The sequence below is a fragment of the Sorangium sp. So ce394 genome (assembly GCF_051474665.1).
GTDB classification, from domain to species: Bacteria; Myxococcota_A; Polyangia; order Polyangiales; family Polyangiaceae; genus Sorangium; species Sorangium cellulosum_D.
Genome location: NZ_CP150339.1, coordinates 10,844,060 through 10,901,730, shown reverse-complemented (window position 1 = coordinate 10,901,730; position 57,671 = coordinate 10,844,060). Strand labels below are relative to the sequence as shown.

General features: G+C 71.4%; 37 protein-coding genes (2 of these 37 running past the window's edge). 26 read left to right on the top strand and 11 right to left on the bottom strand.

Translation table 11 applies throughout. From position 1 onward, the window contains the following. Positions 1-12,932: the 5' portion of a hypothetical protein gene (locus WMF33_RS40290; RefSeq protein ID WP_437333581.1), read on the bottom strand. Its footprint begins 10,651 nt before the window's first position; only the first 12,932 of its 23,583 coding nucleotides appear in the window; its start codon is at positions 12,930-12,932; its stop codon lies off the left edge, out of view. Positions 12,933-13,074: 142 nt separating this feature from the next. Here WMF33_RS40290 and WMF33_RS40285 point away from each other — a divergent pair, with 142 nt between their 5' ends. The 3 genes from WMF33_RS40285 (at position 13,075) to WMF33_RS40275 (ending at position 17,179) form a co-directional block, all read left to right on the top strand. Then, positions 13,075-13,371: a hypothetical protein gene (locus WMF33_RS40285; protein WP_437333580.1), complete on the top strand. Its 297-nt coding sequence runs from the start codon at positions 13,075-13,077 to the stop codon at positions 13,369-13,371. 528 nt (positions 13,372-13,899) lie between these two features. Then, a complete protein-coding gene (locus tag WMF33_RS40280; RefSeq protein ID WP_437333579.1) occupies positions 13,900-15,021 on the top strand; it encodes a DUF4419 domain-containing protein in 1,122 nt (373 codons plus the stop codon). A gap of 457 nt (positions 15,022-15,478) precedes the next feature. Next, positions 15,479-17,179, top strand: coding sequence for an MYXO-CTERM sorting domain-containing protein (locus tag WMF33_RS40275; RefSeq protein ID WP_437333578.1), 1,701 nt, complete (start codon positions 15,479-15,481; stop codon positions 17,177-17,179). A gap of 21 nt (positions 17,180-17,200) precedes the next feature. Here WMF33_RS40275 and WMF33_RS40270 read toward each other — a convergent pair whose 3' ends face one another. Next, positions 17,201-17,761, bottom strand: coding sequence for a hypothetical protein (locus WMF33_RS40270; protein ID WP_437333577.1), 561 nt, complete (start codon positions 17,759-17,761; stop codon positions 17,201-17,203). A 184-nt stretch (positions 17,762-17,945) separates the two neighbouring features. Between WMF33_RS40270 and WMF33_RS40265 the strand changes: the two genes are divergently transcribed. Then, entirely contained in the window at positions 17,946-20,498 is a 2,553-nt protein-coding gene (locus WMF33_RS40265) for a PAS domain-containing protein (protein ID WP_437333576.1), read from the top strand. A 66-nt stretch (positions 20,499-20,564) separates the two neighbouring features. Here WMF33_RS40265 and WMF33_RS40260 read toward each other — a convergent pair whose 3' ends face one another. The 4 genes from WMF33_RS40260 to WMF33_RS40245 all read right to left on the bottom strand — a co-directional run bounded on the left by WMF33_RS40260 (position 20,565) and on the right by WMF33_RS40245 (position 25,753). Next, positions 20,565-21,704 (bottom strand): BON domain-containing protein, encoded by a 1,140-nt coding sequence (locus WMF33_RS40260; RefSeq protein ID WP_437333575.1) that lies wholly within the window; start codon positions 21,702-21,704, stop codon positions 20,565-20,567. 583 nt (positions 21,705-22,287) lie between these two features. Further along, positions 22,288-23,223, bottom strand: a complete 936-nt coding sequence (gene argF, locus WMF33_RS40255; protein ID WP_437333574.1) for an ornithine carbamoyltransferase — start codon at positions 23,221-23,223, stop codon at positions 22,288-22,290. 234 nt (positions 23,224-23,457) lie between these two features. Beyond that, positions 23,458-24,477, bottom strand: a complete 1,020-nt coding sequence (gene rtcA / locus WMF33_RS40250; RefSeq protein ID WP_437333573.1) for an RNA 3'-terminal phosphate cyclase — start codon at positions 24,475-24,477, stop codon at positions 23,458-23,460. A 49-nt stretch (positions 24,478-24,526) separates the two neighbouring features. Beyond that, complete coding sequence (locus WMF33_RS40245) at positions 24,527-25,753, bottom strand: RtcB family protein (protein WP_437333572.1); 1,227 nt, start codon at positions 25,751-25,753, stop codon at positions 24,527-24,529. Positions 25,754-25,985: 232 nt separating this feature from the next. On the opposite strand from WMF33_RS40245, the gene rtcR reads away from it, so the two are divergent. From rtcR to WMF33_RS40220, 5 genes are all read left to right on the top strand, one after another. After that, the gene (gene rtcR / locus WMF33_RS40240) at positions 25,986-27,617 is read left to right on the top strand and encodes an RNA repair transcriptional activator RtcR (RefSeq protein ID WP_437333571.1); all 1,632 of its coding nucleotides are present in this window, start codon (positions 25,986-25,988) and stop codon (positions 27,615-27,617) included. A gap of 50 nt (positions 27,618-27,667) precedes the next feature. Continuing rightward, complete coding sequence (locus WMF33_RS40235) at positions 27,668-28,735, top strand: ChaN family lipoprotein (RefSeq protein ID WP_437333570.1); 1,068 nt, start codon at positions 27,668-27,670, stop codon at positions 28,733-28,735. A gap of 125 nt (positions 28,736-28,860) precedes the next feature. Further along, positions 28,861-30,174, top strand: coding sequence for a GDSL-type esterase/lipase family protein (locus WMF33_RS40230; RefSeq protein ID WP_437333569.1), 1,314 nt, complete (start codon positions 28,861-28,863; stop codon positions 30,172-30,174). Positions 30,175-30,309: 135 nt separating this feature from the next. Then, positions 30,310-30,906, top strand: coding sequence for a TIGR00725 family protein (locus tag WMF33_RS40225; RefSeq protein ID WP_437333568.1), 597 nt, complete (start codon positions 30,310-30,312; stop codon positions 30,904-30,906). A gap of 222 nt (positions 30,907-31,128) precedes the next feature. After that, positions 31,129-32,910: a serine/threonine protein kinase gene (locus WMF33_RS40220; RefSeq protein WP_437333567.1), complete on the top strand. Its 1,782-nt coding sequence runs from the start codon at positions 31,129-31,131 to the stop codon at positions 32,908-32,910. 148 nt (positions 32,911-33,058) lie between these two features. Here the strand turns inward: WMF33_RS40220 and WMF33_RS40215 are convergent, their stop codons facing one another. Continuing rightward, entirely contained in the window at positions 33,059-33,838 is a 780-nt protein-coding gene (locus WMF33_RS40215; protein WP_437333566.1) for a nucleotidyltransferase domain-containing protein, read from the bottom strand. Next, on the bottom strand, positions 33,835-35,163 hold the full coding sequence (locus tag WMF33_RS40210; protein WP_437333565.1) for a DNA polymerase beta superfamily protein: 1,329 nt from the start codon (positions 35,161-35,163) through the stop codon (positions 33,835-33,837). Before WMF33_RS40210 ends, WMF33_RS40215 begins: the two co-directional genes overlap by 4 nt. A 462-nt stretch (positions 35,164-35,625) precedes the next feature. On the opposite strand from WMF33_RS40210, the gene WMF33_RS40205 reads away from it, so the two are divergent. Next, a complete protein-coding gene (locus WMF33_RS40205) occupies positions 35,626-36,546 on the top strand; it encodes a transposase (RefSeq protein ID WP_437333564.1) in 921 nt (306 codons plus the stop codon). A gap of 245 nt (positions 36,547-36,791) precedes the next feature. Here the strand turns inward: WMF33_RS40205 and WMF33_RS40200 are convergent, their stop codons facing one another. The 3 genes from WMF33_RS40200 to WMF33_RS40190 all read right to left on the bottom strand — a co-directional run bounded on the left by WMF33_RS40200 (position 36,792) and on the right by WMF33_RS40190 (position 38,615). After that, positions 36,792-36,986: a hypothetical protein gene (locus tag WMF33_RS40200; protein ID WP_437333563.1), complete on the bottom strand. Its 195-nt coding sequence runs from the start codon at positions 36,984-36,986 to the stop codon at positions 36,792-36,794. Between the two features lie 42 nt (positions 36,987-37,028). Continuing rightward, positions 37,029-37,307, bottom strand: coding sequence for a hypothetical protein (locus WMF33_RS40195; RefSeq protein WP_437333562.1), 279 nt, complete (start codon positions 37,305-37,307; stop codon positions 37,029-37,031). A gap of 414 nt (positions 37,308-37,721) precedes the next feature. Beyond that, positions 37,722-38,615: an SDR family oxidoreductase gene (locus WMF33_RS40190; RefSeq protein WP_437333561.1), complete on the bottom strand. Its 894-nt coding sequence runs from the start codon at positions 38,613-38,615 to the stop codon at positions 37,722-37,724. Positions 38,616-38,705: 90 nt separating this feature from the next. Here WMF33_RS40190 and WMF33_RS40185 point away from each other — a divergent pair, with 90 nt between their 5' ends. From WMF33_RS40185 to cphA, 16 genes are all read left to right on the top strand, one after another. After that, positions 38,706-39,626 carry a LysR substrate-binding domain-containing protein gene (locus WMF33_RS40185; RefSeq protein ID WP_437333560.1) on the top strand — a complete coding sequence of 307 codons (921 nt, stop codon included), beginning with the start codon at positions 38,706-38,708 and terminating at the stop codon, positions 39,624-39,626. 125 nt (positions 39,627-39,751) lie between these two features. Continuing rightward, a complete protein-coding gene (locus tag WMF33_RS40180; RefSeq protein ID WP_437333559.1) occupies positions 39,752-40,354 on the top strand; it encodes a hypothetical protein in 603 nt (200 codons plus the stop codon). Next, complete coding sequence (locus WMF33_RS40175; protein WP_437333558.1) at positions 40,333-41,712, top strand: hypothetical protein; 1,380 nt, start codon at positions 40,333-40,335, stop codon at positions 41,710-41,712. Before WMF33_RS40180 ends, WMF33_RS40175 begins: the two co-directional genes overlap by 22 nt. Before the next feature lie 363 nt (positions 41,713-42,075). Next, positions 42,076-42,786 carry a hypothetical protein gene (locus tag WMF33_RS40170; RefSeq protein WP_437333557.1) on the top strand — a complete coding sequence of 237 codons (711 nt, stop codon included), beginning with the start codon at positions 42,076-42,078 and terminating at the stop codon, positions 42,784-42,786. A 340-nt stretch (positions 42,787-43,126) separates the two neighbouring features. Beyond that, the gene (locus WMF33_RS40165; protein WP_437333556.1) at positions 43,127-44,266 is read left to right on the top strand and encodes a PAS domain-containing protein; all 1,140 of its coding nucleotides are present in this window, start codon (positions 43,127-43,129) and stop codon (positions 44,264-44,266) included. A gap of 404 nt (positions 44,267-44,670) precedes the next feature. Then, positions 44,671-45,381, top strand: coding sequence for a hypothetical protein (locus WMF33_RS40160; RefSeq protein WP_437333555.1), 711 nt, complete (start codon positions 44,671-44,673; stop codon positions 45,379-45,381). A 19-nt stretch (positions 45,382-45,400) separates the two neighbouring features. Beyond that, a complete protein-coding gene (locus WMF33_RS40155) occupies positions 45,401-45,910 on the top strand; it encodes an RNA polymerase sigma factor (protein ID WP_437333554.1) in 510 nt (169 codons plus the stop codon). After that, on the top strand, positions 45,907-46,674 hold the full coding sequence (locus WMF33_RS40150; protein ID WP_437333553.1) for a DUF4384 domain-containing protein: 768 nt from the start codon (positions 45,907-45,909) through the stop codon (positions 46,672-46,674). Before WMF33_RS40155 ends, WMF33_RS40150 begins: the two co-directional genes overlap by 4 nt. Continuing rightward, positions 46,671-48,257 carry a caspase family protein gene (locus WMF33_RS40145; protein ID WP_437333552.1) on the top strand — a complete coding sequence of 529 codons (1,587 nt, stop codon included), beginning with the start codon at positions 46,671-46,673 and terminating at the stop codon, positions 48,255-48,257. Before WMF33_RS40150 ends, WMF33_RS40145 begins: the two co-directional genes overlap by 4 nt. A gap of 200 nt (positions 48,258-48,457) precedes the next feature. After that, on the top strand, positions 48,458-48,757 hold the full coding sequence (locus WMF33_RS40140) for a hypothetical protein (RefSeq protein WP_437333551.1): 300 nt from the start codon (positions 48,458-48,460) through the stop codon (positions 48,755-48,757). A 35-nt stretch (positions 48,758-48,792) separates the two neighbouring features. Next, entirely contained in the window at positions 48,793-49,518 is a 726-nt protein-coding gene (locus WMF33_RS40135; RefSeq protein ID WP_437333550.1) for a phytanoyl-CoA dioxygenase family protein, read from the top strand. Positions 49,519-49,894: 376 nt separating this feature from the next. After that, a complete protein-coding gene (locus WMF33_RS40130; RefSeq protein ID WP_437333549.1) occupies positions 49,895-51,139 on the top strand; it encodes a pectinesterase family protein in 1,245 nt (414 codons plus the stop codon). A gap of 39 nt (positions 51,140-51,178) precedes the next feature. Continuing rightward, the gene (locus tag WMF33_RS40125; RefSeq protein ID WP_437333548.1) at positions 51,179-53,887 is read left to right on the top strand and encodes a hypothetical protein; all 2,709 of its coding nucleotides are present in this window, start codon (positions 51,179-51,181) and stop codon (positions 53,885-53,887) included. 78 nt (positions 53,888-53,965) lie between these two features. Further along, positions 53,966-54,838, top strand: coding sequence for a DNA-formamidopyrimidine glycosylase family protein (locus tag WMF33_RS40120; protein ID WP_437333547.1), 873 nt, complete (start codon positions 53,966-53,968; stop codon positions 54,836-54,838). 364 nt (positions 54,839-55,202) lie between these two features. Continuing rightward, positions 55,203-56,012: a cyanophycinase gene (locus tag WMF33_RS40115; protein WP_061626327.1), complete on the top strand. Its 810-nt coding sequence runs from the start codon at positions 55,203-55,205 to the stop codon at positions 56,010-56,012. Positions 56,013-56,036: 24 nt separating this feature from the next. Continuing rightward, positions 56,037-57,671: the 5' portion of a cyanophycin synthetase gene (cphA, locus tag WMF33_RS40110; protein ID WP_437333546.1), read on the top strand. Its footprint extends 1,050 nt past the window's final position; the window shows 1,635 of its 2,685 coding nt (coding positions 1-1,635); the start codon lies at positions 56,037-56,039; its stop codon lies beyond the right edge, outside the window.

The following is a 57,671-nucleotide window of genomic DNA, read 5'->3' as shown; positions in this document are numbered from 1 at the left end:
GGCTGATTGGCGCGGTCGGTCTGCTGCTCGAGCTTCGCGAGGGCGCCGGGGCCGAGCATCTCGACGAGGCCGCGGGCGAGCAGATGGTCGAGGAGATGGCGCTCCACCGCCGCTCGGTCCGTGGCCTCCTTCAGGCTGTCGCCCTTGGCCTTGGCGGTCCGGAGGCCGTTGACGAGCGGCCTGGTAGGCGCCGGGCCGAGCGCTTGCGGGACATCTCCTGTCATCACGCGCCGGAGGAGGTCCAGGCTGTCGCTGAGCGGCCCCTTGCCAGAACCCTGCGGTTGGAAGGGGGCGGCCCCGGTGGAATCCGCAAACTTGCCGAGCAGCTTGCCCGTGAAGATCGCCGCGACCAGATGGGAGGTGGTGGCGAGATCGTCCTTCAGCGTCGGGTAGAGGATGCTGGTGAGCGCGCAGTTGGTGAAGGCAGACTGCGAGAGCGAGGCGGGGTTCTCGATGAGCTCGCGCAGCCTGTCGATGACCGAGGGGCGCACGTTCTGGTGCTGGAGCAGCCCGGTCAGGAGCCGTATTGCGTCCTTCTTGTTCTCGTCGGTGGCCGGTTGCGCCCATGCGCGGCTCTGCTTGTCGAGCGAGTCGAGCAGCTCGTCGAGCGTCTTCCCTGGGTCCTGGGCGCTCGGCTCGACCTGGGCAGCTCCTCCGGCGGTGGTCGGCGTGGGGGAGGGGGTCGCGCCCGGCGCTGCGGCTCCGGCGAGCATATCGCCCGAGCGGCCCACGCCATCGTCCTGGAGCTCCTGAGGCGGCTGTGTGCGGGGGCCGAGGAGCTCGTGGAGGGCGTCTTTCCCTCGTTGCTTGAGCTCTTGCTCGAAGCGCTCGGCGCGGTCCTTGAGGGTCTTTGCCCAGTCGCTCCCGAGCTTGCCGAGGTCGACGGTGCGCGCGTTCTTGGTGCTCGCGTCGCCGATCTTGTCCAGCTTGAGGGCACCGACGCTGGTGACGGGGTTGGAGGTCTTCTCGGTGGAGCGCCAGTTGTGGACGTAGCCGACGGTGCTGGGCGCACCGGGGCCGGTGGTCTCCATGCCGATCTGGAGCGCGCCGGGCCTGTTCTTCTTGGGCGGGCGGTAGCCGATGAACATGTGGCCGTGGGCGCCGTCGGGCAGGATGACGTCGCCGTTGAAGTCCTTGAGGCCGAGGCCGCCGACGGCGAGGTTGATGCCGTAAAGCTCGGTGTCATCGAGCTTGGCGAGGAGGGCGGCGCCCTGGCCGCCTTGCTCCTTGAGCGTGCCCCCTTCGAACGAGGTGTGGTGGGTGCCGACGAAGCGCTTGAACACGCCGGCGGTGGGCTTGCCGTTCTTGTCGGTGATGCCGAGGTGCTCCATGAGCGCGTAGGGAGCGCTGCCGGCGGGGATCTGGACGTTGACGCGGCCGCCGTGCGACAGGAGCTTGGCGACGGGCACGTTGTCTACGGGGACATAGCTCTTGGAGGCGCCGTCGTAGATCTCGGCGCCTTCCTGGAGCAGGTGGAAGATGTTCTTGAGGATCTTGAGCGACTGGCCGTGTCGCTTGACGACCTCGTCCTTCGAGAGCTCCTTGCCCTTGGTGAAGGTGAGGGTGTTGAGGAGCGACTTGGGCGCGAGGACGGCGCCCTTGTTGATGGCCTCGGTCGCCGCGTCGTTGGGCTCGGTGTACTCGAAGGTCTTCGACCACTCCTCCACGATGCTTCGGTCGATGAGCCGCTTGAGCTCCTCTCGCCTGGCCGGGTCGGTCGTGTGCCGTGCCTCCATGGACAGGGCGGCCGCCGCGGGCGGGGTGCCCTCGAAGCGCTTGCCGGCCTCGCCGCCCTTCATCTTGCGCGAGACGTAGCTGGCGAGCACGAGCTTGCTCCCGTTGTGGAGCTTCTCGAAGCCGCGGAACTGCTCGGGGTTTTGGCTCGGGTCGCCCGACAGGTACTGCTCGACCTGCTCGTGCGTGAGCAGGCCCGAGGCGTTGAGCCAGGTCTGGCCCTGCGGGGTGGAGGAGAGCTGCTCGAAGGCGCTCCACTCGGCGTCGCTGAGCAGCGGTCCCCTGGGGAAGCGGCCTCCGAGCTGCTCCTTGGCCGTCGTGGGATCGGGGGGAAAGCCGCTGCTGCTCAGCGGGCCTTGGATCGCGGAGAGGCCGTGCTTGGCCCGCTCGCGGCTCCTCATGCCGGTGTCGGTGCGCCAGATGGTCTTCTTGACGGCCTTGTCGACGATCCAGGTCACCTCCTCGACGGGGGTGGCGGTCTCCGGATCCGGCGCTCGCTCCGACGGCGGCTCCGGCTCCTCCTCGATCTGGTCGAATTGCGCTTGCGGGTCGGCTGCCTTATCTCCGGTGTTCGAAGCGGGGTTGTACCCGCCCAGCATGTCCGCGGGGTCGCTGGTCTGGCCATCACCGAGGTTGTTCAAGCCGGTGGTGATGGCGCTCGATCCCGCTGCGGGCGGCTGGTTGCCGGCGCTGCGCGCGATGTTGCCGCGAATGCGTTCCCACGTGTCCCGCCCCTGGTTGATCAGGCCCGGGAGGTCGTTCGCGAAGAAGTCGCGCACCTCCTGGGTCAGCCGTGCCTTCGGCGCCGGGTTGGGGTCGTAGTAGGACGCATACGTCTCGGCGAACCACTCCGCGGGCGTGGAGAACTGGTAGTTGGAGACGGCGTTGTTGCGGGCGTCTTGGCGGTAGCTGACCCAGTTGTTGTACTGGTCGACGTGGTAGATGCGGCCGCCGACGGCCAGCTTCGAGGCCCCGCCGTCGTCCAGCGTCCAGGGCTGGGCCATGGCGAACTTGACGGTGCCAACGGCCTTGTCGAGCTTCTTCTTCAGGTCTGGATCGCCGGAGGCGACCTCCGCGGGAAAGCTCTCCAGAGGCGCCATGTCCTCGCGCCGCGCGGCGGGATCGAGGACGGAGGTGAAGCGCTGGAGCAGGGAGAAGCCGTCGGTCTGGTGCGCCGCCTCCGCGTCGGTGATGCCCGCCTTGGCGAAGATGGCGCGGGTGACCTCTTCGAGGTCCCGCGTGTCGGAGTGCACCTTCCAGCCGCCGAACCGGTCATCCCCGGCGAGGCTCGTCTTCCAGTCGATCAGCTTGTCGACGGAGTGGGCGACCTCGTGGCGCATGGTCCACTTGATCAGGTTGCCATTGGCGAGCACGTCGGACACGCCGCCCATCACGTGGCGGTCTTCGGTGATGCCGAGCGCCCTGTCCTGCTCCTTGTCGACGCCGTCGTAGTCGCGGATGGCGCCGCGATCCATCCGCTTTCGCTGCCAGCTCCAGCGCCGGTTGAGCCGGCTGTAGATGAAGGTGCGGACCTTCGGGGGATTGACGATGTTGATGGTGTCGGTGAGCTCGTCGTACGCGCTCGCCGCTTCCTTCGAGGAGAGGTCGCGGATGATCTTCCGCAGCGTCGGGCTGCCGGTGATGTGCTCGGGCGGCAGATCACCGAGCGCCTTCTCGATATGATCGAGCATCTTGTGCGAGAAGTGCGCGTCGTCGGCGCCGTCGTCGTCCGGTCCGATCTGCAGCTCGTACTGATCCGCCAGCGCCTGCTCGCGATCCGCGGCCCCCTCGTTGCGGCGCATCCCGGCGTACCCGTGTCCTCCGGTGCCGAGCTTCTTGCCGAGCCACGACACTGACGTGGGCGCTCGCGACGGCTGATCCGTCCCCGGGTCCGCGGTCGCGGAGGCTGCGGCGGAGTCCTCCGCGCCGGCCGCGGGCGGCCTGACCGGCGCCTGCATCCCCGAGGTGATGGCGGTGGCCGGGTTCCCGGGGCGCCGTGCCGGCGGCTGCGAATCGCCTTGTTCACCGGGCGGATCTCGGCGCTCGCCGTCCCGGCGGGCTTGCTCGGAGCCTCCCGACCCGTCCTGGAGCTCCTGAGGCGGCTGGGTACGGGGGCCGAGGAGCTCGTGGAGCGCGTCTTTCCCTCGTTGCTTGAGCTCTTGCTCGAACCGCTCGGCGCGGTCCTTGAGGGTCTTGGCCCAGTCACTCCCGAGCTTTCCGAGATCGACGGTGCGGGCGTTCTTGGTGCTCTCGTCGCCGATCTTGTCCTGTTTGAGGCCGCCGACGCTGGAGATGGGGTTGGCGGTCTTCTCGGTGGAGCGCCAGTTGTGGACGTAGCCGACGGTGCTGGGCGCGCCCGGGCCGGTGGTCTCCATGCCGATCTGGAGCGCGCCGGGCCTGTTCTTCTTGGGCGGGCGGTATCCGATGAACATGTGGCCGTGGGCGCCGTCGGGCAGGATGACGTCACCGTTGAAGTCCTTGAGGCCGAGGCCGCCGACGGCGAGGTTGATGCCGTAAAGCTCGGTGTCGTCGAGCTTGGCGAGGAGGGCGGCGCCCTGGCCGCCCTGCTCCTTGAGCGTGCCCCCTTCGAACGAGGTGTGGTGGGTGCCGACGAAGCGCTTGAACACGCCGGCGGTGGGCTTTCCGTTCTTGTCGGTGATACCGAGGTGCTCCATGAGCGCGTAGGGAGCGCTGCCGGCGGGGATCTGGACGTTGACGCGGCCGCCGTGGGACAGGAGCTTGGCGACGGGTACGTTGTCTACGGGGACATAGCTCTTGGAGGAGCCGTCGTAGATCTCTGCGCCCTCCTGGAGCAGGTGGAAGATGTTCTTGAGGACCTTGAGCGACTGGCCGTGTCGCTTGACGACCTCGTCCTTCGAGAGCACCTTGCCCTGGGTGAAGGTGAGGGTGTTGAGGAGCGACTTGGGCGCGAGGACGGCGCCCTTGTTGATGGCCTCGGTCGCCGCGTCGTTGGGCTCGGTGTACTCGAAGGTCTTCGACCACTCCTCCACGATGCTTCGGTCGATGAGCCGCTTGAGCTCCTCTCGCCTGGCCGGGTCGGTCGTGTGCCGTGCCTCCATGGACAGGGCGGCCGCCGCGGGCGGGGTGCCCTCGAAGCGCTTGCCGGCCTCGCCGCCCTTCATCTTGCGCGAGACGTAGCTGGCGAGCACGAGCTTGCTCCCGTTGTGGAGCTTCTCGAAGCCGCGGAACTGCTCGGGGTTCTGGCTCGGGTCGCCCGACAGGTACTGCTCGACCTGCTCGTGGGTGAGCAGGCCCGAGGCGTTGAGCCAGGTCTGGCCCTGGGGGGTGGAGGAGAGCTGCTCGAAGGCGCTCCACTCGGCGTCGCTGAGCAGCGGTCCCCTGGGGAAGCGGCCTCCGAGCTGCTCCTTGGCCGTCGTGGGATCGGGGGGAAAGCCGCTGCTGCTCAGCGGGCCTTGGATCGCGGAGAGGCCGTGCTTGGCCCGCTCGCGGCTCCTCATGCCGGTGTCGGTGCGCCAGATGGTGTTCTTGACGGCCTTGTCGACGATCCAGGTCACCTCCTCGACGGGGGTGGCGGTCTCCGGATCGGGCGCTCTCTCCGACGGCGGCTCCGGCTCCTCCTCGATCTCGTCGAGCTGCGATTGCGGGTCGGCCGCCCTGTCCCCGGTGTTCGAAGCGGGGTTGTTCCCGGCGAGCGTGTTCGCCGGGGCGTCCCGGGGTGGAACTCGAGGCGCGCTGTCCCGCGACGCCTCCTGGGGCTTGCCCGGGTCGTCGCTCGCGGCCGGGTTGTGGCCGCTGGTGATGGCGCTCGCTGCGCTCCCCGCGGGCGGCTGCGTCCCGGTGCTCTGCTCGGCGTTCCGGGTGTTCTCGTTGATGCGTTGCCATCGCTCGCGCCCACTGTTGACCAGGTCCGGGAGCTCGTTCTCGAAGAAGTCGCGCACGTCCTGGGTCAGCCGCGCCTTCGGCGCGGGGTCGGGGTCGTAGTAGGACGCGTAGGTCTCGGCGAACCACTCCGCGGGCGTGGAGAACTGGTAGTTGGAGACGGCGTTGTTGCGGGCGTCGGCGTTATAGCTGACCCAGTTGTCGTACTGGTCGACGTGGTAGATACGGCCGTCGACCTCCAGCTCCGTGGCTCCGCCGTCGACCAAAGTCCAGGGCTGGGCCATGGCGATCTTGACGGTGCGGACGGCCTTATCGAGCTTGTTCCTCAGGTCTGGATCCTCGGGGGCGGCCTCCGCGGGGAACTCCTCCAGGGGAGCCATGTCCTCGCGCCGCGAGGGCGGATGGAGGAAGGAGGCGAAGGCCTTGAGCAGGGAGACCCCGTCGATCTCGCTGTTCGCCTCGTCGTCGGTGATGCCCGCCTTGTCGAAGATGGCGCGGGCGACCTGCTCGGTGTCCCGCGTGTCGGAGTGCACCTTCCAGCCGCCGAACCGGTCTTCGCCGGCGAGGCTCCTCCAGTCGACAAGCTTGTCGATGGAGTGGGCGATCTCGTGGCGCATCGTCCACTTGATCAGGTTGCCGTTGGCGAGCGCGTCGGACACGCCGCCCATGACCTGGCGGCGTCCGGTGATGCCGAGCGCCTTGTCCTGCGCCTTGCTGATGCCGTCGTAGTCCGCCTTGGCGCCGCGATCCATGAGGTATCGCTGCCAGCTCACCCCCCGGTTGAGCCGGCTGTACAGCCAGCTGGGCACCTCGATGTTCTTGAGCTTGGGATTGACGATGTTGATGGTGTCGGTGAGCTCGTCGTACTCGCTCGCCGATCGCTCCGAGGAGAGGTCGCGGATGATGGCCCGCAGCGTCGGATTGCCGGTGACGTGATCCGGCGGCAGCTCGCCGAGGATCTTCTCGATGCGGTCGAGCATCTTGTGCGAGAAGTGCTTGCCGGCGGCGCCCTCGCCCGGGCCGATCTGGAGCTCGTACTGGTCCGCCAGCGCCTGCTCGCGCTCCGCTGCCCCCTTGTTGGAGAACAGCCCGCCGAGCCCGCGTCCTCCGGTGCCGAGCGGGTCGCCGCCCCCCGTGGTGAGCTTGCTCCACGCGCTGCTCTCCGGCGCCTTGTCGCCGGTCGCGTCGCTCGCAGCAGGCGCTTGCGACGGGAGATAGGTCCCGTAGGTGAACACCGGGAAGAGCGACGGCAGGACGTCCTTCTTCACCTTGATGGAGAAGCGCTGCTGCCAGGTGTGCAGCGGGACGACGTAATGGTCGCCGTCCTCGGTGATCGTGCCGTCGATGACGACCTGGTGCGGGCTCGGCGTGCCGCTCGTGACCCCCTCGTCGAACGGCTTGACCGTGGTGGGATCCTTCGCGAACTGCGCCGCGTGCTCGACGAGCCCCTTGCCGTCGAAGAATGTGGCCAGGGCGAACGGCGCCTGCTCGGGCCTCGCGAGCGCGTCGTTGATGCGGCGTACGTCGTAATCGTCCTCGGCCACCATGTTCTGGGCGTCGCCGCCGAGGATCGAGGTGAAGAGCGTCACCAGCGAATCGGCCGAGAGCTGCAGATCGCCGCGCTTCTTGGACGGGCCTGTGGCGCCCTTGTGCCGCGTGGGCGCCTTGTCGAGGTAGCCGGGGACGACGCTGGCGGTGTAGTCGGCGTCGGCCTGGTACTGGTCGGGGGCGAGCGTGCTCAGCATCTTGCCCATGCCCCGGGCCAGGAGGTAATCGAGGACGTGCTTGTCGGACCAGGCGCGCCCCTTGCTCTTGACGTCGTAGCGCTTGGCCCCGGCCTTCTTGACGCCGTTCTGGAGCAGCTTGTTGCCGATGGGGGCGCTCTTCAGCGGGAGCTCGCCGCGGATGACGCTTTGGATGGGATCGTCCGTCGCCTGGAAGCGCGTCGTCGTGCCGTCTTCGCCCTGCTTGTCGAGCGAGAAGTCGGCGATCTGCTTGCCCTCCCGATCGAAGAGCTTGCCGGTGAACTCGGCCGCGACCACGCGCGCGAAGCCGGACAGGTCGGACGTGAGCTGCGTGCGGAGCACGCTTTGCAGCGTGCAGATGGCGAACTGGTCGTGGGAGAGGGAGTCGGGGTCGTCGATGAGCTCCGCGAGCCTGTCGACGAGCGACCTGTCCACGCCCTGAGAGCGCATGAGGTCGCCCAGGAGCTTCTTGGCGTCCTGCTTGTCCGCGGCGGTGGCCGGATGCGACCAGGTCTTGCTGGCGTCGACGAGCGTCTGCAGGGCGGCCTGGGTGCTGCCCAGGCGCTCGCGGGCGCCGTCGGTCTCCTGGCCCGCGCCGTCCTGGGAGGCGCCAGAGGCGTCACGAGGTGAGCTGTCCTGGGAGCCGCTCGTGGCGTCGCGGGGCGGGCTGGTCTGGGAGCCGCCGGTGGCGCCGCGAGGTGAGCTGTCCTGGGAGCCGCCCGTGGCGTCGCGGGGCGAGCTCGCCGCGCTCGAATCGCCGGAACGAGCTCCGGTCGTGATGTCCCCGGCAAAGCCCGCGGTGATCGCGCTGGGGCTCGCCGCGCTGGGGTTCGCCGAGCTCCCCGCGGGCGGCTGGTTCCCGGTGCTCTGCTCGGCGTCCCGGGTGTTCTCGTTGATGCGTTGCCATCGCTCGCGCCCACGGTTGACGAGGTCCGAGAGCTCGTTGTCGAAGAAGTCGCGCACCGCCTGGGTCAGCTGCGCCTTCGGCGCGGGGTTCGGGTCGTAGTTGGCCGCGTAGGTCTCGGCGAACCACTCCGCGGGCGTGGAGAACTGGTAGTTGGAGACGGCGTTGTTGCGGGCGTCGGCGTTATAGCTGACCCAGTTGTTGTACTGGTCGACGTGGTAGATACGGCCGTCGACCTCCAGCTTCGAGGCCCCGCCGTCGTCCAGCGTCCAGGGCTGGGCCATGGCGATCTTGACGGTGTCGACGGCCTTGTCGAGCTTCTTCTTCAGGTCAGGATTCTCGGAGGCGATCTCCGCGGGAAACTCCTCCAGGGGAGCCATGTCCTCGCGCCGCGAGGGCGGATGGAGGAAGGAGGCGAAGCTCTGGAGCAGGGAGACCCCGTCGGTCTCGCGGTTCGCCTCGTCGTCGGTGATGCCCGCCTTGTCGAGGATGGCGCGGGCGACCTGCTCGACGCCCCGCGTGTCGGAGTGCACCTTCCAGCCGCCGAACCGGTCTTCGCCGGCGAGGCTCCTCCAGTCGACAAGCTTGTCGATGGAGTGGGCGACCTCGTGGCGCATCGTCCACTTGAGCAGGTTGCCGTTGGCGAGCACGTCGGACACGCCGCCCATGACGTGGCGCTTGTCGGTGATGCCGAGCGCCTTGTCCTGCTCCTTGTCGACACCGTCGTAGTCCCGGATGGCGCCGCGATCCATCCGCTTTCGCTGCCAGCCCCAGCGCCGGTTGAGCCGGCTGTAGATGAAGGTGGGGACCTTCGGGGGATTGACGATGTTGATCGTGTCGGTGAGCTCGTCGTACGCGCTCGCCGCTTCCTCCGAGGAGAGGTCGCGGATGATCTTCCGCAGCGTCGGGCTGCCGGTGATGTGCTCGGGCGGCAGGTCACCGAGGGCCTTCTCGATGTGGTCGAGCATCTTGTGCGAGAAGTGCGTGTCGTCGGCGCCGTCGCTGTCCGGTCCGATCTGCAGCTCGTACTGGTCCGCCAGCGCCTGCTCGCGATCCGCCGCCCCCTTGTTGGAGACCATCCCGCCGAGCCCGTGTCCTCCGGTGCCGAGCTTCTTGCCGAGCCACCCCGCCTTGGGGGGCGCGGGCGGCGGGAGCGGCGCCTGCATCCCCGAGGTGATGGCCGTCGGCTTGACGGTGCGCGGCGCGGGCGGCGGCGAGGTCGTCTCCGGCCGGGGCTGACGAGGTCTCTCCGGCGCCTTCCCTGGAGCGCTCTGCGTCGTTCCAGCTTCCGGTCGAGGACTCGAGGCCTCCGGCGGCTTGGCCGTCATCTGCTCCAGCGCTTTCCCTGGAGCGCTCTGCGTCGTTCCAGCTTCCGGACGAGGGCTCGAGGCCTCCGGCGTCTTGGCCGTCGTCTGCGCCGGCGCGTCACTGGGCAGCTCGCGGGGCTCCTTGCCCTTGGGGGCTTGCTCGGCCCCGCGCTGCCGCTGCTCCGAGCCGCCCTGCCCGGGGTCCTCTGCGCCTCGCTTCGGGTCGGACGCTGCGTCCCCCGGCGGATCGCGGCGATCACCGCCCCGCGAACCTCGCTCGGACCGATCCGACCCGTCGTCGGACGACTCGTCGGATGACTCGTCGGGAGACCCGTCAGAAGCCTCGTCGGGGGCGCGCGCCGCGGTCTCCTCGGTGTCCTGCGGCGGAATTTCGCGTGGACCGACGAGATTCTTGATCGCCTCTGTCGGGTTTTCCGCCACGTCATGCGCGAACTGGTCCGCTCGGCCCTGGAGGACCCCTCTCCAATCGGCCCCGAGCTTGCCCAGGTTCACGGTGCGGGCGTTCTTGCCCTTCTCGTCGCCGATCTTGTCCTGCTTGAGGCCGCCGACGCTGGAGATGGGGTTGGCGGTCTTCTCGGTGGAGCGCCAGTTGTGGACGTAGCCGACGGTGCTTGGCGCGCCCGGGCCGGTGGTCTCGAGGCCGATCTGGAGCGCGCCAGACCTGTCCGGCTTGGGCGGGCGGTAGCCGATGAACAGGTGGCCGTGAGCGCCGTCGGGCAGGATGACGTCGCCGTTGAAGTCCTTGAGGCCGAGCCCGCCGATGGTGGGGTTCATGCCGTAGAGCTCGGTGTCGTCGAACTTGGACTTCACCATGGCGCCGCGTCCGCCCTCCTCCTTGAATTTGCCGTTGCGAAGCGAGACGTGATGCGTCCCGTAGTCGCGCTTGAACACGCCGGTCCTGGGATTGCCGTGCTCGTCGGTGATGCCGAGGAACTCCGTCAGCGCGTAGGGCGGGCTTCCCGCGGGGACCTGGATGTTGACGCGGCCGCCGTGGGACAGGAGCTTGGCGACCGGCACGTCCCGGAGCGGGACATGGCTCTTCGAGCCGGCGTCGTAGATCTCGGCGCCGGCCTGGAGCAGGTGGAAGGTGTTCTTGAGCACCTCGTTCGCCTGCCGGTGCCGGGCGAGGGCCTCGTCCTTCGGGAGCGACTTGGGCTCTGCGCGCGTCAAGGTATCCTTGAGCGTCTTCGGAGCCAGCACGGCGCCCCGGTCCATGGCCTTGTTCGCGGCGTCGTTGGGCTCGGTGTGCTCGAACGTCTTGGCCCATTCCTTGGCGATGCCCTGATCGATCTGCTTCTTGAGCTCGTCCCGCCTCGCCGGGTCGGTCGTGTGCCTCGCCTCCATGGACAGGGCCACAGCCGCCGGAGGCGTGCCCTCGAAGCGCTTACCGTCGTCGCCGCTGTTGCGCGAGACGTAGCTGGCGAGCACGACCTTGCTCGGCTTGTGGAGCTTGTGGAAGCCGCGGAACTTCTCGGTGTTGCCGTTCGACAGGTACTCCTCGATCTGGTCGTGCGGGAGCATGCCCGAGGCTTTGAGCCAGGTCTGTCCCTCCGGGGTCGAGGAGAGCTCCTTGAAGGCGTCCCACTCGGCATCGCTGAACAGCCGCCCCTTGGGGAAGCGCTTCCCGATCTTCTTCTTCGCGTCCGCGGGATCGGTGGGGAAGCCGCCGCGGGTCAGCGGGTCGCCGAGCTTCGGGAGGGCTTGCTTTGCCTCTCGGCGGCTTCGTCTCCCGGTGGCAGTCCTCCACTTGCTGATCTTGACGGCGTTCGCCGCGATCCACGTCACATCGCCGTCCTGCCCTGGAGCAGTCGTGGTGGACGAGCTTCCCGGCTGCGCTCCCGGGCGATCGCGCCCCGGCTGCTGGGAGCCTTGCCCCGCGGGCTGTGACGTCGAGGTCGAGGCGCTGGTGGACGTGCCCTGCGCGGCGGAAGCGGGCTTTTGCGTGGGGGTGCTCTTGCCGCCGGTGTCGCCGGGCTTGGGGGAGGGCTGAGCTGACGTGGTGTCCTTGGCGACGACGTCCTTCGGCGGCGCGGTTGGGGACGTCTCGCCGGCCTTGGGGGACGTGCCTTCCTGCGCCGTCGCGGGCTTGCCCTGCGCGGGGGAAGCGGGCTGTTGCGTGGGGGTGCTCTTGCCGCCGGTGTCGCCGGGCTTGGGGGAGGGCTGAGCTGACGTGGTGTCCTTGGCGACGACGTCCTTCGGTGGCGCGGTTCGGGACGTCTCGGCGGCCTTGGGGGACGTGCCTCCCTGCGCCGTCGCGGGCTTGCCCTGCGCGGGGGAAGCGGGCTTTTGCGTGGGGGTGCTCTTGCCGCCGGTATCGCCGGGCTTGGGGGAGGGCTGAGCTGGCGTGTTGTCCTTGGCGGAGATCTCCTTCGGTGGCGCGGTTGGGGACGTCTCGCCGGGCTTGGGGGACGTGCCTCCCTGCGCCGTCGCGGGCTTGCCCTGCGCGGGGGAAGCGGGCTGTTGCGTGGGGGTGCTCTTGCCGCCGGTATCGCCGGCCTTGGGGGAGGGCTGAGCGGGCGTGTTGTCCTTGGCGGAGATCTCCTTCGGTGGCGCGGTTGGGGACGTCTCGGCGGCCTTGGGGGACGTGCCTCCCTGCGCCGTCGCGGGCTTGCCCTGCGCGGGGGAAGCGGGCTGTTGCGTGGGGGTGCTCTTGCCGCCGGTATCGCCGGGCTTGGGGGAGGGCTGAGCCGGCGTGTTGTCCTTGGCGGAGATCTCCTTCGGCGGCGCGGTTGGGGACGTCTCGCCGGGCTTGGGGGACGTGCCTCCCTGCGCCGTCGCGGGCTTGCCCTGCGCGGGGGAAGCGGGCTGTTGCGTGGGGGTGCTCTTGCCGCCGGTATCGCCGGGCTTGGGGGAGGGCTGAGCGGGCGTGTTGTCCTTGGCGGAGATCTCCTTCGGCGGCGCGGTTGGGGACGTCTCGCCGGGCTTGGGGGACGTGCCCCCCTGCGCCGTCGCGGGCTTGCCCTGCGCGGGGGAAGCGGGCTGTTGCGTGGGGGTGCTCTTGCCGCCGGTATCGCCGGCCTTGGGGGGCGTGCTTCCCTGCGTCGTCGCGCTGGTGTTCCCCTGGGGAGCATTGCCCGGGAGCTGCGATGATGGGTTCGTGGGTGGCGTGGAGCCCTGGGGAATGCCGCCGCCGGAAGGCGAGGATTGAGGCCTGGCCGGGGTCTGGATGGCCTGAGGCGGGGTGGTCGTATTGCCGAGATTCTGAGGCTGCGGGTTGGGGCGTGGCGCGGCGTCCTGGGGAATGCCGCCGCCGGAAGGCGCGGATCGAGGCCTGACCGGGAGCTGCGGGCTTCCAGCGGTGACAGGGGGCGTCCTGGAGCCGGGGAGCGCAGGGGACTGCGACCCGCCGCTGCCCGGCATCGCGCTCGGGTTCGGAGGAACGTTGACCGGAGAGGGCGGCCTGGGCGTCGCGGTGGGCGAGCTCGGCGCCGTGGTAGGCCCCTGGCCGACATGGGAACCATTGTTCCCGCCCGTCGCGCTCCCGAGCTGATTCCCCGAAGGCGTGGTCGTCGCGGTCGTCGTGGTCGTCGTGGTCGTCGGGCCGGGCGAGCTCGTTTGGCTCACGCTCTTCCGCGTGACCGGATCCCAGCCGGAGAAGGCGCCCGGCTTCGGGGTCGGCTTCGGGGCCGCGGCCTGGTTCACGGCGTCGGGCACGGCCGTGCTGCTGGACGGCGTGCTGCTGCCGGCCGAGGGGTGCGTGAAACGGCCTGAGCCCTTTATCTGGTTGCCCAGCCCCGACCGGACCCCGGTGACTGGCGACGGCGAACGGCTCCGCGAGGACCTCATGGGCCATGATTGACGCGAAAATCGCGCGTTGCCAAGCGCCTCGCCCCCGCGCCTCGCGGCGGGATATCCCGCGCCATGGCATCCCTGCTCCGCCCGCTGCGCACCGCCTCGGGGCCGCGTCTGGATCGGCGATCCCCGCACCTCGGAGCCGCAACGGCGCGCCCCATTGCGGCGCTCGCCCGTCGAAACGCCGACGCGGGTCCTGGCATGCGTTCAGGTCGACCCGCGACAGGCGCCTCGATTGCGGCCAACCCGTCGGCCAGGTAATCTATCTCTCGAATGCATCCGCCGGCGTTGCGATTGTGCTGTAATATTCTTATGAGAGCGAATTGTTTTGCCTTTCCCTTCACGCGCCTCACGCGCGGTCGTGCGTCCGCGCGCGGTGGCTATCGAGGGCTGTCGGCGCGAATCCAAGGTTGAGCCGGCTCGCTGCGCGCCCGCCGCCGAGGCGAGTTGTCTCGCGCGGCGCTCTTGTGTACGAGGTTGGAGCGGCAGCGCTGGCCCATGAAGCCGTCGCGCAGGGCCAGGAGAGCGAGGATCCATGAGCATCACGACCATCGTCGTCACCGACTTCGAGCCTGCGACGGCGCCGCTGCCCGCGTTCGACGAGGAATCGACGGTGCAGAGCCTGCTCGTCTCCCGCGTCGAGGCCGCGTACCGCCATCGCCTGCCCATCGTCGGACGCACGGACGTGCACCCGCTCGTCCAGGCGGCGTACATGTCCTTCACCCAGCGCTACCCCCTCGTGCTCTCGCCCGACGTGATCTGGTTCTGCCTGGCCCGGGGGTTCACGCTCCACGTCGCCGCGAACGAGGAGCAGCGGCGCCAGGTCCTCCTCGAGGACGGCGACTTCGAGCTGAGGATCGACCGGCCGGATTTCACGCTCGGTCAGGTGAACCCGTGGCCCGTCGCCTTCTCGGACCTCTCCGCCCAGATCGCCGCGCGGGTCGGCACGCTGCGGGAGCTCGTGACAGCCAGCTTCTCGACCACGGGGCCGGTGGAGCGCGTGGCGTCGGAGCTCACGGTCATGACGCCGTTCGTGCCGCACTTCGAGTGGCAGCCGCCCTTCCCCGCGGACATGAGCTTTCCGAACGCCGGAATCCCGCGCATCTACCTGCTCGGCACGGCGGACGACTGGCGCTGGGTGCGCCACCGCGCGGCGGCGTTCGCCCCGTTCGGCGCGGAGCGCTGGACTCACGTCCTCCTGCCGGTGCTCGACCAGATCGTCGCCGCGGCGGAGGGCCGTCAGGATCCGGCGTTCTGGCGCGCCTTCTTCCGCTACGAGAACGCCGCGGACGAGCTCACCGGGTGGATCCACGTGCTCTTCCCCTACCTGCGCGCCTGGCCTGCCGACCACTTCGTTCCGAACACGGCCCTCGACGGCTGGCTCGAGCGGTGGCGGGCCGCGGAGGACAGGCGCAACCCGCTCGCCGCGCTGGCGAAGCCGGAAGGGCCCGGGCTCGCCCGGCTCCCGCCCGGGCTGACCAGCGCGCCCTTGCGGTTCATCGACGAGCAGCGCCAGGAGCACGCCCTGGAGTTCATCAGCGGTCTCATCGGCGTCACGCAGGACCAGCACTCGCTCGCGCTCATCCCGGAGTTCGTGTGGGCCGTCGTCCACGGCGAGCCCGGGCCCGCGGCCGAACCGCCCGCCGAAGCGCGCTGAGCGCGGCGGCAGCCGCTCGGCGAGGGCCGCGCCCGCCCCGCCGCAGCCGCGCCCCGCGCCTCGGATCGAACCTCGCGTCGGCCAGCCAGGCCCGCGCCTCGGGCACGACGCGGAGCCTCAGGTCGCGCCAAACGCCGAGACGACGCACTCCGCGCTCCGCCGCAACTCCCCCCCGCCGCGCCGCGGGAGAGCGTCAAGTAGGCTGTTGCCTCCCAGCCCGGAGCGGCAGCAGAAAACGCTCCTGACAGCCAGCGCGACTCCATGCGCCGCGGTGACAGCGTGCGTCAAAACAGGCGCGCACAGCGGCGCGGGAACAACTGGGCTGCAACATTTTGATGGTGCGGAGCTATGGAATCATCTACCCCCAGCGCTCACGAGGAGGTGTACAGTGGCGCACATGCCGCAAACGCCTTACTTCATGGGTTCTCGCCGACGCGCGGTACGAGCCGCGCTCTCTTTGTCCCTCTTGCTCGCGCCGCTCGCGGGGGCTGTACCCGCGAGCGCCGCGGTGGAGCAGCTGGACGGCACACGGCTTCCCACGCCGGTCAGAGAGGCCGAGCTCGGCCTCGTGCGGGGCCGCGGGTTCCCGGAGAACGCCGTCACGCTCGATGGGCTCTTCATGTACCGGGGGGAGGACATCGATCCCGTGGCGGACGCGAGCACGGAGCCAGGCGTCTTTTCGCCGCTCTGCGGGTTCACGGGAGAGCTGGTGCTGCGCGGGGGCGGGTGCAAGGTCGCGTTCGGCTGGTACAACGCGACGGCGAGCGGCGTGCGCCCGCCGGACAACCAGATCTACGAGCTGATCCCCGCGGACACGTCTGTGGCGTTCCGGTGCGAGGACAACGACTTCTGCCCGCTGGCCACGATGATGACGACCCAGGCGGGGCAGCACGACTGGACGCCGACCCAGTTCTCGGCGGCCGACATCCGCAACGACGCGCGGTACCAGGGCGGCCTCGTCGGCTTCGCGCTCATCGGCAAGGCGGGCACCTACTGCACCCAGACGAAGTTCTCGCAGCGCGAGCTCAACACGGTCTGCACGAGCTGCACGCCGAACGAGCCGTGGGTGACGACGCTGATCTACACGTCGACGGCCTCGCCCGACGCGTTCTATGTCGCCTTCGAGGACCTGCCCGTGACCCCGACGAGCTGGAAGGGGAGCCAGGGCGGGTACGAGAACGACGGCGACTTCAACGACTTCGTCTATTACATCACGGGAGTGACCTGCCAGGGCGGCGGCCAGATCTGCGACACGGGGCTGCAGGGCGCGTGCGCCGTGGGGAGGACGGGGTGCGCGACCGAGGGCGACACCGAGTGCCTGAGGGTCCTCGAGCCCGGCGAGCAGAGCGAGCGCTGCGACAACATCGACAACGACTGCGACGGCGAGGTCGACAACGGCGAGGGGCTCTGCGCGGACGGGCTCGTGTGCAACCGCGGGTCGTGCGTGCCGTACTGCGGCCGCGGCGAGGTCGTCTGCGACCAGGGCTTGGTCTGCGAGGAGGGCCTCTGCGTGGAGGAGGCGTGCGTGGGCGTGGCGTGCGAGGGCGGACAGGTCTGTGTCGGCGGCTCCTGCGTGGGCGGGTGCGACGGCGTCATCTGCCCGGCGAACCAGGAGTGCCAGCTCGGGCGGTGCGTGGATCTCTGCGCCCAGATCGAGTGCGAGGACGGCGCGGTCTGCGAGCGCGGCATCTGCCAGTCGAACTGCGGCTGCCGCACCTGCCCCGACGGCAAGACGTGCGGGGACGACGGCCGCTGCGTCGACGTCGGGTGCAAGGGCGTGACCTGCGCTGAAGGGCAGCTCTGCATCGGCGGGAGCTGCACCGACGCGTGCGCGGGCGTCGTCTGCCCCGGCAACGCGCCGTGCGCCCGCGGGTTCTGCGGCGACCCGCCGATCAACGGCGGCGTCACGGCCTCGAGCGGGGGCCAGGACGGAGGCGGCCTGTTCCTGGACGAGCCGCCGGATCTGACCTCGGGCGCTGGCGCGGGCGCTGGCGCTGGCGCGGGCGGCGGGGGCAGCGGCTTCGTTCCCAAGCCCGACTCGTCCTGCGCCTGCCGCGCGGGCGCGACGTCCGAGGGCTCGCCGGCCCGCCTCGGCCTGCTCGGCCTCGGTCTCTTCCTCCTCGCCGGCCGCCGGCGCCGTCCGCGCGCCGCGCTGTAGAGGCCGCGCCGCGCGCCCGCGTCACCCGCCGGCGCGCGCCGCCATCGCGGCCACGAGGCCCGCCACGACCGCCGCGAGGAACCACGCGAGGCGCGCGCCGGGGGGCTCGCGCCCCGCGGCGCCGGCGGGCAGCGGGAACACCACCGACCGCACCCGCCGGGACTCCGCGTCGACCAGGAGCACCCCGTCGACGTCGAACGCGAGCCGGTACTCGAGCAGCTGCCGCCGCGTGGCCGGCGTGTCGATGCGCGGCGCGAGCCGGCCTGTCTTCACCTCGGCGACATACCGCCTCTGGCCGTGCGCCACGAGGTAGTCCGCGCGGAGCCCGACGGTGAACGGCTCGCCGTCGATCTGGACTCCATAGGAGACCGCGACCTGCCGGCCAACGATCGTGTAGCCGAGCTCGCGGAGGAGCGCCTCGGCGCGCGCCTCCCCCGCGGCGCCCTGCTCCCGGCAGCGCTCGATCCGGCGCCGCTGCCGGGCGCTCCGCCACGCGAGCCGGAGCGTCTGGACCAGCCCGAAGAAGAGCGCCGCGCCGGCCACGGCCAGGAGGAGCTCCGGCGGGATGTCGCGGAATTCCACGCAGCGCGTGTTTGCGCAGGAATCCGGATCCAGGGCCAAGTTTTGTGCGCACGCTTGTCCTCGGCCTGGCTGGCGCGCATGTCCGCACGCTCCTATTACAGGTTCACAAGAGGTATACACCGCCCGCTCGCGCCCTGGCGTGGCTGCGCCGTGCGCCGAGCGTGCTCGGCTGCTCCGGTCAGGGATGCACATCCACCATCGGCGAGAGTTCCCGTATTATCCGGCCGAGGCCCGTCCCTCCGTGATCGATCTCGAGAGCAGATCTCGGTCGCAGGTGCGTGTGCTGACCGAGGCCGGTCGCGCGCTCGCGGTGGCGCGCTCCGCGCGCGAGATCCAGGAGACCGTCATCTCGGCGGCGCGGCAGCTGGGGGGCGCCGGCAGGGCCGTGTTGATCCTGAACGACGACGAGGGGCGGCCGGTCGTCCGGTCCTCGCTGGGGCTCGACCCGGCGCTGGTCGCCGAGCTCCGCGGCCGCCCGCTGCCGAGCTTCGACGAGGGGGTCGCGCGCGCGCTGCACGGGTCGGCCCATGTCGTCGCCGCCCCCTTGATCCTCCGCGACCGCATCTCCGGCGTGCTCGCGGCCGAGCGCTTCCTTCAGGCCTCGGACGAGGATGCCTGGTTGCTCGCGGCGCTCGCGGATCAGGCCGCGGTGGCGCTCGCCAGCGCGGACGGGCAGGCGCCTCCCGAGCCCGAGGGCGTCGGCGAGCGCGCTGGCGAGGCCGCCGCGGGCGAGCTCGACGCGCGCCTGGAGGTGGACGTACAGCGCGAGCGCTATCGCCTCCTCGCGCGAGCGGTCAAGGACCCGATCTGGGACTGGGACCTCCGGACGGACCAGGTCGAGCGCAACGAGACCTTTCATGAGGTCTTCCGCTACGCTCCCGAGCAGACGTCGCCCACGGGCGCCTGGTGGTTCACCCGCCTGCTGCCCGAGGATCGCGATCGCGTGGCGCGCGGCTTCGAGGAGCTCCTCCGCGGCAGCGGCGACAGCTGGTCGGACCAGTACCGCATCTACCGCGGCGACGGCTCCGTCGCCCACGTGTTCGATCGCGGGGCCGTGCTCCGCGACGCGCGCGGCGAGCCGATCCGCATGGTGGGCTTGACGGTCGACCTGAGCGAGCGGTTCCGGATCGAGAGCGCGCTCCAGGATCGAGAGGACCGGCTCCGGCTCGCCACGTGGGCGGCGGACGTGGGCACGTGGAGGATCGACCTCACCACCCTCTCCGATACGAGGGACGCGAGCCTCAACCGCATCCTCGGCCTGGAAGAGCGCGAGACGACGCAGTCGATGGACGACTGGCTGAGCCGCGTGCACCCGGAGGACCGCGACGCGGTGGCCGCGGCGCACCAGCGGACCCTCCGGGAACAGCACGTCTACGACATGATCCATCGCATCGTCCGCCCCGACGGGGCGATCCGGTGGGTCCACGACCGCGGGCGGCTCATCGTCGATCGGGGCGGCTCGCCGCTGTTCTTGACGGGCGCCGTCGTCGACATCACCGAGCTGAAGCAGCTCGAGCGAGAGCGCGCGGACCTGCTCCGCCGCGAGCAGCAGGCGCTCGCCCAGTCGGAGAAGGATCGCCTCCGGGCCGAGGACGCGAACCGCATGAAGGACGAGTTCCTCGCGACCGTCTCTCACGAGCTGCGGACGCCGCTCACCGCGATCCTGGGCTGGGCGCGGCTGATCAAGGAGCGGGAGCTCGGCCCGGACCGCGTGAAGCAGGGGATGGCGGCGATCGAGCGGAACGCCCACGCGCAGGCGCAGATCGTCGACGACATCCTCACGGTCTCCCGGATCATCACCGGCAAGCTGCGGCTGAACACGGCCGCGGTCGACCTCGCGGCCGTCGTCGAGGCCGCCGTGGACACCCTCACGCCCACGGCGAGGGCGAAGGACATCGAGATCTGCGTCGAGCTCGACGACGCGCCCGACGAGATGAGCGGCGACCCGGACCGCCTCCAGCAGGTCATGTGGAATCTGCTCTCCAACGCGGTCAAGTTCACCCCGAAGCGAGGTCGGGTGACGGTCCGGGTGGGCCGGAGCGACGCGCAGGTCGTGATCGCGGTCACCGACAACGGCAAGGGCATCGCCAGGTCGTTCTTGCCGTATGTCTTCGACCGCTTCCGCCAGGGCGACTCCTCGCCGACGAGGGCGCACGGCGGCCTCGGCCTGGGGCTCGCCATCGTCCGCCACCTCGTCGAGCTGCACGGGGGCACGGTGGACGCGGAGAGCCAGGGCGAGGGAAGCGGCGCCACGTTCACGGTGACGCTCCCCCTGAACGCGGCGCCCTCCAGCGCGCGCGAGGAGCCGCCGCCCGCGCCGTGGCGCGTCGCGCTCGAGGAGGGGGAGCGGGCGCCGCTCTGCGGCCTCCACGTCCTCCTCGTCGACGACGAGCCGGACGCCCGCGAGATGATCGCGTTCCTGCTGGAGGGCGCGGGCGCGCAGGTCACCACGGCGGGCTCGATGGGCGAGGCCATGGGCGTCCTGGAGCGGCTGAGGCCCGATGTGCTGGTGAGCGACATCGGCATGCCGGGGGAGAGCGGCTATACGCTGATACGGCAGGTGCGCGCGGCGGGCCGGGCCGAGATCCGGGGGATCCCCGCGGTGGCCCTGACCGCCTATGCGCGGATCGAGGACCAGAGGAGGGCGCTCTCGGCCGGCTTCCAGAAGCACGTCGCCAAGCCGATCGACCCCGCCGGCCTGGTGAAGGTGGTCGTGGAGCTCGCCGGCCGACCGTGAGCCGGCGAGGGCCTGCGCGCGGCGCTGGCGCTGCGCTGGTCCTGCCGTCGCGGTTGCCGGGCGAGGTCAGCGATGGGCGACGTCGTTCGCCATGGGGCGAGACGCGCTCTGCTGCGCGCCCGTCGAGGCCGTCGCGCCGGTCATGCCCGTCGTCGCGGTCGTCGTGGTCGTCGTCTCGGCGGCCCGCTTGATGCGGATCTGGTTGTGCACGTCCTCCACGCCGCGGACGTTCTCGGCGATCTGCTCGATGAGGCGCCTGTGGTGGCGCTCGCTGACCGTGCCCTCCAGCGTGACCTCGCTGTTCTGAACACGGACGGTGACCTCGCTGACATCGATATCGTCGCGATCCGAGAGCAGCTCGCAGACGTCTTCGCGGATGCGCTCGTCGGACCGCTTGTAGCCCTTGGGCCCGCGGCCGAGCGCGCTGCGCACGCGCTCTCCGATGTTGCTCAGCGCGCCGCTGACGTTCTGCATCGCGGAGCGGCCCGCGTCGCGGACCGTGCGAACGAAGTCCTGGCCGTATTCGCGGTCCTGATCGCGGCCCCAGCCGCGGTTGTCGTCGCGGCCCCAGCCGCGGTTGTCGTCGCGGCCGTAGGGGCTGCCGAAGCTGCGGTTGTAGTCGCCGCGGTAATCGCGGCCGTACCCGCCGCCGAAGGTGCCCTCGTGCTCGCCGCGGTAATCGCGGCCATACCCGCCGCCGAAGCTCCTGTTGTACTCGCCGCCGAAGCTCCTGTTGTAGTCGCCGCGGTAGTCGCGGCCGTAGCCGCCGAAGGTGCCCTCGTGCTCGCCGCGGTAGTCGCGGCCGTACCCGCCGCCGAGGCTACCCTCGTGCTCGCCGCGGTAGTCGCGGCCATAGCCGCCGCCGAAGTTGCGGTTGTAGTCGCGGTCGAAGCCGCCGTCGCGACCGGAGAAGCGGCCCTGGTCGTAGGTGTGCTCGCCGCCGTAGCCGCGCTGCATCGCGCGCCCGTGGTCGCGGTCCTGGTCGTAGCCCGAGGTGCGGTGCTCGTCGCGCGACCAGCTGCGCTCCGGGAAGCTGCCCCGCGGCCGGCCATAGCGCTCGTCCCAGCCTCCGCCCTGTCCTTGACGCTCGTCCCACCTGCTGCCTTGTGCCTGGCGCTCGTCCCAGCTCCCTCCCTGTCCTTGGCGCTCGTCCCAGCCGCGCTCGTCTCGACCGTAATCCATGTCCCTGTCGAATCGATTTCGCATGGTGGCAACTCCTTCGTTGCGTTGTGAAACAACGTCAAATGTGGTTCAACCACGCGCCGCGACGCTGCTCACAGCGACCCTGGCACAGCTCATCGCGTGGACCACCACAGTGGAGCGCAGCGGCCCGAGTCGCAATCGGGGAGAACCCTTCGTCGTCCCCCGGGGCGATCCCGAAACGAGCGCTGTGGTCTCAAGCACAGATGAGATCGCCCATCGCGGTCACATCGTGCGGTATCGGGTGAGACCACATGGCCGCTGCGAGATTGCCCACCAGAGTCCGGCGGCGTGTTCACCATGAACGAACTCGCCGCGTGCACGATCGAACACATCGGCAGAGCGGATCATTCCGCGCACGTCGCCCGGCTGGGAGCGGCGCGTCGAGCGCAGCAGCGCGTTGGAGCGTCGCGTCGGATGAGGCCGCGCAAGAGCTCGCCTGTCGGCGCGCGTCGAACCTAGGGCTGTTCCCGACTGGCTATTGCGTCGGTGCCCCGCTCATTGACCGCGAGGGAGGGCTGGATGACACTCCTGCTCTCTCTCCGTCTGACCTCCGTCTGACGGCGGTCAGATTCCGTCTGTCCGAGCCTCAGGCCAGCTCGACGCCGAGCAGCCAGAGCATGAGCGCCTTCTGCACGTGCAGCCGGTTCTCGGCCTGGTCCCACACGCGCGAGCGCGGCCCCTCCAGCGTCTCGTCGTCGATCTCCTCGCCCCGGTGCGCCGGCAGGCAGTGGAGCACGACCGCGTGCGGCGCGGCCTTGCTCATCACCCCGGCGTCCACCGTCCAGCCGGCGAACGCGGCGCGGCGCCGCTCCGCCTCGCCCTCCTGGCCCATGCTCGCCCACACATCGGTGTTCACCACGTCTGCCCCCGCCGCGCCCTCGCGCGGGTCGTTCACGAGGGTGACGTGGCCTGTCGCCCGCGCCCGCGCGACCTCGTCCGCGGGCGGCATGTACCCCTCGGGCCCGGCGAGCACGAGGTGGAAGTCGAAGAGCGGCGCCGCCTCGAGCCACGAGCGCGCCATGTTGCTCGAGCAGTCGCCGAGGAACGCGATGCGCCGGCCGGCGATGCCGGTCCTGTCCCCGCCCGCCGCGAGCGCCTCCTCGATCGTGAAGATGTCGCTGAGCACCTGCACCGGGTGCCCGTCGTCCGAGAGCGCGTTGATCACCGGCACGCTCGCCTCGGCCATCTCGAGCAGGCGCGCGGTCGACGACGTGCGGAACGCGATCGCGTCGCAGTACCGGGCGAGGACGCGGGCCGTGTCGCGGATCGGCTCGCCGCGCGCGAGCTGGCTGCCCTGGGTGCTCAGCACGACCGGCTGGGCGCCGAGCTGCGCGATCCCGACCTCGAACGACACGCGCGTGCGGGTGCTCGCCTTCTCCAGCACGACCGCGACCGACCTGCCGGCGAGCAGCGTCGCGCGCCGCCCCTTCGGCTCCTCCTTCAGGCGCGCGGCGAGCCTGAGCACGCGGTGCGCTTCGGCCAGGGTCATGTCCGTGATCTTGAGGTAGTCGCGCTTCGCCATTGTCTCGCCTTCCGCGTCGCTGCCGTCCGGGGCGCGCGCCCTCCCGCCGCGGAGGAGCCCGCGACGAGCGCGCCGCGCGCCCGCCGTGATGTGGCACGACCGGGACGCCGCCGTCAATCGCGCCCGGGGGCGCCGAGCAGCTTCATGGCTGTCTGGTGGTGAGTTCCCAGCCTGCGCCTGGAGACGGCGAACCTCGCTGCGGCGACCGATGTCGTCTGTCGAGCCGCCCGGCGCTCAACGCCCGATCTCGATTTGCCACGCATGCTCGGAGACCTGCTCCACCGACGCGCGGATGCCGAGGAGATCGCGCAGCAGCTCGAGGTGCGTCGTCGTGTGCGACGAGGGGCGGACGGTCCGGAAGGCGCCGCGCCCCGCGAGGGCGATGGGCAAGAGCAGCTGATCGGCCAGGTGCTCGCCCACCGGCACGCCCGCCGCGAGGTAATCGCGCGCCTCCTCGGCGGCCTTCGCGGCGACCGACTCCGCGCGAACGCCCTTCTCGCCGAACCCGGTGAAGACCTCGGTCACGTGCTCGCTCTCGACGGCGATCGTGATCACGTTGCCCGGGCCTTGGCCGCCCGTCAGCACGTTCGGCTTGAAGCAGGCCGGCTCCCAGCCGAGCACCGCCGCCGCCGCGTCGAGCTCGCGCATCGCGACGGAGCTCGGGAGGTTCGACACCGTCGCCACCGCCCTCCGGCCGCGGATCTCCCCGCGTGAGAGCAGCTCGAGCGGCGCGAGCGCGGGCGAGGGCGCGATCGAGACGCGGGCGAGCCCGCCGCCCGCGGGATAGAAGCCGGGCGTCACCAGCGTGGCGGTGACGTCCGGCCCCATCCGCCGCACGAGCGGCAGGTAGGCGAGGTCCAGGAAGTCGAACGGCGGCGCCATGGGGTTGTGCGTGCCGCCCTCGAGCGTGAGCGTCGACGGCGCGGGCGCGCGGAGCAGCGCCGGCAGGACGGTCTGCAGCACGAGCGTCGTGCTCCCCGCGCTGCCGACCCGGAACGTGTGCTCGCCGGGCACGATCGCCGTCGGCCGGAAGACGATCTCCTGCGAGCCGAGCGCGGCGCCCGACACCTCGGCGCGGCCGACCTGGGCGGCGGCCTGGACCGAGGTGAGGTGCTGCCGCATCAGCCCCGGGCGCGCGCGGCCCTTGCGGATCGAGGTGATCCGGACGGGCGTCTGCGTGATCAGCGAGAGGCAGAGCGTCGTGCGGAGGATCTGGCCCCCTCCCTCTCCGACGGATCCATCGATGGTCAGCATGGCAGTCGACTCTCCCTGGACGACCGATACCACGACCCCGGGCCGCGGCTCACCCCTTCACGCACACGACCTGCCGCAGCGTATGCACGATCTCGACGAGGTCCCGCTGCGCCCGCATCACGTCGTCGATCGGCTTGTACGCGGCCGGCGTCTCGTCGATCACGGCCTCGTCCTTGCGGCACTCGACGCCGGCGGTCGCGGCCTCGTGCTCGGCGACGCTGAAGCGGCGGCGCGCCTCGGTCCGCGACATCACGCGGCCGGCGCCGTGGCTCGAGCTGCAGAAGCTCTCCGGGTTGCCGAGCCCGCGGACGATGAACGAGCGCGCGCCCATGCTGCCCGGGATGATCCCGAGATCGCCCGCCCGCGCGCGCACGGCGCCCTTGCGCGTCACGAGGACGTCCTTCTCGTAGTGGTGCTCTCGCGCCACGTAGTTGTGGTGGCAGTTCACCGCCTCGACGGCCGCGTCGAAGGGCGGCAGCTCGCCCGACGCGCGGAGCGCGCCCACCACCTGCGCCATCATCAGCTCCCGGTTCACGGCCGCGAAGTCCTGCGCCCACGACACCGCCTGCATGTAGTCGTGGTAGTGCCTCGTCCCCTCCGGCAGGTAGGCGAGGTTCGCGTCGGGCAGGTTCACGAAGAAGCGCCTCATCTCCTGCTTGGCGAGCTCGATGAAGTAGCTCCCGACGCGGTTGCCGACCCCGCGCGATCCGCTGTGCAGCATCACCCAGACGCGGTCGTCCTCGTCGAGGCAGAGCTCGATGAAGTGGTTGCCGGTCCCGAGCGTGCCGAGGTGCTCGATGGCCGAGCCGCGCCCGAGGCGCGGGTGCTTCTCGACGATCTGCCGGTACCGCGGCTCGAGCGCGGCCCACGCCTCGAGCTGGGCCGGCGGGGGCGAGCGCCACGCGCCGCGGTCGTTCTTCCCGCCGTTGTCGGTGCGGCCGTGCGGCACCGCCTCCTCGATGGCGGTCCGGAGCGCGCGCAGCGAGTCCGGCAGGTCCGACGCGCGGAGGCTCGTGCGCGCCGCCATCATCCCGCAGCCGATATCGACGCCGACGGCCGCCGGGATGACCGCGCCGTGCGTCGCGACGACGCTCCCCACCGTCGCGCCGATGCCCTGGTGGGCGTCGGGCATGACGGCGATCCACTTGTGGATGAACGGCAGCGCGGCGATGTTCTTGAGCTGCGCCTCGGCGGCGGGCTCGAACGGCACGCCGACGGTCCACGCCTTGATGGGCACGCCCGAGTCGGTGGGGATGACGTTGTAGCTTCGCTCCATGGCAGGATCTCCGGGAAGGGGGCGCGCCGTCCGGCGCGCGCCCGGGTTCGGTGATGGTTGGGTCACGCCTGCGTCGTTCGGTTCAGGCGTTCCGGCACTCCGGTGTTCCGACGTCCGACGTCCGACGTCCACGTCCACGTATCGCACGGCGCGTGCCACCCGAAATCCCGGCGATCGGAGGGCGCTGGCCGCGGCGCTTATCTAGATGTATAAAGCGTCTAGAGAGGGTTCTATGACGCGCAAATCCACGGTGGTCCTCGGCATGCTCGGCCCGACGCTGGACACCGGCAAGACGCCGGAGCGCTGGTCGCGGTGGCGTCCGAGCGTGGCGCTCTGCCAGCACGAGGACCTGATCGTCGACCGGTTCGAGCTGCTCTACCAGCGCCGGTTCGACGGGCTGGCCGAGACGGTGATGGGCGACGTGCGGCACGTCTCGCCGGAGACGGACATCCGCGGTCACGTGCTCGAGCTGGACGACCCGTGGGACTTCGAGGCGGTGTACGGCGCGCTGCACGACTTCGCGCGGGCGTACCCGTTCGCGCCGGACCGGGAGGAGTACCTCATCCACATCACGACGGGCACGCACGTCGCGCAGATCTGCCTGTTTCTGCTCACCGAGTCGCGTTATTTGCCCGGCCGGCTCATCCAGACGTCGCCGCCGAAGCGCGACCGGGCGGAGCTCGCGGCCGGGTCGTTCACGATCATCGATCTCGACCTCTCGAAGTACGACCGCATCGCCTCGCGCTTCCAGAAGGAGCAGCGCGAGGCGGTGTCGTTCTTGAAGAGCGGTATCGAGACGCGCAACGCGGGGTACAACCGGCTGATCGAGCGGATCGAGCACGTGGCGATCGCGTCGCGCGCGCCGATCTTGCTCATGGGCCCGACGGGGGCGGGCAAATCGCAGCTCGCGCGGAAGATCTACGATCTCAAGAAGGGCCGCCGGCAGGTGAGCGGCGACTTCGTGGATCTGAACTGCGCGACGATCCGCGGCGACGGGGCGATGTCGGCGCTGTTCGGGCACACGAAGGGCGCGTTCACGGGCGCGCTCAAGGACCGCCCGGGCCTGCTCCGCAAGGCGCACGAGGGGGTGCTGTTCCTCGACGAGATCGGCGAGCTCGGCGCGGACGAGCAGGCGATGCTGCTGCGCGCGATCGAGGAGAAGGCGTTCTTGCCGGTCGGCTCCGACCGCGAGGTGCGGAGCGAGTTCCAGCTCCTTGCCGGCACGAACCGCGATCTGTCGCTGGAGGTCGCGGCGGGGCGCTTCCGGGAGGATCTCCTGGCGCGGATCAACCTGTGGACCTTCCGGCTGCCGGGGCTCCGGGATCGGGTCGAGGACATCGAGCCGAACCTCGATTACGAGCTCGACGCCTCGGCGCGGCTGCTCGGCGTGCGGATCACGATGAGCCGCGACGCGCGCGAGCGGTTCCTCCGGTTCGCGACGTCGCGGGATGCGATGTGGCCCGGCAACTTCCGCGACTTCAACGCGGCCGTGACGCGGATGGCGACGCTCGCGCCCGGGGGGCGCATCGGGCTGCCGATCGTGGAGGAGGAGATCGCGCGGCTGGCCGAGGCGTGGCGGCGGGCGCCGGCGGCGGGCGGCGCGGGAGCGGGGGAGGGCGGGGAGGACCTCTTGGTCGCGGCGCTCGGCGCGCGGCGGGCGGCGGCGCTCGATCCGTTCGACCGGGTGCAGCTCGCCGAGGTGCTGCGGGTATTGAAGAGCGCGCGATCGCTGTCGGAGGCGGGGCGGGTGCTGTTCGCGGCGTCACGGGCGAAGAAGAAGAGCGTCAACGACGCGGACCGGCTGCGGAAGTACCTGGCGCGGTTCGAGATCGACTGGAGCGAGGTGGTGGCGGAGGGCGGGTAGGGGGAAGCGCGCGATCGAGCTGCTACGCTGGCGTGGCCACCGGAACGACCATGCCGACACCGAAGCTGATGTGCTCGCTCGACGCCGCCCGACGGTCTCCGCTGCCGCGCGCGCGCCGTCTCGCCGGCGTCGCTTGCGCGGCGATGCTGCTCGCCTGTTCGCCCTCGCCGCCCGCGCGCGCTCCGGCGGCGCCGAGCGGCGGCGATGCGCCCACGAAGGCGCCGCCGGGCGGCGCGGCGCCGTGGCGGTCGGCGCTCGATCGCGATCACGCGCTCGTCGGCAAGCTGTGGGACGTGAAGGCGGGCGCGTTCGTCGACGTCGCTGCGCTCACGCCGCGGCTCGCCGCCGCGCGGTTCGTGGTGCTCGGCGAGCGGCACGACAACCCGGACCACCATCGGCTCCAGGCGCGCGTGCTGGAGCAGGTTGCGGCCGGAGGGCGGCGCCCGCGGGTGGTGTTCGAGATGCTGGAGGCGCAGCAGCAACCGGCGATCGCGGGCTACACGGCGACGCGGCGAGAGGCCGCCGGCTTCGGCGCGTGGATCGGCTGGGAGAGGACGAGCTGGCCGCCCTATTCGGAGTACCTGCCGATCTTCGACGTCGCCTTTCGCTTCGGGTTGCCGATCGTGGGCGGCAACGTGGCGCAGGAGGAGGCGCGGGCGCTCGCGCGGCAAGGCCTGCAGGGCATCTCGCCCGAGCGGGCGGCCGAGCTGCGGCTCGAGCAGCCGCTCCCGGCCGCCGAGCAGGCGTCGCTGGAGCAGGAGCTCCGCGACTCGCACTGCGGGCACCTGCCCGAGCGGCTGATCCCGACGATGGCGCTCGCGCAACGCGCGCGCGACGCCCAGCTGGCGCAGGCCATGGTGCGCGCGGAGGCCGGCGGCGCCGTGTTGATCGCCGGCGCGGGCCACGCGCGGCGCGACCGCGGCGTGCCGTACTGGCTATCGCTCGAGGCGCCCGGAGCGGAGGTGCTGAGCCTGGCGTTCGTGCAGGTGCAGCGCGGCGTGCAGGAGCCCACCCGGTACGCCGCGCAGTTCTCGACGGCGACGCTGCCGTTCGATTTCGTGTGGTTCACGCCGCGCGTGTCGGACGGGGATCCGTGCGCCGCCTTCCGGGCGCGCTGAGGGCGCCTTCCGCCGCGACGGAGCCTTACACTTTACCGGTTCACCTTTGTGATGCAAGGGTCGACTCCGCTGTTGATCGTGACGCCCCAATGCCCCAGAGTGCCCGGCCCTGGAGGTCAGCTTCGATGGCTTTGCGTTCATTCCAACAGTCAGCCTTCCTGGTTCTTGCGCTTGGGACGGTCGCGCTCCTGCCGGCCTGCTCGGACGATGACGGCGGCGCGTCCGCGAGCTCCGGGGGAACAGGGGGCGCGTCCGCGAGCTCCGGTAGCTCGGGGAGCACCTCCGCCCAGGGAAGCGGCGGCGCTGGAGGCGGCACCGGCGGCTCCGGGAGCACCGGTGGCGGCGGCAGCGGCGGCAGCGGCGGCGACGGCGGCGCCGGCGGCGGTCCTGCGGCGTCGGGGATCACGCCCAACCCCATCATCTCGCGCGGCAAGCCCGCCTTCGCCTCGAGGGGAACGGCGTCGGTCATCAACGACGGCAAGTACAAGTCGGCGGGGACCTGGATCGCGGGCAAGCCCACCGCGGGCGCGCCGGCCTGGATCGCCATCCAGGTCGGCGACGGGTTCGATCGGCTGCTCCTGAGCTGGACGGCGTCGTACAACTACAACTACACGGACGTGCAATACGGGGCGCCGGGCGCCTATCGCGTGGAGACCTCGAGCGACTCCACGAACGGCTCGGACGGCACCTGGAAGAGCGTCGCCGAGGTGACCGACAACCCGGTCCGCACGCGCGCTCACAGCTTCGACTTCAGCGGCCAGAGCTGGGTCCGGCTCGTCGTCACCGCGGCCCCCGCGACGTCCGACGACACCGGCGTCCAGCTCGACGAGATCGACGTGCACGACATCTCGAATGGCGCGGAGGACACGTGGTTCTTCCTCGGCGACAGCATCACGGCGTTCGCCTACGACCGCGACACGCCGGCCACGCAGCCGAGCTTCGCGGAGAACGTGCACGCAGCGCACGAGCCCAACTACCCCGCGATGATCAACGGCGGCATCGGGAGCGAGCTCACGAAGAGCACGGACCGCCCCAGCGCGCTCGATCGCATCGATGACGTCCTGGAGATAAACCCCGATTACCACTTCTTCGCCATCGGCTACGGCACCAACGACTCCTGGGACCAGACCGACCCGAGCACCTTCAAGTCGAACCTGCAGGAGCTCATCGACAAGATCCAGGCCGCGGGCCGCGTTCCGGTGCTCGCGCGCATCCCGTTCTCGCCCGACGGCCACCACGACGCGCTCGGCGTGTTCAACCAGGCGATCGACGAGCTCACGGCCGAAAACGCCCTCCCCCCAGGGCCGGATCTGTATGCGTGGTTCGAGGACCACCCCGAGCAGCTGAGAGATCAGGTGCACCCGGATGCCGCCGGGTGCGTCGCCATGAACAAGCTCTGGGCCGAGGCCGTGGACGGCCTCTACTCCGGCCAGCAGTAGGGCGCGTCACCGAGGCGGCCGGCGCGCCGAGGTGAGCGATCTTGCCACGCTGCGCGGGAAGCGACAGGATGCGCCTCGCGACCGGGCCGAGCGCCACGTGACGCGTCGTCCCCCGGGCGCCGGAGCGGAGCCGTGATGGACGACGATCGGGAAGACGAGGACACGAAGCGGGACATCGCTCCCTACGTGCCGCGCCGCCCCGTGATGGCGGTGATCGGCAACGGCCTGGCGCTGGACGCGGCGACCGAGGCCGTGTGCGTAGAGCTCGGTCGCCGCGCCGTCGAGGCGGGGTTCCGGCTGGTGACCGGCGGGCTCGGGGGCGTGATGGCCGCCGTCTCGCGCGGCGGGCGCGAGGCGACGACCTGGCGCGACGGCGACATCGTGGGGCTCCTGCCCGGGTACGAGGCGTCCGCGGCCAACCCGTACGTGGACATCGTCATCCCGACCGGCATGCAGATCGGGCGCAACATCCTGGTCGTCGCGGCGGCGGACGTCGTCGTGGTGGTCGGCGGGGGCGCGGGCACGCTGAGCGAGATCGCCGTCGCCTGGCAGCTCGGCAAGCCGATGCTCGCGCTCGCGACGAGCGGCGGCTGGGCGAGGCAGCTCGCCGGAGGGCGCGTGGACGACCGGCGCTCGGATCGCATCGCGTCGGTCGCGACCGCGGAAGAGGCGGTCGCGGCGGCGTGGGACGTCGTGGGCCGCGGCCGCGCCGGCGGCGGCGGCCGGGTCTGAGCCACCTCCGCGGGAGCGCGCGCCGAGCGCAGGTGACGACAAGCACCTTGGCGGCAGCGCGCATGAGGTGATCTCTCTGGAGAGCGCGGCGCGCGCCTCACGCTATCGGGGAGCGGGCCGCGATGCGCGAGCGTCGATGAGCGAACAGGGCCAGTGACTCCGGGCCATCGCGGCGTGGCGGTCGAGCCGGCCGCGAGGCGGCCCGTGCTAGGCTCGGCGCCGATGTCGGAAGCGGACGAGGAAGAGACTCGGCGGCTGAGAGCCCGCGTCGGGACGACCCTCCACGGCAAGTGGCGGCTCGACGCGCTGATCGGGGCGGGCGGGATGGCGGCCGTCTACGCGGCCACCCATCACGTGGGGCACCGCGTGGCCATCAAGATCCTGCACCCGGAGGGCGCCGTGTCCCGCGAGCTCCGCGCCCGCTTCGAGCAGGAGGCGCTCGCCGCCACGCGCCTCGGCCACCCGGCCGCGGTGCAGGTCCTCGACATCGACGTGACCGAGCAGGGAGAGCCGTTCCTGGTGATGGAGCTGCTCGAGGGCGAGAGCCTGCGCGAGCGCGCGTTGCGGCTCGGCAGCGTCTCGTTGCCCGAGATCCTCGCCCACGTCGACACGCTGCTCGAGGTCCTCCGGGCCGCGCACGACGCCGGGATCGTCCATCGGGACATCAAGCCGGACAACCTCTTCGTGACGCGCGACGGGCGGCTCAAGGTGCTCGATTTCGGGATCGCGCGCATGAAGCAGGGCGGCGCCGGCCTGAAGACGCGGACGGGCGCGGTGCTGGGCACGACGAGCTACATGGCGCCGGAGCAGATCCTGGGGAGGGACGTGGACGGGCGGGCCGACCTCTACGCGGTGGGCGCGACGATGTTCACGCTGCTCGCGAACCGGCGGCTCCACGACGCGGACGGGCTCACCGAGGGAGAGCTCCTCATCAAGATGAGCACGACGCCCGCGCCGCCGCTCTCGACCGTGGCGCCCGGCGTGGATCCGCGGGTCGCGCGGGTCGTGGACCGCGCGCTCGCCTTCCAGGTCGAGCGGCGCTACCCGAACGCGCAAACGATGCTCGCCGACGTGCGCGCCGTGCGCCGGGGCGAGGATCCCCCCTTCGCGACGGCGGGGGCGGCCGAGGGCGACGCGCGCACGCGCGCGCACGGCCGGGGCATGCCGGGCGGACCGCCGAGCGGGGCGCCGCTGCCCGGCGCGATCCCGCCGGCCACGGCGGCGCCGGCCGCGCCCATCGCCGCGCCGGCCGTGCCGGCTGCGGCGCTGCCGAGCCAGCCGCCGGCGGCGGCGCGCGCCGCGCCAGGGCCGCGCGCGCCGGCTGCGCCGCCACAGCTCGCCATCGTGGTCGGGGCGGCGGTGCTCCTCTTCTTCGTCGGCCTCGGGGCAGCGCTGCTGCTCCTGCGCTCGCGCGACCAGGGCGCCGGCGACGCGCCCGGCAGCGGCGCGCCGACGTCGGTGTCCCTCAAGGACATCCCCCGCGCCGCGAGCTCCCTGGCGCGCGCGACCGACCCCGGCGGCTGCCAGCCGGGCGTGCCCTGCACCTGCGCGCCCGGCACGCCGGGAAACGTGCCAAAGAGCTGCCAGCTCACCTGTGGCGACGCGCCCGGCTGCAGGCCGAGCTGCTCCGAGCGCGACGTCTGCGAGAGCCGCTGCGCCGGCGACTGTCGGTCCTCCTGCGATCACAGTAAGGCGTGCGACACGCGGTGTGCGGATGCCTGCGCCGTCGACTGCCGTCATGTCGAGACGTGCCAGGCGACCTGCGGCGCGGGGTGCTCGTATACCTGCGAGAACGCGGGCAAGTGCGTCCCCGTCGTCGGAGACGGGAGCGTGGTGAGGTGCAATCAGGTCGGACTGTGCGAGGTGACCTGCACGGGGTCGTGCGCGGTGTCGTGCACCGCTACCGGACGAGGGTGCCCGATCACGTGCCAGGGGCAGGGGCCGGCGAAGCGGTGCAGCGACGGCCGGATGGCCTGCGGGGACGGCTGCTCGCTGCCGCGGTGAGGCGTGGACAGCGCGTGGGGCTGCGGCGCAGCGGTGATCATCGCGCCCGTCGCCTCGAGCCGCCCTCGATCTCGAGCTCGAGCTCGATCTCGAGGCGACGCACAAGGTGCACATCTACAGGTGCACCGATTCAAGCTCCCTCCGCGCTTCAGAGCCGCGCTTTGCGCAGCGTGAGCAGCCAGTCGTCGAGGTCGTCCTGGTTGCGGGGCTCCTCCGGCAGCACGGCGCGATCGTGGGCTGCCTCCAGGGTCGTGAAGGCCCGGGAGATCTGCTCTGCCCAGCGGCCGGCGGCCTCGGCGGAGAGCTCCGACTTCTCGCCGGCGCGCTTGGCCTCGATCAGCTCGCGCGCGGCGCTGAAGCCGTAGAGGTCGAGCAGCGCGGTCACGTCGGTGACGATCTCGCCTGTCCGGAGCGCGTGGGCGCCGGTCAGCGTGGTCCGGAGGACGTAGAGCAGCTGCTTCGCCGACGTGCGGCCGCCCGCCTCCCAGGCGCGGAGCTGGCTCGTGGCGAAGCCGACGTAATGGCGGAAGATCCGCCGCGAGAGGGCCTCGGCGACGAGCGGGCGGAGCGAGGCGAGATCCGGATCGACGTGGAGCTGGAGGGAGCCGAGGATCCGCTCGATGTAGTTGCCGTTGCCCTGGAGCACGCCGAGGAGCACGGGGTGGATCTCGTTCGACGTGTAGTCGATCTCGACCCCGTCGATGACCTCCATGCGCGTGGGGCTCGCGCCGCCGCGGAGCAGGCCGAGCAGCCGCGCGGTCGGCTCGACGTGCACCGCCTTGAGGTCGACATCGCTGTCCGGGGAGGGGAAGCCGTACGCGTGCGCGCCGCTCAGGGCGATGACGAGGTGCGGCCGCTTCGCCTCCTCCTCGGCGATGACGCGCGCCACGACCTCCTGCTGATGTGCTTCGAGCACCTGCGTGTTCATGCGTCGTCCTTTCTCTCGTCGCCGCCGTCGCCCTCGCCGTCTTCGCCGGCGCCGCGCGCGACGCCCGCACCCCCGTCGTCCCAGACGGCGACGGGCGCGGGGGGCGCGTCCTTGCCGAGCGGGCCCGGCGCCGCGGCCAGGTGGCGCCTCGCGACCTCCTCGCGGACGCGCCGGAGGAGCGCGTCGGCGCGGGGCACGTCGGGGTGCTGGGGCAGCTTCGTCGCGAGCCGGGCGGCCTCCAGCTCGGGCGTCATCGCCTCGGCGAGCGCGATCGTCCGGTCGAGCGGCCAGGCGCCGGCCTTGATGGCGAGGAGCGTCTCGCGCAGCTCGCCCTGCACGGCCAGGTCGACCTCGCCGTCGCGCAGCCAGCGGATGGCGGTCGCGATGAGGCGCACGAGGTTGTAGGCGTTCTTGGGGCGGAGATCGCGGGACAGGTCGAGCGAGGTCCGGCCCTCGCGGGCGAAGGCGGCGAGCGAGGCGAAGTCGCGCGCGGGCAGGAGGCCCTGGTCGTGGAGCGAGCGGTAGAGCTGCTTGATGTGCTCCTTCGCCTGGAGCTCGCGGTCGGCCTCGGTGGGCGCGGCGCGCGGGCTGATGGCGGCGAGCTTCCGGGCGACGTCGTCGAGCGACAGCGACGGGTCGTCCGCGAGCCAGTCGAGCACGCGCTCCCGGTGCTCGGCGAGCCGGTGCGCCTGCGAGAGCCGCTTGAGCTGCGAGAGCGCGTAGCGGCCGAAGCTGCCGTAGATGGCCGACGACACGAACGCGGTGCGCGCCTCGAGGATCCACGCGCCGATCTCGTCGCGCGCCTCTGCGGTGCGGACGAAGAGCAGCTCGAGGGTGTTCGGATCGGCGCGCAGGGCCTGCCGGATGGCCTTCTCGACCTCCCAGTACGAGGCGCTGCCGTCGGCGCTCACGAGGTCCCGCGGCGGCTCGGCGAGGCCGGTGGCCCAGGGGAAGGGGAGGGCGAAGACGCCGCGCCGGTCGGTGTCGGACCCCTCGTGCGCGAGCCCCCACGCGCGCGACCCCACGACGGCCTCGAGGACGACGGCGGGCCGGAGCGCGTCCCACGTGGCGCTGCGCCGCTCCGCGTGCCGCACCTGTCCGGCCTTGCGCGGGACGAGCTCGTCGCGGCGGTAGCGGACGACGCCGACGCCGACGACCATGACGTCGAGCTCCGCGCCCGCCGAGGCGACGACGCGCCCGACGGCGCCCTGCGGGACGCGGCGCTCGCCGAGGAGGCGGTCGACGCGGGTGGTCACCTCGGTGCCGTGGGGCAGGGGGACCGCAAGCGGATCGAGGTGGGTGAGGCCGCGCAGGCGGAGCTCCATGAGAGGACGCTACCATGCGAGGGCGGGGCCGAGCGGGCTCGTGCGGGACGTACGGCGCCGGAGGCGGCGCGACCCGACCCAGGTTGGCGCGGTTGCGACCCGACCCAGGTTGGCGCGGTTGCGACCCGACCCAGGTTGGCGACCTACGGCCTGACCCAGGTTGGCGACCTACGGCCCGACCCAGGTTGGCGACCTACGGCCCGATCCAGGTTAAGGGCGACCCGGGACGACCGGTGCGGCGGGGTGACCGACCCAGGTTGTGCCCTCAGCGTTGCGAAGCAACCTGGGTCAAGGTAGCGGGGGTAGCATCGGTTGGCAGTAACCCCATGCTACCCAGCTCGGGATAGCAGGGGAGCCGTCCATCAGGGCCGACCGCCTGGCGGCCGCCACCCATGGCGTGCGCCAAGTTGTTGAAAAGATTCGCGGCGACCCCCGGCACGGAGTTTGTTGTGTGTCCTGGCCATGAGCCAGCCCCGCGAGATCATTCCCGGCGCCACCTACATGATCACCCGCCGCGTCCTGCGCCGACACCTCCTCTTACGCCCCGACGCGTCCATTACCCAGCTTCTGGTCTACACCCTCGCCGTCTCAGCGCGTCGCTTCGGCATCGAGGTGCACGCGTTCTGCGCGATGTCAACGCACCTGCACATCATCGTGACCGACACGAAGGGCGTCCTGCCGCGGTTCCTGCAATTCTTCCATCGTATCGTTGCGCTCGGTACAAAAGTGCTCCGCACGTGGGAAGGGCCGGTTTGGGATCACGAAGCGACGAGCGTAGTGCAATTGCTGACGCGCGCAGCGCTGGTGGAGAAGATCGCTTACGTCCTCGCGAATCCCGTGGCCGCTGGCCTCGTCCGGTATGCGCGTGAGTGGCCGGGCGCCAAGGTGGATGTGCGTGAGCTCGGCTGCGGTGTGCTGCACGCAGCGCGTCCTTCGGTATATCTCGATCCGGAAAATCCGCAGTGGCCCGAGGAAGCGACGCTCCCGATCGCGTTGCCGCCGCTCATTGAGCAGGACCGCGCGGACGGCTTTCGTCAACAGGTCGCCGCCGAGATCGAGCGACAGGAAGCGCAGGCACATGCGGAGATTCAGGGACAAGGCCACCGTTTCCTTGGCGCCGAGCGAGCCAGCGAAGTCTCCCCGTACGAGCGCGTTACGAGCTTTGAGGCGCTGAGGGCTCGCAATCCGACCTTCGCGGTTGGTCGAGGACAGGAAGACGCGTGGCGAATCGCTTCCGCCGCTGTGCGGACGTTTCGCGCGACGTACCGCGCGGCGCTCGAAAGGTGGCGTGCCGGCGTGCGCAGCGTCTTATTTCCTGCGGGGACGTGGTGGATGCGCACGTTTCACGGTGCCAGCGTAACGGACGCCGCGCTCGCGATCTAAATCGAGCGGTGCGCCGCGACGCTACAGCAGGGAGGGCGGCGGCTTTGGCGTCCTCGTAGAGGATGTCCGTTCGGAGAGGGGCGGATCGGACGGCAGAGTATTCGCACGACGCTGTCATCCACAATGCCGGTTAATATTGATTGAGTAGAACTCAGCGGTTGCTCGGGGGCAGCGATCCCAGTCGACCCGGGTCGTGCTTCTGGTTTCTCGGGTGGTCTCGGGTCTCGCCTGGGTAGAGTCTCGGATCATCGCTCGACCAGCAGCACCGGGCTGCCCGAGAGAGCGAGCGTTACATTACCGTCGCGTGCGTTGGATGATGCCTTCGCGCCGTCCCATGCGTGGATATCGAACCCCGATGGCGTCGCGATCTCGACGTTCGGTGCCTGCGCCAGCGTCATCACCTTGATGAGGTAGTTGCGCGCATACTCCGGGCTTCCCACCTCGGGGTACTTCGGCGTGGGCGCGAGCGGCGCGCCGCTCTCCTAGACGTTCCACCCCTCCACCCGCACGCCGGCGCCGGCGTGCGCCGCGACAAAAGCGTCCTTCGATGCGAGGAGGTCGTCGACGGACGCGTCCGAGCTCTTCGGGCTGAAGATCGGGTAATAGTGGAAGTCGACGACGTCGATATAGGCGCCGCCCTTCTCCGGGTGAACCGGTGTGGCCGCCCCGCCCTCGGGATTGTCGGTGTAGCGCAGGATGGCCGAGAGGAACGCCGGGTATCCGGCTGTCCTGTCTACTGGCGGCGAGCGCGCGCCGCGCAAGCCGCGACCCGACCCAGCCGCGCAGCCGCGACCCCGGCGGCGGCGACCCGGTGACCCGACCCAGGTTGGGCGCGGCGGCGGCGACCCGACCCAGGTTGGGCGGCGGGGCGGCGACCTGACCCAGGTTGGCGGCGGCGACCCGACCCAGGTTGCGCTCCGCCGCAGGTTGCGGCGACCCGACCCAGGTTGGGCGCTCCCGACCCGACCCAGGTTGGGCGCTCCCGACCCGACCCAGGTTGGGCGCTCCCGGTGTGACCCGACCGAGGTTGAGGATCCCCGGCGACCCCACCCAGGTTGAGGATCCCCCTACGGCGGCGACCCACCCAGGTTGAGGATCCCCCTACGCTGCGGCGACCCCACCCAGGTTGAGGATCCACCCCAGGTTGGCCGACCGACGCAAGATCGGCGGCGATATCAGGGCCCCACCGGCGCGAGCAGAGCGGCCTTCTGGCGGGCGAGGAAGCTCCGCACGTCCTCGGCGGGCCTTCCGGTGAGCTCCTCTACCGCGTTCGTGGCCACATCCAGCGTGCCGCGCGCGATCGCCTCGTCGAAGGAGGCGAGCAGGGTGGCTGCCTTGGCGGGCACGCCGGCCTGTTGCATGCCCTGCTCCAGCGCCTCGCGCGGGACGTGGACGTAGGCGATCGGCTTGCCCGTGAGCTCCGAGGCGATGCGGGCGATCTCGCCCTGAGAGACGGCGGTGGGACCGGTGATGTCGAGCACGCGCTTGCCGTCGAAATCGCCCGACAGCGCCGCGGCCGCAGCGCGGGCGCAGTCCTCGCGCGTGACGTAGCCGGCCTTGCCGTCGCCGGCCGCGGCGACGAGCTGGCCCGTCGCGAGCGCGCGCCGCAGCGAGGCCACGAGGAAGTCGGCGTAGAGATTGTTGCGCAGGACGGTGGCGCCGAGCCCGCTCTCCGCGAGCGCCTCCTCGGTGGCGTGGTGGTCGGGCGCGATCGTGATCGGCGAGCCCGGCCCGGGGTTGGTCAACGACGTGTAGACCACGTGCCGCACGCCCGCCTTCGCCGCGGCCTGGATCGCGCTCCGGTGCTGCGCGATGCGCCGGCCAGGTCGATCCAGCGCGTCGGTGCTGATGAGCAGCATCCGCGCCGCGCCGGCGAACGCCTCGGCGAGCGAGGCGGGAGCGTCGAAGTCGGCGCGCCGCACCTCGACGCCGCGGGCGCGGAGCTCGCCAAGCGCCTCCGGGTGCCGGGTCGTGGCGATGAGGGGGCCCGCGCCCTGAGCGAGCAGGAGATCGACGACGCGCCGCCCGAGCTGGCCGCCGGCGCCGGTAACGAGGAGAGGCTGAGACACGGTGAGGGCTCCTTGTTGAAGAGGTTGAGCGGATGTTGGGTCTGTCTCGGATCTGGTTCAACGAGCAAATATTGGTCAATATGTTCCGAAATGGGAACAATGGACCTGAACCACCTCTCTGTCTTCGCGGCGGTCGCCGAGACGGCGAGCTTTACGGCGGCGGCGCGCCGGCTGGGTGTGCCCAAGTCGACGGTCAGCCGGGGCATCGCGTCGCTGGAGGCGTCGCTCGGCGTGCGGCTCTTGCAGCGGACGACGCGCAGCGTGGCGCTCACGACGGCGGGGCAGGCGCTCATCGATCGGCTCGGTTCGCGGCTCAAGGCGTTGACGGAGGCGATCGACGGCCTCCCGGAGCTCGCGGACGAGCCGTCGGGCTTGCTGCGCCTCACCGCGACGGCGGACTTTGGGACAGAGGTGCTGGCGGAGATCCTCGCCGGCTTCTGCCGTCGCTACCCGCGCATCGCGGTGGAGATGCACCTGTCGAGCCGGCCCGTGGATCTGGTGAAGGAGGGGTACGACGCTGCGTTTCGGTTCCTTGGGAAGAAGCCCCGGGACTCGACGCTGGTTGCGCGCAAGGTGGGCGATCTGGACATGCAGCTCTATGCCTCGCCTGCGTACCTGGCCGCGCGGGGGACGCCGCGGACGCTGGACGAGCTCGCGGAGCACGACTGCGTCGCGCTCGCGGGGACGAGCCCGTTTGGGCGCGACGGGGCGTCGCGCACCCGTGCGCGGCTCCGGGTCCGGCTGCTCGCGGACGACGGGTTCTTCGTGCGCGAGGCGGTGCGCCATGGCGTCGGGATTGGCCTGCTCCCCGCGTTCCTGGCGCAGCAGGACGTGCTCAACGGAGCGCTCGTCCGCGTGCTCCCGCGCTGGACGACGCCGATGGGCGGCGTGTTCCTGGTGTTCCCGAGCGGCCGGCACCTGGCGAAGAAGACCGCTGCCCTGCGGGATCATGTGGTGGAGGCGCTGCGCGTACGGCTGACGGTACGTGGGGGGCGCGCGGGCGAGGGCTAGCACCAAACGCCCCCGATCCCTTCGGAGCGTTCACCGACGACTTCCGCCTCAACGCATGATCGTCGCCTGAGCCTGGCTGCTGCAGGCTTTCGTCGCTGTGGGATGCTCGTCGTAGGGAGGGCATCATGACGACGGACACGGCGACGACACAGGCGAGCGAGGCACCGCAGCAGGCGTGGGTACGCTGGCAGCGCGAGCATGCGGACGTGCTGGAGGGGTCGACACGGTCGGAGCAAGTGCTGCTGGAGGCGGCGGTGCGGTTTGGGGCCGCCATCGCGGCCCAGCCGATCCTGCTGCGCGTCGCAGCCTATTTCCTCCTGCATGCGGACATGGGCCTGACCGCAGCGCAAGTGGGCGCGGCGGTCGGTCGCACCGACCGGGCCATGCGCACCGTGCGCACGCTCTCGGCCCACCAGATGCTCGAATCGATCTGGGCGGAGCTCGGGCGGCACCGGCAACCGCGGCTGCGCCCGGAGCATGCCGGTCCGATCGCGAAGTACCTCGTCGACCATCCGCGATGCACTCAGCCCGAGATGGTCGCGTTCATCGCGCGCGAGCTCGGTGTCGAGATCGAGCAGCAGACGCTCCGCCGGTTTCTCGACGCCTACGGCCTGTACGTCTTTCGCCCGGATCACGATCGCGCGGAGGCGCATGTCGCGCGCCCCACCTCATCGGGCGCACCCATTTCGGGGGCGCCTTCCTCCTGTTGCCGGCCGCGCTCGCCCTGAGCCGCGTCGCGGAGCGCACGCTGGCCAGGGCGCTGGGAAGCGCGGACAAGGCGCGGCGCCTTGCGCTGTCGCTGTTCTTCCGCGCGGCCTTGGGCATCGAGCGCATCTTTCACTTCGAGACCCTCGACGATCCGGGCTTCGCGATCCTGTCCGGCGGCAAGAAGGTCATCTCTCGGTCTCGCCTCGGTGAGCTGGTGCGCGCGGTGACGACCGAAGGGGTCAAGAAGCTCACGCGCGCCACCGAGGCGTGGGGCGCGCTGCGAAACCGCAGGGTGACACTGAGTCTCGACGAGCACGTCGTCGCCCGCTTCACGCGCAAGTTCAAGATCCCGAAGGGCTTCCATACCCTCCGCAACAAGAAGATGCGCGCCGAGAAGCTCTTCTTCCTGCACTGGCCCCAGGCGCGCCGTTTCCTCGGGCTCGTTGTTACCCGCGGCAACGGCAAGCTGATCGATCGGACCCTCGGCTTCCTCCGCGCTATGCGTCGGTGCGTCCGAGTCCGTCAGCTGCGCTTGATCATCGACGCAGGCGCATCCGCCACCAACGAAGGCCTCCGGCGCCTCGACCGCTTCGGCAAGACCGTGTTCTTGATCCGCGCGCCTCGTCGGCCGGGCTACGTCGATGCCTGGAAGCGATTGCCGCGAACGCGCTTCACCCCCTACGAGGAGCCCGGCCGGTACAAGGGCGCCAAGCTCAAGAGGATCGAGCTCGCCGAGACGACCACCACGATCCGCGGCATCGCTCGGCCCCTGCGTACCGTGGTCGTGCGCGAGCACGCGATGAAGGGCAAGGACCGCTGGCACGCGCTCTTCATCTTGCACGACACCACGACGCCGGCCCTGGAGCTGCTGCACGAGTACCGCACTCGCCAGCACCACGAGCAGGGCCACCGCATCGGCGTGCACGACCTCTGGCTCGACACGTCGGCGAGCGGTTATCCCAAGCGCGGCCGTCCCGACCGCCCCGGATTTCGCCAAGGACCGCTCGCGCTCTGCGCCTGGCTCGCCGCGCTCGCCTGGGACGCGCTCCGCGCCTTGGGCGACGCTCTGCCCCCCCGCTTCCACTTCGCCCACCCGCGCACGCTGCGGCGCTGGGTCCTGATGCGCGACGCCGACCTGATCCTCACGCCCTCGCACCTGCTCGTCGTGCTGGCCTTCCTGCCGCATCGAGCCTGGCTCCGCCCGCTGGTCCAACGCTTCAATGCGGCAGGGGTCGGCTTGCCGTGGCTCGGCGGGCGCCGCGTCGGGATGGGGTTCGATGCCAGGGGCCGCACGCCGTCAGACGCACGGCCTGTGCTGCCAAATGCCGCGGAAGTGGGTTCTGGCAGCGCGAAGAGCTGTGGGAGCGTTTGGTGCTAGCGAGCCAGGCTGGGCTACCCGGCGACGCGACCCGACCCGGGTTGAGCGACCCTCGCGACCGACCCGGGTTGCGCCGCGACCCGACCCGGGTTGAGCGACCCTCGGGTTGAGCGCAACCCGCAACCCGACCCGGGTTGGGCGACCCGCGGCGACCCGGGTTGGGCGACCCACGCGGCGATGGCACAAGCTGGCTGAGCCAAGTTGAGCCATACTGGCCACAGGCCCACGAAGGGAGTGCCGATATCCCGCGATTTCAGGTTGGTTCACGAATTGCTCTTACCAGTGGCCGTACTCGGGACCGCGGCAAACCGCGGCACACGCGACTGCTGGTCCCGAGCGGTAGCTTGTTGGGAGGCTAGAAGAATGATGAAGACGTTCAGAGGATTTGGGGCGCTTGCGGTGGCCGGCATGGCGCTCGTGGCCGGGCTCGGCGGTTGCACCGCGCAGGCTGGCAATGACGATGACGCGTTCGGCTCGATCAGCTTGCCGCTCGCGGCGGAGGCGCCGTCCGGAGCGCAGTATCGGCTGCGCAATGCCACGTTCGAGATCCGGAGCGGCTACTACTACTACTACGACGAGAACGCGGGCGTGGGCGTCGTCACCAGCGGCGGCGGTGCCGCGTATCCCGGCAACCTTGTCCTGACGGTCAATAGCGAGGACGAAGATCCCGACGCGAGCTCCATCCTCGTCGATCTCGAGCAGGGCGGGTACAACGTCACCCTGCTTCCGGGCTGGAGCTTCGAGAAGATCGAAGGCGGGACCGCAACGGAGGTGGAGGCCACGCTGCTGTCGTCGCAGACGGTCTACACCTACGTCTCGCCGCAGTCGACGACCTGGGCTCAGTATCAGTTCGGCATCGGGGATCGCGCGCTGTGGCTCAACGGCAAGCTGAACATCAACATCGACGTCTACGAAGACCCGAGCGAATACTACTACGGCCAAGGGGGCACCGGCGGCGCGGGTGGCGTCGAGACCTCGACCGTCGGCGTGGGCGGCTCCTGGCCGGGGACCTCGGGCGCGGGTGGCGCGGGGGGCGACGCTGGCTCTGCCGAGGTCGGCGGCGGCTCGCCGTAACGCGACGGCTCCCGCCGCGGCAGCGGCGATCGACGCTGGCCTGGAACGCGCAGCGACGCCGCTGGCCGCCCTCGGGAGCTCTGCCCCTCCCACGCTCGTCCCTGGCTCCGAAACCCCGTAGGTGCGAGGCGCCGCTGCTCGTCGCGCGGCGCCGGGCCCCCTCGGCGCCGCGCCCCGCGCACGTTGTCGGACGAGCGGGGGCGCCGTGCCGAGAAGTGGTCTCCTCGCCCGCGCAGCCCTCCATCGGGGCTTGATCTGCCAACGGTGCCCAGGGTTACGCTGGCGCGCAGCCGAAGCCGCCGGCACCCGGCGGACGGCGCTCCTGACGATGAGGGAACACGTGCACACGCTCGCCCGATCGCCGCTCGCGGTGGTCGAGTACGGCCTGGATCTCGCGATCACCGAATGGAACGAGAGCGCCGCGCGGCTGCTCGGCGTCCCGAGGCGGGAAGCCGTTGGCCGACCCATCGCCGAGCTGCTCCCTACGCCCGAGGACGAGGGCGTATGGCGGCGCCTGCTCGACGAGGACAGCGGGGAACGGCGCCTGCGCCACCCCCGGAGCGACGGCAGCCACGTGGCGTGCGCGTGGGCTCACCACCGCGTGCTCGATCCCCGCGGAGCGCCGGCCGGCGTGCTGTGCATCGGCCGCGACGTGACCTCCGAGGTCGAGGCGTCCCGGCGAAAGGTCGAGCAGCAGGCGATCCTCCGCGCCCTCGTCGACAACCTCAAGATCATCGTCTGGGCCTCCGACGGCCGCGGCGTGTTCACCTACCTGGACGGCAAGGGCCTCTCGGGGACAGGCGTGAATCCAGGCCAGCTCGTCGGACGGAGCGTCTTCGACGTCTACAAGGAGCACGAGACCGAGGGGCTGCGCCGCGCCCTGCGCGGGGAGCAGCTCCACATCGTCTCGGAAGCCAACGGCAAACCCCTCGAGAACTGGTTCGTCCCGATCGAGGACGAGCGCGGTGAGGTGGGCGCCGTGGTCGGCATCTCCCTCGATCTCACCGAGTCGCGGCGCGCGGAGCTGGAGCTCCGCGATCGGCTCGCGCTGATCGAGCGGCAGCAGCAGGTCATCCGCCAGCTCTCGACCCCCATCCTCCAGGTGTGGAACGGCGTGCTGGCGCTCCCGATGATCGGCGTGGTCGACAGCGCGAGGACCGCGGAGGTGATGGACAGCCTCCTCCAGGCCGTCGTGCGCACCCAGGCCCGCTTCGCGCTCCTCGACCTGACCGGGGTCGAGGCGGTCGACACAAAGACCGCGAGCTACCTCGTCGATCTCGTCCGCGCGATCCGGCTCCTCGGCGCCGAGGGGATCATCACCGGGATCCGGCCGAGCGTCGCCCAGACGGTCGTCTCGCTCGGGCTCGACCTCGCCGAGATCACGACGCTCTCCGACCTCCAGGCGGGCCTCAAGCACTGCATCGGGCGCATGGTGGGCGAGGAGCGAGCGCGCGGCGGCAGGCCGCTCCGCGAGCGGTGAGCGACCCCGCCGGGGAGGGCGCGCTCGACGCCGGCCCTCCGCGGGCGGGGTGCGCACGCCGCTCACCGCCGCAGCGCCGAGGACGCGCGCATCGCGACCCCCTCCGGCGCACACGGCGCTGGGCTGCAAAAATATAGCGATAACAAAAGGGCAAGAATCGACATCGATCCGTGCCCGAACCGGGCCCCCTGCGGTCTACCCAGGTTGAAGGGGCCAGCGACAACCGGTTCCTTCCCGGGCGCCGCGCCGTGGGACGGCGGGCGCCTCGCCGTCCGTCCACGAGAGCTCCGGCGACGACGACCGCCCCACGGCGGCGACGGCAGCGTTGCGCGCGTCGCCCTCTCGCGGACGGCTGGCCCGCGCGTTCACCATCGCTCGTTGTCCTTTTATCAAGGAGAAGTGTCATGCAGCTTCGTTCGATCCTCTCGTTTGCTCTTCCGCTCCTGCTCGCCGCGTGCGGCGACGCACAGGTGGGCTCCGATTATCCCGGCGAGGCGCTCCTGACGCTCGAGGGCACGATCGTCAATGAGCTCGGCGTCGCGCCGGCGGGGCCGGTCGAGGCCGTGCTGGTCTGGAACGCCGACGACACGGACACCGGCAGCCGGATCATCCCCGTCCGGGCGTCGGCGACTGGAAGCTTCCCCGCGAGCTTCACGCTGTCGATCCATGCGCCCCCGCCGGAGGGCGCGCTCAACGATTTCAGCGAGTTCATCTTCGAGAACACGAGGGTCGGCATCGCCACCGTCGAAGCGGCGCTCGACGAGGCCTCCGCCGGGGAGGGCACCTCGCTCGGCGTCGATGAGAACCATGTGATCGTGTACGTCGAGGGTGACATGGCCGAAGGTGGCTTGTGGTCGAATTTCTTCGGCGGGCGGCTCGCCCCCGGATACCACGTCATGGAGGTGTGGCCCCGCGAGCCCGGAGGCGCGGTGGACGCGGAGCTGCAAGCGGCCTTCGACGCCTGCGACGCCGTGGCGACGACGGAGGCGGAGCACAACGCCTGCATCGGCTATGACGGGAAGCTCAAGGTCCGCCCCTCCGCGGAAGGGGCGGACGCGACGCTCACCGTCCGGATGGCCCCGTCGGAAGATTTGGAGTATCCGGACTGGCACTGATCGTGGTACACGCCCGGACGTGGACGATCGTGTGGCGCTGGTGTCGCTGATCGAGGCGGCTTACCGGCAGCACGGGCACCTCGTGCTGCGCCGGGCGCGGCGGCTCCTCGGGAGCGAGCAGGAGGCGCGGGAGATCCTCCAGGATGTCTTCGCCTCCCTGCTCGGCGAGCCCGGGCAGCTCGACGGCAAGGGCCCGATGGTGGGCTGGCTCTACGGCGCCACCACACACGCCTGCCTCAACCGCATCCGCGACCGCAAGAACCGGCTGCGGCTCCTCGATACCCACGTTGCCCCCCTGCAGCAGGAGAGCGTGGCGGCGTCCGCCGAGCACGTCCTCCTCACGCGGGAGCTCCTCGCGCAGCTCCCGGTCGACCTCGCGCAGGTCGCCGTCCACTACTACTCCGATGAGATGACCCACGAGGAGATCGCGCGCGTGATGGGTTGTTCCCGTCGGCACGTCGGCAATCTTCTGGAGCGGCTCAAGGCCACGCTCTCCGACCGGATGAGAGAAGGGAGTTCGAGTCCATGACGCCAGCGCGACCCGGAGGGTGCCTCTCGGAGCTGAAGCTCGACGAGCTCATGGCGGGCCAGCTCGACGCCGCCGCGGCGCAGGAGGCGAGCGCGCACGTGGCAGGCTGTTCGCGGTGCTCGGCGCGGCTCTCCGAGATGGAGGCGGCGCGCGCCTCGTTCGCGGCGTCGGCGCCGCCGCTGCGGCTCGATCGAGGCGCCACGGCGGGCCGCTCCGTGGCCGAAGCGCGCCCGCGGCGCCGATGGCTGGCGCCCGCGGCGGCGAGCGCGCTCGCAGCCGCGGCGGCGGTGCTCCTCTTCTTCCGCTTCAACGCGGCGCCGGGGGGAGCAGACGTGGAGATCCCCAAAGAGCGCATCAAGGGAGGAGAGCGACTCGGCTTCTACGTGAAGCGCGGTGAGCAGGTCCTGCCCGGCGGCGCGGGAGAGCGGCTCCTGCCCGGCGACGCGCTCCAGTTCACGACCACGAGCGCCGAGGCGCGGTACCTCGCGATCCTGAGCGTCGACGGGGCGTCGCAGGTGAGCGTGTATTACCCGAGCGGCCCGCTCGCCGCGCGGATCGAGCCTGGCCGGGAAGCGCCCCTGCCGCAGAGCACCGTGCTCGACGGCACGCTCGGCACCGAGCGGATTTACGGGGTGTTCTGCGCCGAGGCGATCGCGGTCGAGCCGCTCCGGGCCGCGCTCGCGGCGAACCCCGACGCGCTCTCGGCCCCGCCGGGCTGCGACGTCGACATGCTCACGGCGGAGAAGGTCGCGGGATCGCCGTGAGCCTCGGTCGCCTCGCGGCGCTCGCCGCCGCAGCGTGTGGTCTCGCCGCCGCCTGGGCGGCCCCCGCCGAGGCCCGTATCGAGCGCTTCGCGGTGCTCATCGGCAACAACGCCGGGGAGAAGGGCGAGGTGGAGCTCCGCTATGCGGAGGACGACGCGGCGAAGATGGTCGATGTCCTCAAGGACCTCGGCGGCTTCCCCCCGGCGAACCTGGTGCTCCTGCGGAGCGAGCGCGCGGACACCGTGCGGCGCACGCTCATCGCGATGAACGACCGCGTCCGCGCGGCCGTGTCGAGCCCTGACACCGATGTCCTCTACCTCGTCTACTACTCCGGACACGCCGACGCGAACGCCCTTCACCTCGGGCCGACGCCGCTCTCGCTGACGGAGTTCGAGCAGCTCGTCCGCGGCTCGGCGGCCTCGGCGCGGCTCCTGATCGTCGACTCGTGCCGCTCGGGGGCGCTGACGCGCGTCAAGGGCGGCACGAGCGCGCCCCCGTTCGTCATCAAGCTGGACCAGCGGCTCGCCGGGCAAGGGATGGTGACCCTCACGTCGAGCTCCGGAAACGAGGACGCCCAGGAGTCCGATGAGCTCAAAGGGTCGTTCTTCACCCACGCGCTCGTCTCGGGGCTGCTCGGGACGGCCGACGCGGATCGCGACGGGGCCGTGTCGCTCGAGGAGGCGTACCGCCACGCGTACGAGAGCACCCTGCGCGCCACGAGCCGCACGTGGGCCGGCGCGCAACACCCCACCTTCCGTTACGACTTCCGCGGGCAGGGCAAGCTCATCCTGACGGAGCTGCCGGTCCACGCGTCGCTGCGGAGCGTGCTCCGGTTCCCGCGCGGCAGGTCGTACCTCGTGATGCGAGACGCCAGCGAGGGCGCGGTGGCGGCCGAGGTGGGGGCGAACGACGCGGCGCGGACCATCAGCCTCCGGCCAGGCCGTTACTTCGTGCGAGGTCGAGGCCCCGATTTCCTCCTCGAAGGGGCGATCGAGGCCGAGGCCGGGCAGACGATCGACGTGGGCGACGAGCGGCTGAGCCGCGTCATGTTCGCGCGGCTCGTGCGCAAGGGCGGCGGGGTCCGCGAGGTCGCGCACGGGCCCGTGGCCGGCTATCAGCTCAGGACGCCCCTCGTCGAGGGAGACTCGCTCTGTCACGGCGGCTTCCTCGGCTACGGCATCGAGCTCGAGCACATCGGCATCGCGTCCCGGCTCAGCGCGTGCCGCAGCGGATTCCAGAACGAGCACCTCACGGCGCGCAATGACGAGCTCGGCCTGGACGTGCGCCTGTCCCACGCATGGGACCTCCCCGTGATCACCGTCGGCGTCGGCGTGGATCTCGGCCTCGCCGTCATGAGGCAGCAGTTCGAGACGCGCGGGGACGCCCCGGACCGCCACGGCCTCGCCGGCGCGTTCGGCGCCGGCGCGGGCGTCACCGTCGACCTCGTCCGAGGGCTTTACCTCCACCTCGAAGGGGGAGCACAGACGTACGTCCTCAAGCAGCGACGCGCGGGCGGCGAGGAGGCCGAGATGGCCCCTGCCTTGGCCGCCCGGCTCCGGGCGGGCATCGGCGCGAGCCTCTGACGTGCGTTGACAGCGGCCTCGGTCCGGCGAATACTGCGCCTATCGGGCTGCTCCGAGCCCGGCTCCTCGCCTGCCGCCGGCACGGCTCGCGCGAGGTGCGAAGAGGGCGCTGCCCTTCGGGGTCCTGGCTCGTGATGCTGCCGTTTCCGTCGGTGCCGGCCGACAAGGATCGATCTCGGCAGATCACCTGGACAGGCCCGATGGGGAACCGTCACCACCACAAGAAGCTGCGCGCGGACGTTCGGGCCAGGATGGCCAGGACCGGCGAGAGCTACCAGAGGGCCCTCGCGCGGATCCTCGACGAGCGCTCGTCGCCGGCACCCGCGCGCGGCGTCGATCTCGTGCCGATCGAGTACTTCGGCGCGCCGGCCGCGCTCGCGACGTTCGAGATCGCGGGGAGGCTCGCGTGTCTCGTCGTCTCGAGCCCTCATCGCCCGCGGCCGTTTCCCCACGATCCCCTCGTCGCGCTGGCGATGCGTGGGCCTCGGACCGTCCATTGAGTGATCTTCGCGAGCTCGATCGCCGCGAGGTCATGATGAACACGTCAACGAGAGATCGACTGGACACCTTCCGCGCGCGCGGCTTCTTCGTCGTGCCCGCCTTCCTCGACGCCGACGGGCGCGCCGATCTCCGTCGCGCGTGCGACGTCGCGCTCTCGCACACTCGAGCGCTCTCCCAGGAGACGGGTCACTCGACCCCGAGGATCTCGCTCCTCACCGACGGCATGGTCTGCTTCCAGGACGACCCGCGCGCGCTGGAGCTCATCGCCGCGTTCGTCGGCTCCCCGCGCGTCTGCGAGCTGCTCTCCGGTCTCGCGCGTCCGCAGGAGGGAGACACGCCGCGCCTGAAGGACGCGCACTACTACCACGAGCAGACCAGGCATGACTGGGACGGGGACTGGCATCGAGACAGCCAGTTCGGCCAAGCCGATCCGGAGGTCGAGCGCGCAGTCGTCGCGACGACGACCTCGGTGCACTTCCGGGTGGCGCTCGAAGACGACGACCGGCTCGAGATCGTCCCCGGGTCCCACGCCCGCTGGGACACCCCGGACGAGCTCCGGATCCGCCGAGGCGCCGATCGGGCCACGCCGGACATGCCGAACGCCGTGCGCGTCGCCCTGCGCGCCGGGGATGCGTGCGTCTTTCACGCGTGGTCGATTCACCGCGCGACCTACCTCCGCGAGCCTCCGCGCCGCACGCTCGACGCCCTCTACGCCTTCGGCCGGCCGACCGTGCGCCGCTGGGCGCCGCCGGGGACATGAGACGCGCCGCGACGCGGGCCGGCGGCGCTGTCACGCGCAGCTGTCAACTGTGTCAACCCGGAGTGGACACGTCCGGCGGCCCCGCGCGGCGTCGCGCCGCGTGGTGTGTGTCTTGCAGCGCCAGAGATCCTCGCAACCTCGGCAAAGGCAAGGTCGAACGGTGAATATGACCGGCAACTCCCGTCGGATGCTCTCGCTCCCTCTCGTGCTCGTCGCGCTCGGCCTCTCCGCGTGCGGCGGCGACGATTCGAGCGGCGGAGGCCCGACAGACGCGTCTTCCTCGGGCGGAGGTCCAGCCACTCCGGCCGCCTCCAGCAGCTCGTCCTCCGGCGGCGTCACCGGCGCAGGCGGCTCGTCGGACGGGGGCGCTGGCCCCATGAGCAGCTCCACGGGCGACATGACCGGATCGGGCGGCTCCGGCGCGGGCGGCGCCGGCGCGGGCGGCTCTGGCGCGGGCGGCGCCGGCGCAGGCGGCTCCGGCGCCGGCGGCTCCGCGGCAAGCACCGCGACGCGACCGCAGCTCACGAGCGCGCAGGCGGCGAGCCATACCGTCCTGAAGCACCTCGAGAAGTCCGGCGATCTCGCGTCCGGCCTCGTGACAGACCGCTGGGATCCCACCGCGGGCGCCGGCGATGTCGACGGCTTCACGCCCACGTACAGGGTCGCCGCGAGCGGGGGCTCCCACAGGACGGTGCAGTCCGCGATCGACGCTGCCGTGGCCGCCGGCGGGACGAGCCGCATCTACATCGAGGTCGCGGCCGGCGCTTACCGCGAGGTGGTCTGTGTGCCGGCGTCGGCCCCGCCGATCACGCTGTACAGCAAGAGCTCCGACGCCAGCCGGACGGTCATCGCGTACAACAACTACAACGGTAAGGCCAAGCAGGCGGGCTCCCCCGCGAACCCCTGCAACCCGAACCTGAGCGGGACGACCTACGGGACCAGCGGCAGCGCGACCTTCGCCGCGTACGCCGACGATTTTCGGGCCAAGAACCTCACCATCGCGAACGACACCGACGAGGGCGCCGTGTCCGGCGGCGGCACGCAGGCCGTCGCGCTGATGACGCAGGCCGACCGGCTGATCTTCGAGAATGTGCGCCTGCTCGGCAATCAGGACACGCTCTACGTCAAGACGCCGAACGCAGGCACGGTGTCGCGCGCGTACTTCAAGGGTTGCCACGTGGAGGGCGACGTGGACTTCATCTTCGGCCGCGGCACCTTCGTGCTCGACGGCTGCACGATCAGGTACCTGACCGCGCGCCAAGGCGGCAAGGGCGGGTACATCGTCGCTCCAAGCACGGACGCCCGCAACGACCACGGCATCCTCATCATCGACAGCGAGCTGACCGCCGAAGCCGGCACGCCGGGCGGGCTCGTCTACCTCGGCCGGGCCTGGGACGAGGGGCAGAGCGACCTCACGACGTACGCCGCGAACGTCGCGAGCGGCGCCTACCCGAACGGCCACGTGGTCATCCGGAATTCGACCCTCGGCGCCCACATCCGCGCGGAGGCTCCCTGGCACGCCTCGACCGTCGATCGCCCCTACAGCTCCACGGCGGGCGCCTACCCCGCGAACCGCTTCTACGAGCACGCCAACGCCGGTCCGGGCAGCGCCGCGCCCTGAGCGGCCGCGCGAGGGCGCGTTTCCTCTATCCTCGCGCCCATGGCGCCCCGCCAGCCCCTGCTCCTCCGCCTCGCCGGCGGGCTGGAGACCCGCCCCGTCAAGGCCGCGCTCTCGCTCCTGATCCTCGTCTCGGTCCTGCCCATCCAGGGCCTCGAAGACGAGCTCCGCCCGTACTTCCTGGGGATCTTCGGCGTGGAGCTCCTCCTCCGGGCCGTCCTCCTCCGGCAGCGCGGGCGCGAGCGATCGCGCCTCGACGTCGTGCTCTTCGCCTTCGACGTCATCGCCTGGCTCAGCTTCCTGCCGCTCGAGCGGCTCCTCGACGCGCACGCGGCCCACGCCCTGCCGGTGCTGCGGCTCACGCGGCTCTTCTTGCTCCTGCGCTTCACGCGCGAGATCGCGATCGACCTCTACGCGATCATGACGCGGCGCGAGCTGCTCGAGCAGTTCGGGCTCGTCACGCTGGCCGTATGGGGGCTCGCGTTCGGCGCCTCCGTGCTGCTCAGCCACCTCGCGATCTCCCACGACTACGACGGCCGCGGCCCGGTCCCCGACACCACCTTCTTCGACCGGATCTGGTGGTCCTTCCGGCAGCTGGAGAGCGCCGACAACCTCGTCGCGAACCTCCACGTGCACCCGGTCGTCGCGGTCCTGTCGCTCGGCCTCACGATGGTGGGCGTCTTCATCACGTCGTTCATCATCGGCATCGGCGCCAACGTGGTCGATCAGGTCGTGCGCGCGGCGCGGCGGCGGCCGGTCGGCTACGCCGGCCATGCGCTCGTGATCGGGCCGGTGCACGAGGCGGAGATGCTGGTGCAGGAGTTCGTCCGGCTGTACGAGCGCCACCGGGCGCTGCGCAGCATCCGGCTCTCGGAGCTCTGGGTGTGGCTCATCCGCCGCGGCCCCCCGCCGACGCGGCACGCGCTGCCGCGGATGGCGCTGCTCGGCACCGAGGACGACCCGCCCGCGTACCTCTACGCGCCGAGGATGCGCTGGGTGGCCTACCGCACGGGGGACAGCGCGCAGCCCGAGGCGCTCGGGCTCGTCGGCGCGGCCGGGGCGAAGCGGGCGCTGATCCTCGCGCGGCCCGACGCCGGGCCCGACGCCGACGCCGTGACGGCGATGGCCCTCTCCTCGTTCCGGACGCAGAACCGGCGCGGCCACGTGTTCGTCGAGGTGCAGGAGAGCAAGAACCGCGATCTCCTCCAGGCGGTGGGCGGGCCGGGGACCTATCCGCTCGACATGCAGCGGTTCCTCGGCTTCTTCCTGTGCCAGCACCTGATCACGCCGGGCGTGGAGGCGCTCTACACCGACCTCATGACCGCCGACGGGTCGGAGTTCTACACGCACATCTTCCTCGGCGAGGAGGCGGTCCGCGCCGTCGCCGCGCTCGGCGAGGGGCCGGGCGGCGAGATCTCGTTCTCGCGCATGGCGCGCGCGGCCTGCCAGAACAACGTCATCCTCGCGGGCGTCTTCCTCGGCGACGCGGCGCCGGAGCGCCGCGCGGGCGAGCTCGTGTCGACGGAGGGGCTCGTGCAGTGGCTGAACCCGCTGCTCGACCCGCCCGAGGGGTCGCCGGCGTGGGCGCTCGGCGCGCGGGCGGGCCGGGTGCCGGCGCGGCGGCTCCGGGGGCTCATCGGCGTGTCGGCCACCTACGCGCCGCTCCGGCGCTACGGGCGGGAGCTGCTGATGGGCCGGGGGATCGCGCCCGCCGAGGCGGCGGACGGCGTGGGGGCGCCCGCGGACGGCGCGGGCGCAGCGGCCGACGACGCTGGGGCGACGCGGGCGTGGGCGGCGACGCTCTCGCCGCGCCGGAGCCGCCTCGATCGGGTGCTCATCGTCGGGTACAGCCCCGCGCTGCCGTCGCTCTTGCACGCGCTCGCGCAGTTCGTCCCGGGGATCGAGGTGACGCTGGTCCTCGGCGAGCGCGGCGACGAGCGGATGCCGCTCGCCGATCGGCTCGCCTCGCTCGGCGTCGCGCCCGCGCCGGACGGCGCGCCGCCGGGCCAGGTCGGGGCCAGGCTCGCCCTCCCGCGCGGCGGCAGCGCCACGGTGTACACGCAGCACGGGCACGACCTCGCGTCGCTCGCCGTGCGCTGCGCGGCGCGCGGGGCGCCGGCCTCCGCCGCGGTGTTCCTGAGCGAGCCCGAGGGGCTCGATCGCGACGCGCGCACGGCGATGCGGCTCATCCGCTTCGCGCGGGCGCTGGAGAGCGGCGAGCTCGCGCACGGCGCGCGGCTGCACGTGCTCGCGGAGTTCTCCTCGGTGGCCAAGGGCGAGCACGTCCGGAGCCTCCTCGACGCCGGCAAGTGCGGCTTTGCCGGGCCCGATCGGCTGCGGCTCAGCCTCGTCAGCACCGAGCGCATCAAGAACTATTTCATGGTCCACAGCGCCTTCGTGCCGGGAGTAACGACCCTTTACGATGAGCTCCTCGGCGAGGGCGGTCAGGATCTCGTGCGCGTCGAGGCGCCGCCGCCCGGCCGCGGGGAGCGGGTGAACGGCCCGATCGCCTTCGAGGAGCTCCGGGCGGCGCTCGAGCCTCGGGGCGTGATCCCGATGGCGCTGGAGCTCGACGACGGCGCCGTGCTCCTCAACCCGGAGCCGGGGCCTGCCCTCGCCGCGGCGCGGATCCGCGCCGTGTACGCGCTCGCGCGCGGCCGGGATCTCGCGGCGTACGGCGATCGGCAGCCGGAGGAGGGCGAGGGGCGGGAGGCCGCGCGCGGCGAGCAGGCTCCGCGGATCAGCGCCTGAGCCGCGCGCGGCCTCATTTCTTTGCGCCCGACCGGAGGTCGCACGCGACCTCCGCGGCGAGATGGGTATTCTGGGGTCGTGCCGGAGCGACCCGACCTGGAGTACGTCGTCCCGATCCTCGCGCGCGAGCTCGCGGGCGCGGCCGTGGCCGCGGCCCGGGCCGATAGCCCGGTGGTGCTGCGCGTCCTGCTCCCGGAGCGCCTCGACGCCCTCCTGCCGGGCGCGGAGATCCGGCGCGTGACGCGGCGGGCGCACGCCGTGGTCTTCGAGCTCGCCGGCGCGCGGGCGCTCGATCTCGTGGTCGCCCCGATGCTGGCGGGGCGGTTCTCGATCACGCTGCCGGGCGAGACGCGGGTCCCGACCGATCTCGCGTTCTCGCTGACCCTGAAGGACGGGCGTGAGCTCAGGGTCCGCGACGAGGTGGAGATGAGCAAGGTCTACGTGCTCGCGCGGGGCGAATACGACAAGATCCCCGGGCTCGAGCGCGTGGGCCTCGACGTCCTCGAGCCGCGGGTGTTCACGCAGGAGGCGTTCCGCGCCGCTGCGCGCGGGCGGCGCGGCCTGGTCAAGGACTTCCTGATGGACAAGGCGGCGCTCGACTCGCTGGGGAACGCGTACGCCGACGAGGTGCTCTTCGAGGCGCAGATCCACCCGAAGGCCACGGTCAAGGCCCTCTCCGAGGAGGAGCTCGACCGCCTGCACGCGGCGATCGCCCATGTGCTCGGCGACGCGACCCGGACCATCGCCCGGCGGGCGCCGGCGCTCGACGAGAAGCTCCGCGACTTCCTCAAGGTCCGCGGGCGCCCGGGCCAGCCGTGCCCGCGCTGCGGCGACAAGCTCCGCCGCGCGAGCGTCCACGGGTACGACGCGATCTACTGTCCGACCTGCCAGCCGGAGGAGGGGAAGGGCGCGGCCGCGGATCTCCGGCGCGCCAGGCGCACGCCGGGCTGAGGCGGGGTGGCGGCGGCGCGCGAGGTCGCGCGTCGCGCGCGCCTCCACGCGCGCGACGCTGCGCTCGACCATGCGCGCGACGGCGCATCCTCACCCGAGATCCCCGCGTGAGGGGCTCTCGACCTTCTCCGGCAAGCGGCGAGAGCCAACGCAGGAGGTCGAGCAGGAGATCGGCAGTCAGCCGTGCGGCGCCGAGGTCTGCAAAGGAACCAGAGCGCCAGCCTCAGCTGAAGCGGAGAGGGGCAATCGACCACCCTGTGGCAATTTGCCATGGTGCAGATCGAGCCACCCCCATTGAAACACGCACGAAACGAGGCAGCGGCTGCCTGGCCCAAGGGTTGCGAAGGCGGGTCAGCTCCTGGACATGGTCCCCGCGACGAGCTTTCCGCGCCTGCTGGCCATCGGCGGCGCCGAGGACAAGGAGGGGGAGCGCGCCATCCTGCGCGAGTTCGTGCGCCTCGCGGGCGGTCAGGACGCCTGCATCGTGATCATCCCCTCGGCCAGCGAGACGCCCGAGGTGGTCGGCGAGCTCTACCAGCACATCTTCCAGCAACTCGGGGCATCGGAGGTCACCGTGCTCACCATCGCTGCCCGCGACGACGCGCGCAACGAGGCGGCCATGCGGCAGGTCGAGCGGGCGACCGGCACCTTCTTCACGGGCGGCGATCAGCTCCGGATCATGAACCGACTCGGCGGCACCGGGGTCGACACGATGCTCCACCGGCGCTGCGCGGAGGGGATGGTCGTCGGGGGCACGAGCGCCGGAGCCGCGGTCATGTCGTCGACCATGATCGTCGAGGGCGAGACCCGATCCCCGCGGGCGGGCGCGGTGCGCACCGGCCCGGGCCTCGAGCTCCTGCCCGGGGTCATCATCGATCAGCACTTCGCCCAGCGCGGCCGCATCGGCCGGCTCCTCTCCGTCATCGGGCTGTTCCCCCATTATCTCGGCGTCGGCATCGACGAGGACACCGCCATCGCCGTCGAGGGGCACCGCGCCACCGTGATCGGGAGCGGCGCCGTCACCATCGTCGACGCCGGCTGCGCCTCCTTCAACGACGCCGTGGACACCGGACCGGGAGGCTGCATCACGCTCTCCGGGGTCACCCTGCACTCGCTCCCCCACGGACGGAGCTTCGATCTGCTCGAGAGAAGACCGATCATCGCTGCTGACTGACACCCACACAGCCGAGCTAGACCCATGCGCATCATCACCATCCGTACGCTCCACGGGCCGAACGTGTTCGCCAGCTGGCCAGTCCTCCGCATGACCCTCGACCTCGAGGACCTCGCCGAGACGAGCAGCGCCGAGGTGCCCGGCTTCGTCGACCGGCTGCTCGCCCTCCTGCCGGGCCTCGGCGAGCACCACTGCTCGCGCGGCAAGCCGGGCGGCTTCGTCGAGCGGCTCCGGGAAGGCACCTACTGGGGCCACATCATCGAGCACGTCGCGCTGGAGCTGAGCGGACCGGCCGGCATCGGCGTGACCTACGGCAAGACGGTCTACGCCGGCGCGCCCGGGCTCTACGACGTCGTCGTCGAGTTCGAGAACGAGGCCGCCATGCGGCTCCTGCTCGAGGCGGCCTTCGAGCTCGTCACCGCCGTGCTCGAGGGCGGGCCGTTCGACGTGGACGCGAAGGTCAGAGAGGCCGCGCGGGTGGCCGAGGAGACGGCGCTCGGGCCGAGCACGCGCGCCGTGGTCAAGGCGGCCGAGAAGCGCGGTATCCCCTGGTCGCGCCTCAACGACGAGAGCCTCCTCGTGTTCGGCTACGGGAAGCACCGGCGCTTCGTGCAGGCCACCACCTGCTCCACCACGAGCTTCGTCGCCGTCGAGATCGCCGGCGACAAGCAGCTCACCAAGGAGCTCCTCGCGCGCGCCGGGGTGCCGGCGCCGCGCGGGATCGTGGTGAGGACGGCGGGCGAGGCGGCCCGGGCGCTCGGCGAGCTGCGCGCGCCCGTCGTGGTCAAGCCGCTCGACGGCAACCAGGGCAAGGGCGTGTCGCTGAACCTCTGGACCGAGGCGCAGGTGCGCGAGGCGTTCGAGATCGCCCGCGCCCACCGCCCCCGCGTCCTCGTCGAGGAGATGGTGAGCGGGCGCAACTACCGCGTCCTCGTGGTGAACGGGCGGGTGGTCGCGGCGAGCGAGCGGCTGCCGGCCCACGTAATGGGCGACGGGCAGCGCACCGTGGCCGAGCTCATCGCCCTGGAGAACGAGAACCCGCTCCGCGCGGACGGGCACAACGGCGTCCTCACGAAGATCGTTGTCGACGACGTGGTGCGCGCCTGCCTCGCCAAGCAGGGGCGCTCCCTCGACGAGGTGCCGGCGCGCGGCGAGCGGTTCTTCCTGCGCGAGAGCGTCAACCTGTCGACCGGCGGCATCGCGCGCGACGTCACCGACGAGATCCACCCCGACACGGCCCGCCTCTGCGAGCGCGCGGCGCGGGCCATCGATCTCGATATCTGCGGGATCGACCTCGTGGCCGAGGACATCGCGAAGCCCCTCGGCCGCGGCGCGATCATCGAGCTGAACGCCGCCCCGGGCATCCGCATGCACGAGCACCCGAGCGAGGGGAAGCCGAGGGACGTGGGCGGCGCCATCGTCGAGATGCTCTATCCGCCGGGCGCGCCGTCGCGCATTCCCATCATCTCGATCACGGGCACCAACGGCAAGACCACGACCACGCGCATGGTGGGGCACATCCTCGGGGCGACGGGCGCCACGGTGGGAATGACCACCACCGAGGGCATCTACGTCGGCGGCCGCTGCATCGAGGCGGGCGACACCACGGGGGCCGGGTCCGCCCGCGCGATCCTGTTCGACCCCACGGTGGATGTCGCG

Coding starts and splice junctions, on each gene's coding strand:
- WMF33_RS40280 (WP_437333579.1), top strand. CDS start 13,900: ATGAGCATCACGACCATCGTCGTCACCGACTTCGAGCCTGCGACGGCG.
- WMF33_RS40265 (WP_437333576.1), top strand. CDS start 17,946: ATGCACATCCACCATCGGCGAGAGTTCCCGTATTATCCGGCCGAGGCC.
- WMF33_RS40260 (WP_437333575.1), bottom strand. CDS start 21,704: ATGCGAAATCGATTCGACAGGGACATGGATTACGGTCGAGACGAGCGC.
- argF (WP_437333574.1), bottom strand. CDS start 23,223: ATGGCGAAGCGCGACTACCTCAAGATCACGGACATGACCCTGGCCGAA.
- rtcA (WP_437333573.1), bottom strand. CDS start 24,477: ATGCTGACCATCGATGGATCCGTCGGAGAGGGAGGGGGCCAGATCCTC.
- WMF33_RS40245 (WP_437333572.1), bottom strand. CDS start 25,753: ATGGAGCGAAGCTACAACGTCATCCCCACCGACTCGGGCGTGCCCATC.
- rtcR (WP_437333571.1), top strand. CDS start 25,986: ATGACGCGCAAATCCACGGTGGTCCTCGGCATGCTCGGCCCGACGCTG.
- WMF33_RS40235 (WP_437333570.1), top strand. CDS start 27,668: ATGCCGACACCGAAGCTGATGTGCTCGCTCGACGCCGCCCGACGGTCT.
- WMF33_RS40230 (WP_437333569.1), top strand. CDS start 28,861: ATGGCTTTGCGTTCATTCCAACAGTCAGCCTTCCTGGTTCTTGCGCTT.
- WMF33_RS40225 (WP_437333568.1), top strand. CDS start 30,310: ATGGACGACGATCGGGAAGACGAGGACACGAAGCGGGACATCGCTCCC.
- WMF33_RS40220 (WP_437333567.1), top strand. CDS start 31,129: ATGTCGGAAGCGGACGAGGAAGAGACTCGGCGGCTGAGAGCCCGCGTC.
- WMF33_RS40215 (WP_437333566.1), bottom strand. CDS start 33,838: ATGAACACGCAGGTGCTCGAAGCACATCAGCAGGAGGTCGTGGCGCGC.
- WMF33_RS40210 (WP_437333565.1), bottom strand. CDS start 35,163: ATGGAGCTCCGCCTGCGCGGCCTCACCCACCTCGATCCGCTTGCGGTC.
- WMF33_RS40205 (WP_437333564.1), top strand. CDS start 35,626: ATGAGCCAGCCCCGCGAGATCATTCCCGGCGCCACCTACATGATCACC.
- WMF33_RS40185 (WP_437333560.1), top strand. CDS start 38,706: ATGGGAACAATGGACCTGAACCACCTCTCTGTCTTCGCGGCGGTCGCC.
- WMF33_RS40180 (WP_437333559.1), top strand. CDS start 39,752: ATGACGACGGACACGGCGACGACACAGGCGAGCGAGGCACCGCAGCAG.
- WMF33_RS40170 (WP_437333557.1), top strand. CDS start 42,076: ATGATGAAGACGTTCAGAGGATTTGGGGCGCTTGCGGTGGCCGGCATG.
- WMF33_RS40160 (WP_437333555.1), top strand. CDS start 44,671: ATGCAGCTTCGTTCGATCCTCTCGTTTGCTCTTCCGCTCCTGCTCGCC.
- WMF33_RS40150 (WP_437333553.1), top strand. CDS start 45,907: ATGACGCCAGCGCGACCCGGAGGGTGCCTCTCGGAGCTGAAGCTCGAC.
- WMF33_RS40140 (WP_437333551.1), top strand. CDS start 48,458: ATGGGGAACCGTCACCACCACAAGAAGCTGCGCGCGGACGTTCGGGCC.
- WMF33_RS40135 (WP_437333550.1), top strand. CDS start 48,793: ATGAACACGTCAACGAGAGATCGACTGGACACCTTCCGCGCGCGCGGC.
- WMF33_RS40130 (WP_437333549.1), top strand. CDS start 49,895: ATGAGCAGCTCCACGGGCGACATGACCGGATCGGGCGGCTCCGGCGCG.
- WMF33_RS40125 (WP_437333548.1), top strand. CDS start 51,179: ATGGCGCCCCGCCAGCCCCTGCTCCTCCGCCTCGCCGGCGGGCTGGAG.
- WMF33_RS40115 (WP_061626327.1), top strand. CDS start 55,203: ATGGTCCCCGCGACGAGCTTTCCGCGCCTGCTGGCCATCGGCGGCGCC.